The following is a 57,671-nucleotide window of genomic DNA, read 5'->3' as shown; positions in this document are numbered from 1 at the left end:
GACCGGAAGGCCTGGGTGGAGACAGACATGCGTGCGATGTTCAACCCCACGCGGATGGAGGTGATTGCGGAGCTGGGGGGCAGGCTGGCGGAGCGGCTGGCTGCGCTGTGCCCGAAATGCCGCACGCCTGGCTGGGGAAGAGTGGAGATGCTGCCGGAGATGGACTATGGTGACTGTGCGGGTGCAGTGGAGACGGGGGGCGCAGAAGTCCACGGGTGTGTGAAGTGCGGGCATGAGGAGCGGATGGGATGGGGAGGCGGAGTGGAGAGGCGTGCGAGGATTTGGTGAGTGTGCGAACGATGGTGGCGGCTGCGGTGGTGCGTGCAGACGCTGCTGGAGAGCGCGGCGTGTGGCGAAAGTGCTGGGTTTGCTTCCCTGTTTGTTTGCGAATCACCCAGGGCGGCGCTCGCGCAGGCTCGCTTTGCCCTGGGCTGCGATAGGCCGCACCTTTGGTGCTGAAGGAAGGCGGGGCCTTGAGGAGACAGTTTTCTAATAGTGTGTGGTATCACAACCCTTTCTCAGCAGGGGGATGCAGAGGAAGCTGTTTGGTGAAATAGAGCTTGGAGTGACCGTGCGAGTCCCAGTCTGGGATGTGGCCGACTTGTTTGAAGCCGTTGGAGAGATAAAACTGCGGGGCCTGGTAGTCCATGGTGTCGACATAGGCGTGTTTGCAACCGCGTTCGTAGGCGAGACGTTCGGCTTCTGCTAGCAGGGCGGCGCCGATGCCTTTGGAGCGGTGTTCGGGATGAACTGACATGATGGAGATGCGCAGCCAGGAGAGCTGGGTTTCGGCGAAGAGGCCGCCGATGACGCGATCATCGCAATGAGTGAGGAGGATGAGGGGCTGCGCAGCGTGTTCCGGTTGTTGAAGCTGCACCATGAACGCAGGATTGACGGCCCAGTTGTGCTCACGCAGCCATTGGCGGACGAGGTCGCAGCCGGGGGCGGAGGCGTCTGATGCGGTGGTGAGGTGCCAGGCGGTGTGGGGATTACTCATGACGACTGGTTCCGATAAACTTGCAGCAGATCTGTGACGAGGATGCCATCGATGCGCATGCCTTCGTAGCAGGCGTCTTCGATGCTCATGTGGGAGCAGTTGGCGTTGCGAATGATGGTGCCGGTGAGGTTGACGTCTTCGAGGTGTGAGGACGAAAGGTTGACGTTCACAAACCGGGCGGCTGAGAGATTGACGTCGTTGAAGATGGCGGAGCTGAGCCGGGTGTTGAGGAACTCGGCGTTGCTTAGGTCGGCGTTTTCAATTTTGGGGGCCATGGCAGTTGAGGTGCTTTGGAGGTGGCGGCGCGGTCTTAGCGCGGCGGAATTTTTTGCAGACGCTGCTGGTAGGCTTGACGTGTGGCGGAGTGCTGGGTTTGCTTTCCGGGCCTGATACGTGAAACCCAGGGCGTTGCCCTGGGCTGCGATAGGCCGCACCTTTGGTGCTTGTGAGATGCGGGTTGTTTATGGCGGGTATTTATTCAGGGTGGTTATACGGGTTGGTTGTGCGGGGTGGGGGAACTGGTGCTGAAGCATGTCAGGCTGCTGTGCGATGGTCGAGGGTGAGGAACCATTCGATGGTGGCGGAGAGGGTGTGGGTGCCGGATTCGTCGTGGAGCTCGACGGTGATACTGATGGTGGCACGGCCTTTGGCGGCGAGGTCGGCGCGGAGCTGGTTGAGTGCTTCGGGCGGGGTGGTGACGGTGGAGGTGAGGGAGCCGTGGGCGGGTTTGCGGAATTTGGATTCAAGGCGGCGGACGACAGGGATGACGCCGGAGTCGGGACCGAAAGCGCGGAGGAGGAACTCGCCGCTGGTGGCTTCCGCAAGTGCGAGCTGGGCGCTGGCGTGGACGGTGCCGAGGTGGTTGAGGTATTGGGGGCCGGAGGGAAGGCGGAGGAGATGAGCAGGGTCCGTGGAGGATTCGAGGCCGAGGAAGCGGTTGAAGGGGAGCTCGGTGACGCTGCTTTCCATGGGGAGTTTACGGTGGTTTACTGTTGTTGACCGTGGTTGACGGTTGTTTGCAGAACTGGGGTGGGAGAGAGCACGGTGACGTCAAAGAGCGATGTGGGTGCGGGCAGGAGTGCCCGCATCACTGATGGTGACAGAGCGGCGGTGCGATGGATCGGAGTGTGCATCGTGCTGACATGCGCGTCATCGCGAGATGATTCGAGGCCGAGGAAGCGGTTGAAGATGAGCTCGGTGACGCTGCTGGTCATGGGGGCGGAGGTGTGAGGAACCTATTGTGGATGCGGCACAGGGTCAGGTGTGTTCTGCGTCATGGGAAAAGTCATGGCCGCACTCGGCACAAAAGCGGGCGGTGGGTGAAGAGGTGTGTCCCTGTGGACACTTGCGCTCGCGATACAACCCCGGCGAATGAATGCTGGAATAGAGGATTGCGAAGGCTGCACCGTAAAATGCCATCCAGTGGCCGGAGAAACCACGCACTTCTGCGAGGTGCGTGGTGCTCTTGCGATCCTGCCCAGCCGTGGAGGCGAAGAACAGGATGAAATTAATAAAAGCATAGCCGGTAAGAACGTAGAATGAGCGGCGCATCCATTCGGGACATCCGGCCAGAGCCACCTTCCAAAGGTCTTTGCGGCTCGCGTGCCGGGTCATCTTAATCGACGCAAGCACCGCAGGGATCCAGACGACAAAAATGCCAAGGTGAAGCAACCAGACTAGACCGCCGCCAGGGATGGGCACTCCTGCCAGCGCCATGACATGCGCCGCGATGCTGAGCGCGAGTCCGCATGCGGCCAGCACCATGAATGGATGAAGAGGGGTTTTCATGAGTGCGTGGATGGAGAAAGAAGGCTCCCGATTTTGGTATTCTGGCGTGAGTGGAGGTGAGCGTCCAGAGGGAAGCTGCGTGGAACACCCTGCAAGGCCGCCCGGATTTTTATTCTTCATCTTATTGAAGATTGATCAAAAGACTGACGCTAACGGAGATCGGATGAATGGTGGAGTCGAAGCCGGGGCGCGATGGAACACAGCTCCTCCGGCGGTGAGGCGGAGAAACGCTGCTGGTGAATGCGGCGCACGAAGAAGGCGCTGGTTTTGCTTTCCTGCCGGCGGCTTGCATACCCAGGGCGGCGCTCGCTTAGGCTCGCTGGCCCTGGGCTTAAATACGGAAGGCCGTTGGCCTTCGACCAGCCATGCCAGTTTATTTTGCGAGTATCAATAGATCTTGGCCGACCGTGCGAGAATCCTCCAGATCCAAAGCACTTCCTGGACAATGACACGTGCGATCACTGCATATCCAACCGCCACCAGCGGGGCGAGGAAGAAACCCAGCATGGGAGTCTCATACGGCTCGTGAAAAACGATGATTGTTGCCAGCCGAAACGACGACCAAATGGCCACCGGCACTGCCGCTCTCATGCAGCACTGCCGCCATGACTTCTCCAGCGGTGCGCCAAACATGAAATTGAGCAGCGCTAGCACGCCTACAACATCTCCTATGGTCAGCAGCACCGCATGCAAAGTCATGGTGGCTTATTCATAGCCTGCAGCGTGCGCTTGTCATGCATGGTGAAGAGGGGGGGATGCGCGAAAGTTTTCCTGCCGGAGTGGAGGGTGGGATATGGGAACGCGGCGTCTCCCGCGAAAGCGGTGTCGGCGATGCAGGCTTGCGCCGTGCATCTCTGCCACCGCAGTCCAAGACGCTGGCGCGTTGCTCGTCGTGTGCGGTTGGCAGAATCGTTTTGTGAGACTGCGGAGCGGCAGGGGGGCTAGCGGCGTGCTGCGGGCGTGGAGGCCTGGGCGGCGGCGAGGCGCTCCCAGGCGGAGTCTGCCCAGAAGAACTGGGAGTAGTAGAGCTTTGAGTAGTCGTAGTGGGCGATGACGCGCTCGACATCAGCGGCTCGGGATTTGAGGATGGTGGTGTCTGGGGCGAGGGTGACGACCCAGGCGGCGGCGGTGGGCTCGCGGACGAACTCGGTTTCTTTGCTGCGACGGGGGGCGACTTTGTGGAACTTTTTCAACTGCAGGTGCGCGAGGTCCTGGGCCTCCTGCTCGGTCTGCTGGGGTTTCCAGTCGGCATTCATGACGCGCCAGTCCATCTCGAAATGGGAGGTGTCGGCGTTGTCGAATTTCTCCGCCATGGGGAGGCTCTTGAAGGCGAGGTCGGCGCTGGCCTGGAGGCCCTGGGCGTAGGCGGCGCGGATGGTGTCATCTTTTTCCATCTCCCAGAGGGCGCGGACTGAGGCGACGCAGGTGCATGAGGTCCAGGTGTGGTAGCGGGCGTATTCGAAGACCATGCCGTGCTGGCAGATCTCGAGGCGGGTGAGGTTTTCTTTGCCGCCGCGCTCAGTGAGAGAGGTGCGGTAGAGCTGGTCCCATTTGGCGTCGCCGGTGACTTGGTGGAGGGCTTTGCAGACGAAGAGGAGTCGGGGAGAGCTATCGAAGCTGAAGCCGCCGAAGCCGCCGCGTTTGCCGAAGGGCTGCTCGGCGGGCATCTGCCATTTCATGGAGACGATGACTTCGGCCGTCTCAACGAGGTGTTTGGCGATGCGCTGTTTTTCTTCTGCGGTGGCGAGGTCGGAGCTCCAGTAGCGCCAGAGGCCGAGGAACCAAGGGAGGGTCTGGTCATTGGAGCCCATGGGGTAGTGGGATTTGCCGTCCTCAGCGACGCCACGACCGACGAAGCCTTTGACGTCGCTGATGGAATTGAGGTGGAGAAGGCCCTGCATGAGTTTGCGGGCCTTGGCGGCGTCTTCCGTGGAGCGGGTGCGCTGCCAGCGGAGGAGGGCGGCGTCCATGTAGAGGCCATTGAACATGGCGCCGTTTTCGATGGGGGCCCACCAGCCGAGGGCGTTGGGCTTGCCTGCGCGGAGTTCTTCAGGGGTGGGGAGGGAGACTTTGCCGTCGAGGTCGGCGAAGTCGATCATGATGCCGAATTTGTCGATGAAGCGACGCCAGATTTCGGTGTGGGCCTGAGCGGCGGCGGTGGCGACGTCTGCGGCATGGAGTGGACGCAGAGCGGATGCGGCGAGAGCGGATGCGATGAAGGTGCGGCGATTCATGTGCTGCATGGTGGATAGGAGCAGGTTTTAACCACTAATCGGACACTAATCTCACACTAATGTCCGGAGGTGTGTGGTTTTGACGATGGAATGATGGGGGGTGTGGGCGGGAGATGTGACGTTTATTTTTGCGGGACTGAGAGGATCTGGGCGTCTTTGAGCAGGCGGGTGCGCAGGGCGGGGTAGCTGACCTGCTGGATGTCCTGGGAGTGATCGAGGGCGATGGAGGCGGCGGTGGCTGCTGACTGGGCGGCGATCATGAAGGTGAACTCGATGCGGTAAGCACCGTAGGCGACGTAGCTGGAGGAGGGGCAGGTGGGGGAGAGGAGATTGGTGCACTCTGAGGTGCGGGGCACGAGTGAGCGATAGGGGATGCCGCAGGGGATCCAGTCTGCTTCTTTTGATTCATTGAAGACGGCGCCTTCATTCCACACGCGTCCATCTTTGACGATGCGGCGGGCATGATGAAGATCCGGCGGCCACCAGATGAGGCCGACGCTGTCTTCCACAGGTTCGGGGTCGTTTTTGCGGACGTGGGCTTCGGTGAGGACGAAGTCGCTGACCATGCGGCGGCCATTGCGGATGTAGAAGATGCGGGGCCAGCCGTCGTTGTCGGTGAATTCGTCTTTGCAGCGGCCCCATGCGGACCAGGTGAGGCGCTGGGCCTCGGGGACGGAGGGATCGTGGGCCATGAACCAGTAAACGCCCTGGATGTAGTCGCGGCTGGTGCGGAGCATGAGCTCGCGATCGGCGTAGGTGGCGATGGGGTAGCGATGATTCCAGCCGGTGAAGTTTCCAGCGAGTGAGTGCCAGGAGCCGGGGTCGGTTTTGCCATTGGGGAGATTGGCACCGGGTGGTGAGATGACGCCGCCTGCGGCGATGTAGCGGCGCTGCAGCTCATAGTGCGCGGGGTCGTATCCGGCGGGCTTTTCAAAGGGGATGCGGTTGGCGGGGTTTTTGGTGAGGCAGAGGCGGAAGGCGTAGCCCTGGATGCTTTCGTCTGCGGTGCCGTGCTGACCGAGGGGAGAATCCTGCACGCCGAAGATGAGGCCGCTGGAGGGGGTGCCGGGGGTGAGGTAGGGATCGATGCGCTTATCCAACTGGCCGTGGCGGGTGTCTGTGCGGATGCCGTTTTTGGTTTCGCCGTATTTGGCATTGCCCTCGCGGCCGACGGTGAAACTGATGCCTGCGAAGGCGAGGAGATCGCCCTCGTAGGTGGCGTCGATGAAGATGCGGGCGCGGATTTCGGCACCGTTTTCACAATGGATGGCGGTGATGCGGGTGCCGGATTTTGCGACGCCGTCTTTTTCTTTGAGACGATGGCCGCGCAGGACGGTGATGCGGGGGGATTCGCGGACCCAGTCGTCGAAAACGGATTCGGCGACGTGGGGCTCGAAGCCCCAGAGGGATGAGTTTTTCAAGCGCTGCTGCACCATGGCGTCGAACTTGGCCTCGCGGTGGTAGCGGGCGCTGATGCGGCGGTAGAACTCGAGGGTGAGGCCGCCGACGGCGGGGCTGTTTTGGAACTCCTTGTGGTTGTCGATGTCGGTACCGCCGAGGCCTTCGACGCTCATGCCGCCGAGGTGCTGGCCTGGCTCGACGAGGATGACGGAGCGGCCCTCTCTGGATGCCTGCACGGCGGCGATGACGCCTGCGCTGGTGCCGCCGTAGATGCAGATGTCTGCCTCGGTGGCGGCGTGGAGCGGCAGTGCCAGAAGTGCGGCGAGGATGAGGGGGCGGCGAGTCATGGATGGACTATGAGAGGCGCGTGGAGGCGGATTTTGGACAGAGGAGAGAGCGGGGGAGGCAGCCAAACTCCTTTGCCATCCGGGCAAAGGAGGGCATAGTAGCAACCTATAACGCGCCGAGTTTTGCAGCGTTGTTTTTTCCGATGCCTCGCGGTGATCAGGTCGTGACCGTGGAAGCAGACCGTGAAAAACCAAGTTGTGAAGCGGTGGGGATGCTGTATTTCCCCAGAAAATGCACCTGTAGCTCAGTGGATAGAGCAGCCGATTTCTAATCGGCCGGTCGCAGGTTCGATCCCTGCCGGGTGCGCCATCAATGCTGGCAATGGGTTATTTTTTCCGATGACGGATCAAGGGCAGTGCATTGCGGTCCAGCGGAGCGGTGCACCAGCGGCTGTTGAACTGAGGCAGGAGCATGACTGCCTGACGCTCCGGAGGATGGGGGGTGACATCGATGGCCAGAGGGCGGACAGGCGGTGGATTGGGCTTTCCGGGGGATGGCTGAGGGCTGATGCCCCAGTTGTTTCCCGCAGGATCTGAGGTGATGGAGGCGTTGGCGGGGAAGTTATTCCAAGCGGTGTTGAAGGACTGGATGATGCGGCCACGCGGATCCGCCCATGCGATGCGCCCGCGCTGAGCCTCCAAACGGAAGTGAAACTGGGGTGTGTTTTCCTCATCTTCCGATATGGCGCTGCAATAGATGACGCGGTATTCCCCAGGAGCGAGCATCAGGGCAGGGGAGCCTGGAGGCAGACCGATGCCGAGGCGGTCCTCAAAAAACTCGCGACCCTGCCCCTGGAAGTGGGTGAGACGCCAGCCGGTGAGATCCACGGGCTTGGACGAGGGGTTGTGGAGTTCGATCCAGTCAGGCGTGTCTCCACGCGGGGTGCGCAGGGTGCCGTCGTTTTTTGGCTGGATCTCCGTGACGACGACGGGTGGTTCGCCAGCGGATGGCATCCAGGCTTCGAAATCCCACGGCGTGCCGTCGGTCCAAGTGCATTTGTCCAAGGATTCTTTGAGCAAGCCGCCTGTCCATACGCTGGAATGGATGCCGTGCTCTTCGAGCAACTGGTGCACCTCCGCGAGTTCGGCGGCGGAGTGAATGCTGGCGAGCTCTGCATCCGGCAGCACCTCGGCCTGCACCTGAGCGCGATGCCATGTCATGCGGGTGTTGAGCAGGGAGAAGGTGTTGTTGAGCGGCACCAGAGTGAAGTTTTGCAGAGGCTGAACTACTGGTGCGGGGGGGATCTTTTGCAGCACCTGCTTGTTCACCTCGTCGAAGAGGTAAATGAGAGCGGCGGTCACGATGATTGTGGTCATCATGGAGATCATGGGCCGCTTTGTGATGGTGCGCTGGATCATGGGCCGGACCATCCGGTCTGCAGCGCGCAGGACGGCCTGACGCATTTCTGTGGCGCTTTGGTAGCGCTCCGCCGGGTTTTCGCGGAGGGCCTTTGTCACGATCTTGTCCAGTCCGGGAGGGCTGCCGGCTTTTTTGGAGGGGGCCTCAAAGACGCCGACCGGGAAGTGGCCGGTGATCATTTCATAGAGAGTGACCCCCAAGCTGAAGATGTCTGCGCGGTGGTCCACGTCATTTCCGAGGCGGCGCTGTTCAGGGGCGGCGTAAACCGGAGTGCCCATGATCATGGAGCTGCGCGTCTGAGTCGTGGTGGTGCCTTCGGCCTTGGCCAGCCTGGCGAGGCCGAAATCCGCCACGCGGACGTTGTCACGACTGTCGATGAGGATGTTGGTGGGCTTGATGTCGCGGTGGATGACGCCGTGGTCATGCGCGAACTGGAGTGCTTCACAGACCTGGGCGATGACCTGGAGCGTGCGCTGCAGGGGAAGCCGGTCTTTTTTCATGATTTCAAGGAGAGAGGTGCCGTCCACATACTCCATGACGATGAAGAGATGGCCTGCTGCATTGCGGCCGAAGTCATAGATCGCGACGACGTGAGGATGCTGCAGCCGCGCCAGCAGGCGTGCCTCGCGGTGGAAGCCATCCACAAAGAGGGTGTCATTGCCGAGGTCTGGGGGCAGAATTTTAACCGCGACACGGCGCTCCAGGGAGTTTTGCAGGGCGGAATAGACCGCGCCCATGCCGCCGCGGTCGAGGAAGCGGAAATCTGTGTAGCCAGGAAAGCATGGCTCTAGCTCCTCGGCGAGCGGCGGTTCCCAATCCGTGGCCTGGCCGGCCAGAACTCCGTCCATGAGGCCCACGGGATTCAGGCCCAGGAGAGGGGACTGGGCGAGTGAAGTGTCGGAGCTGTCACGGGCATCTTGCCCGGGGGAAGGGGCGCTCATCAGCAATGGGACGTGGGAAAAAACATGGTGGATCGGGAGCCGATGCAGGGCTCATGCCAGTAAAAGCATGTCGCGCTGCCAGCACGCCTGATTTACACAAGTAGAATCAAGACTGTGACGGATTATTTTTTTATAACCTTATGTGTCACAGAAGCGTTAGCTTGCTTCTAGTTTACCGGCATGTCGAAGACCTCCCCCACGCATCATGGTGCCTTTCCGGTTACACGCTGGAGCATGGTGCTGGCATTACGTGAAGGGGGGGATCTGCAGGCCGGGCGTCTGGCGCTGGATGAGCTATGCAAGATCTACTGGCGGCCCATTTATTCATACGCACGCTTTCAAGGGCACTCTCCTGCTGATGCAGAGGACCTTACGCAGAGTTTCTTTAGTTTTGTGTTAGAGAAGGCTTTGTTTTCGAGTGCTGATTCGTCGCTTGGGCGCATGAGAAATTATCTGCTAACCGCCTTCAGCCGACACATCAAACACTGGCAGCGGCAGTCCTCTGCGCAGAAGCGTGGCGGAGGGCGGGAGATATTGTCCATCGAGGCCTCGCAAGCGGAGGACGAGCTTTCCATTCAACCGCCGGACCACCGCACGCCCGAGCTGATCTACCAGCGCATGTGCGCCCTGCGGATCATAGAGGCGACTGTGGAGCAGCTGGCCAAGGAGCAGGAAGAGGCGGGAAAAAAAGAGCAGTTTCAACTGCTGCGTGCCCGTCTGGATCCTACTCAGGCGGGATCAGGAAATGATGCGGAGCTGGCGGCGCGGCTGGGGATGACCCATGATGCGGTGCGGCAATCCATTTCAAGATTGAGAAAACGTTTTCGTGAAATCATGAGAGCGATGGTGGCAGGCACGCTGGCCTCGCCCACGGATGAGATGGTGCAGGAGGAGCTGGCGGCTCTGAGAAACGCGCTGGTGAGGCGGGAGTAGAGGCTGCGCCGACAAATCGGCGAGAAAAGCTGTCACAACGCAGCGCCACCGGGCTAGTCACACGGCAAGCAGACGGCGCAAACGCCCCGCGAGCTGACTCCAACACCTATCAAACTACATCATCCACTGAAATGAACTCCATTGCCATCACCACTCTTGGCACCAACATCCTGCGCTTTACCATGCCGCTTGCCGCTTCCTCCAGCGACCTGACCAGCAAGTTCAGCGGCATCATCAACATCCTGAACCTTGTGGGCCTGGTGCTTGCCTTCGGCGGTCTGCTTTTCTCCGCAGTGATGTTCATGATGGGCAACACCGAGCGCGTGCTTTATGGACTGGTGGGCGCCGGCATCGGCGGTCTCGCCTTCATCATCACCAAGGTCATGTTCTCCACGGCTGGCGGATCCAGCGATGTGGATTCCATCGACATGGGTACGAACTAGTTCCGTGGCAATGGAGCTCTCTCCCTGATGCGCCCCGGCGGGGTGCATCAGGGCTGGGAGCCCTTTGCGGCATGACACGCGCACACCATGGAACAGCAAGGCGTCAAACTACATGAGACCAACGAAGGCCGCGACAGCCAGCAGGGCATTGCGGGATTTGAGGGGGCGAACGCCCTGTGGTTCATGCTGGCCTTTGGCATGGCGATGCTGATTTTCCGCAACATGGCGAGCGCACCGGATGCGAACATGTCGATGGCCATACTCGTGTCATCCATTCCGCTGGTGCTGGTCTCCCTGTACTGTTTCGGGCTGAAGCAGGGAAAGCCTCCGTCATACGACGTGGAGCTTTTTGAATGGCTGATCATCAAAGCAGCCAAGGCCCCTTATTTTTCCCCCAGAAAGGTGGAGCCCATCGTGCTGCCCTGGGTGGATGATCCCACCAAAGACCCTCCTCTCTAAGAAGCCTGCCGGATGGCGAAATTCATCAATTCCTACCTCGATGAGGATCTCATCATCTACCGGGGCCTCCAACGTGGCGGCGCGATCGGCAGAGGATACAACGTCGAGATGCCGGACACGGAGAACACAGACGCCTCGTGGCTGATGGCGCTGGAGGACAACCTGCGCGTGCTTTTGCGCATGGTGCGTCCGGAGCTGAGGCTGCAGGTGTCTTGGAGTGTGGACAGCGACTACCGGAAGGAGCTGGAGCGCTACCGCCAGAAGACGGAGGAACTGCCGCAGGACCGGTGGTCCACTAGGCAGCGTGAGGAGCGCTACAACCGGTACGACAAAAAGATCCGCGAGCACAAGCTGCGCCGCGAGCATCTGCAGTTTTATTTCACCTCCCGCATACAGGGCAAGGCGATGGGCGGGGGGCGGCAGTATTACGAAGAGCTGCTGCAGGCTGCGAAGCGCGAGCAGGGAGAGCTGGAGGAGGCGCTGCGCCAGCAGTTTGGCACGCTGGGCGGCCGGGTGATGCCGATGACGGACATGGACCACTTTGAGGCCTTCTACCGTTACTTCAACCCAAGCGCGTTTGAGAACGAGGCGTTGAAGCTGGAGGATCTGTACGATCCGACGAAGACGGTATGCGAGATGTGCTTCAACAGCGAAGCGGCCCCTGTGCGCATGGGCACCTCCACGTTCAAGATGGACGGTTTCTACCAAGGGATCTGTGTGCTGAAGAGCCTGCCCAAGTTTACCTACATCGGGATGATGCGCACGCTGACGCAGCTGGACATCCTGGATTACCAGATCATCACAAACATCGAGGCCGGCGACGTGGAAAAGGACCGCGTGGCGACCGAAGGGAAGGTGGCAAGGCTGGAGCGAGGCAAGATCACGCCCTCTCTCGAAGCCACGCTGCTGAAGCTGCGTACGCGCATCCGCCGACTGAGCACCAACGAGGTGGTGCCATACCGCATGCACCTGATCGTGCGTGTGTGGGACAAGGATGCGGATGTCTGCTCCAGCAAGCTTTCGGCGATCCGCAATTCCATTCTGAAACTCGGCGGAGCCCAGTCGTATGAGCCCACGCTGCCGACCAGCGTGCGCAACTACTGGCAGCTCTGCATGCCGGGCTGGACGTGGGCCAACTACAATGACTTCAAGGTCTATGTCGAGGACGTGAACCTGGCCGACCTGCTCCCCATTTCGAGCACGCCGACAGGGGATCTCGAAGAAGCCGAGGCCATCTACGACGGGCCGCGAGGAGCGCTGGTGGGCACCACCACCTTTGTGGGCAAGGAAGGGGCGATGCGCCCGGAGCACGGCATCATGTTTGGTGCTTCCGGGGCTGGGAAGTCGGTCTTCACCATCGATCTGCTGACGCAGACTGCGCCGTATTACGACTTTACCGCGATCGTGGAGGAAGGGCTGTCCTACAACCTCTTCACACGTCTGTATGGCTGCGAGCCCATCATCGTGCAGCCCAATGGCAACCTGACCTTCAACTACTTCGACACGCGCGGGCTGCCGCTCAGCTCCGACCAGCTGGGTGGTGCCACGGCGGTGGCGCATCTGATGGCCGGGCCGCCGCCTGACATCGACAAAGATCGCATCCGGCAGGCGCTGCTGGCCAAGCAGATCGAGCGTCTGTACATTGACCAGTTTGAAAGCTGGGCGAGCCGCAATGCGCAGGGCCGGGCCGAGGCGGCGCGAAGAGTGGCGGTGGCTGATGAATGGCGTAAAAAGCGGATGCCTGGAGGCACGGTGCTATCCGATGCCTGGATGGATTTTCGCGGCAGCCTGATGGAAGGCGACCCGATGGCCACGGAGCTGGACCGCATGAGCGTGGATCCCGCCATGCTGGAAGACTTTCTGAACAATCCCGGCAACCAGTGGGACCTCATGAGCATGGCGTACACGATCATGAAGCCGGAGGACATGCCGACGCACAGCCAGTTTGTGGAGCTGCTGAATCTCGAAAGCCGGCAGCGCCGCGCGCATGAAGACCTGAGCCTGCTGAGAATGCTGCTGGAGCCCTGGAGCCGGACCGGCCGCTACGGCGCCATCCTAGACGGGGTGAACAATGTGAGCCTGAGCGGAAAGGTGGTCCACTTTGAGCTTTCCTACATTCCCGAGTCTGCCAAGGAGCTGCGCACCGTCGCGGCATTCCTGATCACCAACGACCTGCGCAAAGAGATCATGAGCCGCCCGCGCTCCACCCGCAAGCGTGTCATCCTGGAGGAGCTTTCCGCCTTCCTGGCGATGCCGGACGGAGACCGAATCACGCGCGAGTACTACGAGCGTATGCGCAAGTACTCCTGCTGGGTGTTCTCCATCATCCAGCAGTTCCAGCGCATCAAGGACCACCCGGTGCGCTCTTCCGTGGTGGGGAACTCGCGTGTGATGTACATGCTGAAGCAGCCCGACCAGCGGGATGTGGAGAGCATGAGCGAAGGCTTCCGAATTCCCTCGATCACGAAAAAGCAGGTGACGAGCTTCCCGGATCCTTCAGAGATGAAGTCGGACCCGTTTGGCTCGTTCGTGTACTACCACGAGGCCACGGGGCGTCCGCGAATCGCCATCGGCCGACACTATGCCTCCAAGGAGATGATCCTGGCCTCCGCCACGTCCGGGGAGGCGTTTGAACGCCAGAACGCCGAGCTCAAGAACTATGGCGGCGATGCCTACAAGATGATTCTCAGCCAAGCCAAATCGAAGAAATGAAAACGTCCATCCTCATCCTTCTAGCGGGCCTGTGCTCCGTGCTCCCCGCCTGCTCAAACTCCAGCGGCGGCGTGAACAAGGGGCTCGTCGGAGCCGGCGCAGGGGGGCTTCTCGGAGCCCTCGTGGGAGACCACCTGCTCAAGAGCAACAACAGCAGCTCCTCCACGACGACGGGTGGCGGTGGGGGCACGACCACGAGCAGCAGCAGCTCTGGCGGACTGAGCAGCCATGCGGGGCTCATCTCGGGGGCGGTGGCGGGTTATGCCGCAGGCGCGATCAGCGACTCGATGGCGCAGAACGAGGTGCGGCAGAAGTACCTGGACGGCTATAACAAGGGGCGCAGCGACGCCATCAAGGACCTGTACTGGCTGAAGCGGGATGCCGAACGGCCCAGCGGGGACGGTGGAATCCAGCGCCGCTATTACGAAGTGCCCGTGCCTGAGCATGTGACCACTGACGGCGTGCTGGTGGAGCCGCGCAAGGTCGTCATCGAGGTCGTTGAGTAATTTCATTTTTCGTCACGACAAACACACCCAACACAGCGCCATGAAAACATTCATCTGTTTCGCCCTAGGGCTGTTTTCCCTCAGCCTTGCCGCCCGCGCCCAGTCACCGGTGCAGGAAGTGATCGACAACACGCTGATCCAGCAGACCGTCACGAACACGCAGAACATCATGAGCATGCTGCAGCAGCAGCTGGATGAAGCGCAGAAGCAGACGCAGGCGCTGAACGACCAGCTGACGCGCATGGGGGACCCGGCAGCGGTCAACGTGTCTGTGATGGCGATGATCAAACAGGATGTGGAACAGTCTGCCCAGGCGGCCGCAAACGGGGTCACGCGTGAAGACCGCATTCGCGCAACGACTGGCGCCGAGGCGTTTGGAGACAACGCCTATGGACTGGTGCCTGCAGTGAACCCCACCGTGACCTTTGATGATGGCACGACAGCGGACCGTGACCCCGCTCTTTACAAGCTGCATGGAGCTCTGATCGGAGACATCAACGCACTGGCGCAAAAGTCCCAGGAAACTGACCAGCGGATCACGGAGCTGGAGCAGCAGAAGCTGCCACTGATGGACCAGCTGAGCACGGCGAAGGACGAGGCCACCATCCTGAAAGTGCAGGCGGCGCTGAACCTGATCGACAACCAGATCGCGAGCGCGAAGGCGGACCTGACGAAGAGCAAGCTCGACTACGATGTCCTGAATGAGAAGCTGAAGCTGCAGGCCATGGTGGAGGCCAGGGCCAAAGGAGAGGAGCGCAAGCTGGAGAAGCAGCACACCGCCCAGTCCGGTGGTGCGGCGGGCGGCTCCGGTGGATCATCCCCGTCTTCTTCATCCTCCGGCTCTTCCACGACCACCACCAGTCCGTTCAGCGGTCTTGGCTGGGGCAAGACCACGACACCCTAGTCCTGCTGCTGCGCTGCGCATTCCGACCCCATCCCCCCCGTCCAATCCATGAACCTCATGCCATTTACGCCCATCCTTGCCGCCGGCCAGGGAATGGCCAGCGCCTTTGGTCTGATGGACACGTTTTACAACGACCTGCAGAACACCTGCTCGGACATTTTTGACGTGCTGCAGCTCTTCACCTTCACCCTGGCTTTTCTGGGGCTGCTGATCATGGCGTACAAAGGCATCATGGGAGGAAGTCTTGAAGGCGCCTTCGGGCAGATTGTGACCATGGGCGTGGTGCTCACCATCATGCCCTTCTTTCCTGAGTGGCTGGTGGTGGATGTGCGCACGGCGCTGTCTGACGACCTGCTCAAAGAGCTGGACCTGGACCCTATCGGCCTGTTTGAAAACTTTGGTGACAGCTTTGGTGACCTCGACATCGACACCGATGCGAGCGCGCTGGCCGGGCTCATCATTGATCCGCTTTCCATCATCGACTACATCGCCAACATCATTGCGGCGTTCTGCATGATCGTGATCGGCCTGGTGTGCTATGTGATTTTCTTTTTTGCCTACCAGGTGCAGATCATGGCGCTGTATGTAGGAGCTGCGGCGTCCCCCATTTTCTTCGGGATGTTTTTGTATGACCAGACACAGAAGACTGCGGTGAGCTATTTTACGGGCCTGATCGCAATCTGCTTCTGGCCGCTGGGGTGGGGGATCGGGCTGATGCTGGCGGATGCGCTGCTGACGATCGGCATTGATGTCATCACGGTGTGCTGTGCGACGCTGAACATCATCGGCTTTGGGGTTGGGGTGGAGGTGATAGCCATTTTTGTGCTGGTGGTGGCCGTGGCCATCTGGATCATGTTTGTGCTCTTCAAGGCGCCGGGGCTGATCCAGGCGGCGATCACGTCGGGGGCCCAGATCGGGACGGCTTTTGCGGGGCAGGCTGTCAGCGCCGCCATGGGCGGCATCAGCGCCGGTGGTGCGGTGGCCAGCTCGGTGGCCAGCATGGTTCCTGGCGTGGGCAGCACCGCTTCTTCCGCCATCAGTGGCGCGACGGGTGCGGTCACTGGAGTGGGTAATCAAATCGGCGGCCTCGCCGGGGGCGGTGGCGGAGGAGGGGAGGAATAACTATGAGAGGAGTCGTGGACATTTTTATCTCGAAGGAGAAGCTGGCCTTCTTCTGGTTTTCAGCGGCGTGTGTGTGCCTGGCGCTGACCGCCTGGTATGTGTATGATGTGGCGATCACGAGCCGAGGGAGCATGCTGTATGTGCCGATCGAGGGATCACACGTTTATGTGGACCGAACGATGCAGGATCTGGATCTGGATGAGCTGGTGGACTACCACACGAGGCTGGCCCTGGAGACATTCCTGAACCGTGGACCGAGGGGGCCGCTCACGATGGAAAGGCTCCCGTTTCTTTTTGCGGGGAAAGGGATGGAGCAGGTGCGCAAAGAAATCCAGGACACCAAGTATGACTTTCACAGCCGGCAGATGCACCAGATCATGGAGGTGGGGCAGGTGCGTGTGCAGCACTTTCCCAACGGCGATGCAGAGACGGTGACGCAGGGGCAGATCATCCGTGTGAGCCTGGACCCCGCGAGCAAGGAGGTGGTGAACCAGTCCTTTACCGTGACGGCGCGCCTGAACTGGGAGCGCAATCAGAACCTGCGCGACAGCAGGCGCTTCCCCTTTGTCTGCAACAACATTGAGTATTCCCTCAGCCCCTATTCCAGCTCCGAGTGATGCCGCCCCCACCCATGACAACACCGAAAGAGAGGAAGCGTGGAGTCGTTGACACGCTCGTCACGAGGGATCATACCGCGATCTTCTGGTTTCTTGCAGCCTGCGTGGTGGCCGCGTGCTGCGCCGGATATGTTGTGCTGATGTCTGAAGCCCTGCGCCAGCGGCCGCCGTTTGTGGTGATGGACACTGCAGGAGCGTATTATGTGCCGCCGGGAGAGCTCTATCCGCAGATGAAGCCGATGCATCTGCAGCTGTGTGATGTGCTGGCGGAGACGCTGCTGGAACGGAAGCCCGAGGGGCTGGTGTACGAAGGGCGGCTGAAGCAGCTCTGCTGGGTCAACGAGAAGCATGAGTCTCCTGGGCGCGAACAGATCGACAAGGAGGTGCAGAAGGAGCAGAAGTACTTTCAAACCCAGAAAGTCACGCAGGTGGCCGCGGTGGAGAAGACGGTGATCGCGCAGGCCAACAACACACGCGTGGGGACCATCACCACAGGGATCGTGCGCCGGCGGAGCTTCTTCAGCGGCAAGGAAAAGGAAGAGACGTACCGCTTTACGCTCAAGGTCATCTGGCACCAGAACGCGAAGATGATGAGCAACAAAGGATTTCCCTCCCAGGTGGAGACCCTGGTCAAACTCAGCATGGAGCCCATCAGCGAATCATGAACTTACGCCCTTCCAGCTGGATCCGGCTACTTACTGGCTGCCTACTCTCTGCAGCGCTCACGGCGGTCGCACAGGTGCAGACCGGTCGTGAACTCGTGAGGCTTGATCCCAAAAACCTGGTCCACGACATCGCCATCAACTCGAATGTGGCCACCACGATCACCTTCCCGGAAAAGATCAGCCTGCTGACAGGCTATGGACTCGTGACTGATCCCGCGCAGGTGAACCAGATGACGAGCACGAAGGTGGGGATCGTGCATTATGAGAATGTGATCGGAGACACGCTGGTGGTCCGTCTTGTCAAACCCGGGGAGCCCTGCCACGCCACAGTGCGCACGGCGCGCAACATTTACCTGCTGCGCTTTACGCCATCTGACGAGGCGAACCTGGCGGTGATCGTCTCGCCGCCGGTGCAGACGAACGGAGCCGCGCAGGAGGTGACGCCGGACAAGGTGGTGAACGATCGCATCCAGTACAACGCCGAGGAGCTGGTGGGCATGCTGAGCAAGGTGCGCAACCGCAAGGCGCTACAGCCGCTGAATCCGGGGCTGTTCACCGGCTGGCAGGAGCGCAACGAGCTCTCCATGACGTCCACGCAGAAAGATGTGGTGGCCACGATTTATGAAATCCAGCGGAATCCTGCGAAGGACCTGATGGTCTTCCGCTGCTGGCTGACCAACAACGGTGCGAAGCCCTTTGAGTTTGAACCTGCGGGCACCAAAGTACGCGTGGGCAACCGAAGCTATGACTGCCAGATGGTGGACTGCGCCGACACGGTGGCGCCTGGACAGCGTGTGGCGATGGATGTGGTGCTGCAGGGCGGGCCTGGAGGCAGCCGTGAGGGAGTGTCGATCAACCAAGATTTCCGCATCGAGCTGCCGGAGCCGGGACGGCACCCGCAGCTGCTGCCACCCCTTTCCAGCAATGATGCCGCCGAACTCGATGCCTCCGCCTCCGGCAAATAATCTGCAACCCCCGCAACTGCCATGATGCAACAACTCCAGAAACCGGCTGTGCAGATGATCCTGCTCCTGGTGGTGGTCTCCATCGCCGGGGTGGCATTCTACGTGAGCAAGAAGCCGGCGGAAGCCGTCAATACGCCCAAGGAGGTGCAAAAAGCAAAGGGCAGCACGAATGACAAGGCTGCTGAAAGCAAGCCGGCGAAGGAGTCGTCTCTGGTGGTGGAATCCAAGACGGTGAACCTTGGCGAGAAACGCACGGCGATGGTGGGCAGCGACCAGCAGGTGGAGCGCTTCGTTGTTCCGCCGAAAAAGCCCCCGCCCCCCAGCCTGCTTTCCAGCAACTCGTCTGCGCAGCGCAAAAAGACGGAGAAGCCACCGCCTTTTCCCAAGCTCGTGCATGTGAGCAACAACATCACCGAGCCGTTTGTGCCGACCACGCCACGCCTGTTTGCCCCACGTGGCATTCTCATCAAGGCGGCGCTGGTGATCACGGTGGACTCCTCCTCGCTGCAGACTCCGGTGCTAGCGCTGGTGACCGAGGATGTGTACTGGAACCATCAGCTGATCGTGCCTGCGGGCACCCAGGTGCATGCCAAGGCTGGCAAAGGACGCACGCGAGACCGCATCGAAGTGCATGGTGCGTATACTTTCATCTGGGAAGATGGGCGTGAGTACACGATCAACGGCATCGCGCTGGATCATGAGCGGCTCAGTGACAACACGTATGCGATCACGGACGGCTCTGCCGGCATCAAGGGCATCATTGTGCAAAATGACCAGTATGCGCAGGTGAAGGTCCTGATAGCGGAGGCGCTGCAGGGCATCATGCTCAACAACCGGCAGCAGTTTCAGAGCATCTACGGGCTGGTGCCGCAGAACAACACTGCCAACGCCGCGCTGGGCGGCGGGGCACAGGCGGCGTCTGCGTATTCGAGGCTGCTGACCACGCAGCTCTCCCAGGACATGGATTTTGTCCGAGTGGCAGCGGGCACGCAGTTCTACATTTACACGACGGATGTGTTTGAGCCGGAGATGGCCAGCATCGCGGGTCTGAGGCAGAAGAGCCAGCCGGTCGCAAGCTGGCAGCTGGCCGAGGAGACGTATGCCAAGGCGCAGTCTGAAAACGCCACGGCGGCCCGCAGGGATGCGGAGACTGCGGCTGAGGCAGAGAAAGCCCGCCAGCAGCAGCAGACGGCAGAACAGATCCAGCAGGTGAGAGAGATCATCTCAAGGCCCCCGGAAAGCGGGGCTGCGAGCACTGCAGAAACCCCTTCTTCAACACCCACTCCCAGCAGCAGCAACCCATGAACCGCAAGCATCTCGAAGCCAGAGCCACCTGTGCCGCACTGATCCTCTGCGCCCTTCTTCCGGCGTGCCGGTCCAAAAGCGTGAAGCTTTCGGATGACCCGCTGGTGCGGCCACTAGACCAGCAGGAGCTGGCCTACATCCCCACGTACAGCAAGAATGTGCTGGCAGACTGGCCGAAGGGACGATCGCTGGATCCGCGTGATGTCTCGCGTGTGCGCATGGGAGAGCAGGTGCATGCGTACCACCTGGGGCGCCTGCCGAGCAAAGATCGCAACGAGATGCATGAGGCGCACACGGTTTACCGTGTGGAGCAGCCGCCGCGCTGGGATACGCGGCTGCCTGCCACGCCGATGGATTCGAAAGGGGTGGTGCTGGGCATCATCGACCCTGCACGCAAAGACGTGCCGGACGACACGCGGGTGAAACAGGAGCGAGAGGCGCTGGCCGCCAAGTCTGTGAGCCTGCGCAACACGATGAGCGACCTGGAAAAGCTGCGCGCCGATCTGCTGAAGAAGAAGGGTGAGTTTGAGCAGGCGGAAAAAGATGTGGCCGAGATCAAGGAGTACCTCGAAAAGACCATTCAGGAGCGCAACGCACTCACCACACAGCTCAAGCAGGCCCAGACACGCATCGAAGAACTGGAGGAGTCGGAGCGCCTCCGAATCCGGAGTTCCAACCAAGGGCTTTTCCAGAAGAAGAACTAGCACATGTCCACCACGGTCGATCTTGCCCACATCCAGGGGCTTTCAGGCTTCCTCGAAGAGCGTATCATCGGGCAGGGGCATGTTATCCCCAGGGTGGTGCCCATCGTGCAAAACGGAGAGCTGGGGCTGAGTGATCCCGGGCGACCCAAGGGTACTTTCCTCTTTCTGGGGCCGACGGGGGTGGGCAAGACGGAGACGACGCTGCTGCTGACTGAGTACATCTTTGGCGACGTGCAGAAGCACTGCATTCGCCTGGACATGTCCGAGTACCAGAACCAGGAGTCGCTGCAGCTGTTGCTGGGCCAGAATGAGACGAGCCGGGGCAACATCGGGCGCTTTTATGATCGTGCCGAGGGGCGGGGATTTCTGCTGTTTGACGAAATCGAAAAAGCGCACCCGCGTGTGCTCGACATCTTTCTGCAGGTGCTGGATGCGGGGCGAATCACGGTGGCCAGCGGTGAGACGCTGAACTTGTGCAACTTCTACATTGTGGCCACGTCCAACATCGGTGCGGATGCGCTGATGGAGCTGAAAAACAGCCCGATGGCGACAGTGGAGCGGTTCATCGAGGATCTCGCGGCCGCAGAGCTGCGACCTGAAGTGCTGGCGCGCTTCAACGTGCGCTGTGTCTTTCAGAAGCTCGGCTATGACTCGCAGAAGCGAATCGCCACCATCATGCTCAACAAGGAGCTGAAACTGCTGCGCACGAAAGGCTATGACCTGAAGGCCGGAGAAGGCGTGCTGGAGATCATGGTGGCGAATGGCGTGGAGCCGCGCCTGGGAGTGAGGCGCATGCGCACGACGGTGGAGACCTTTTGCCGCGAAGCCCTTCGCAACGCCCTGCTCGCAGGACAGAAAACCAACGGAACCCTCGTAGCCCAGCATGGACGCCTGGTCATCCATTCTTGAATACAGCCGCAGCCACCGCACTGAGCTGCGGAGGTATGGCTTTGCGATGCTGTTTATGGCGGGGGCGCTGTACACCGGGCGCAACGCTGCGGCGGCGGCCGGCTTTCTGGCGATCCCCGGGATCTATGCGTACAACCGCTGGGGCGAAGCGTGGCGCCGACGCGGAGAAGAGATGTTTAAACCCAAGCCCAGATCATGAAGCAGTTTTTTCTCATTCTTTGTGCCTTCGTGCTGGCCGGCTGCGCGACGCCACCGGCCTACCTCACGGATGGAGATGCGCTGCCTCCGGGCACGAGCATCCACTTCTGGGTGTATCACGACAAACACGGATGGGTGCAGTCCAACATCCACATCACCAACCTGCCGCGCGAAATGACTGGCAAAGAAGTGCGGCTGTGGGCCGAGGGCGTGGGCAGGCGCGACGCCGGGAAGCTGTGGACGCACTACTATGTGGTGGCTGATCTGCCGCCCGGGCATGCGATGGGTCCGGTGCGGGTCTCGCAAGTCCACACGTTTGGCAAGCAGCCGCTCGATGTCTCCCCCTGAATTCAATCCTCAATCCACCAACGTTTATGCCTGAAGAACAAGAAGAAGCTGGAATCGGAGAGTCCCTGGGAAAGGGAGTTGGCTCTCAAGTAGGTGGTGCTGCGGGCAAGGCCGTGGGCACAGCCGGGGGCAAGGCTGTTGGCAGCGCTGTGGGCGGTGCCATTGGCTCTGTGGTACCCGTGGTGGGAAATGCTGTGGGCTCTGCGGTGGGACAGCAGGTGGGCGGCCAGATCGGGGGGCAGATCGGAAATCAAGTCGGCTCGCAGATCGGTGGTCAGGTGGGTGGTGCCGTAGGCGGCGCAGCTGACCAGGCGGTGGGCGGTGCGGCGAACAGCCTTGGCGGAGCCTTGGGTGGTGGCGGAGGCGCAGGCGGCCTGCTGGGCGGCCTGGGTGGAGCTGGGGGTGGAGACATGCTGAGCGGCGTGACGAGCCTGGCGGGTGGTCTTGGCGGAGCTGGTGGTGGAGACATGCTGGGCGGTGTGACGAGCCTGGCGGGTGGCTTGGGAGGTGGTGGTGCGGGGGGCATGCTCGGAGGTCTCGGTGGAGGTGGTGGTGCGGGCGGAGAGGAGCAGGGCATGGCTGAAGGCATTGGCTCCAGCATCGGAGGCACCGCGGGCAAGGCTGTGGGCACTGCGGGTGGCAAGGCTATCGGCGGAGCCATTGGCTCGGCCATCCCCGTCGTGGGCACCGCCATAGGGCAGCAGATTGGCGGACAGATCGGGGGCCAGATCGGCCAGCAGGTTGGTTCGGAAGTCGGGGGGGCCGTGGGAAAAGGTGTGGATCAAGGCATTAAAACCGTGCGCATGTCCCTTGCGGAGGAAGGCTACCAACTTGGTGGAGGCCCAGGCAAGGGGCTGGGAATGGGCAAGGGCATGAAGATGTAAGCTGCGGGCAAAAAAAGAAAAACAGCCGATGTTTGGCACACCTGTGTGCTGTGCGGCTATCAACACGCATGAGCGACTTTTTCCGCAAGGGCACTCCACGCCAGATGTGCGTGGGCCGCGGTCTTTCTGGCACGAAGGAGTCAGCTTTGAGCAACTCTGGTTCCTCCACGACACGCAAATTTAGAATGTAACCTTTTCTCCATCGGCCATGCCTGAAGACACTGACAAAAAGGATGGGCCGGCCCTCGGCTCACATCGCCAGCCACAGGCTCCTGCTCCGCAGCAGGAGGAACAGCAGCCTGCGCAGCAGGCCTGGGTGCCCGCCAAACCCTCACAACAGGCGCCCGCCCCTGAGCAGCAGCCGGCAGTGCCTGCACCCGCAGCGTGGGTGGCGGCCAAGCCAAGTCAAATGGCGGCCGGAGATCAGCAGGCTGCGGCCGCCGAGCCTGCCGTGGCCAAGCCCGAGCAAAAAGCGGCCGCAGCAGAGCCGCAGCTAGCTGGCGACAGCCAGACTTCGGCCAAACCCAAACCCAAAGCTGCCGGTGAGGATGATGAAGAGATGTCCGCCTCGGAGAAGCTGAAGGCTGGCGCGCAGGGCATTCTGTCCGGGGCTGGCGGCTCGAAAGAGGGAAAGCTGATCGGGGAAGCCGTTGGAGAAGGAATCAAAAGTCTGTTTGGTCAGGGAGGTAAAGACGGCGGGGCAAAACCCAAAGTGCAGGCTGCCGCTGAAGCGCCAGAGGCAGAAGGTCCGGTCATCGGCGGTCATCGCCAGCAGCAGGCGGCCAAGCAAGATGGCCCTGAGGCAGGCGGTTTAGATGTGGGCGGCAGCATCGGCAAAAAAATTGGCGGCATGATCGGCTCCGCCATTGGAGGCGAGAAAGGCAAAACCGTGGGCCAGATGCTCGGCAAGGTCGTCGGCGGGGCGGCTGGACAGGCCGCCAATGTGGCTGTGGATCATTCGCGCGGGATTGGCGGTGGGATTGGCAGCGCCATCGGTGGGGTGATCGGCGGCGACAAGGGGGCCGAAGTGGGCAAGGATCTGGGCAAGAACATCGGCTCTGCGGTCAAGAGTGTGCGTGACGCGCTGGCCAGCCAGGGCGTGCAACTCGGGCCCAAGCAGGCTCCAGGCAAGCAGGGGCACAGCATCAAATAAAACCAGACCATGGCAGCGCCCCAAAGAACCGATGGCAGGCGCGATCTCGACGGGGATGGCGACATTGACCTGGCCGATGATCCCGTGCGCGATCTTGATCACAACGGACGCATTGAAGGCGAAGACCGGGAGGAAATGGACGTGGATGCCGACCTCGACATTGATGCCACTGACCGTGCGCTGGCAGAAAAGAAAAGTGTGGGGGCTGCCCTGGGGATGGCCAAAGCGGGGCAGGCAGCCCAGCAGGGGAAGGCTCAGGGTATGCAGCAGGCACCGAAGGTGCGCTGATCAGCAAACTGGTGTGCAAGAGGGGGCGACGCTTACCTGTTGGCCAAGTCCACGAGTTTGTCGTTCATGTCCCTCAGGCGTTTGGAGAGGCAGGTGGTGATGCGGCTGAGCAAGCGGTAGGCCACCTTGGGGCTGGCGGAGTGCAGGGCATCCAAGCTGTCTTTTTTGATCAGCCAGACCTCGGCTTCGGAGCCCGCTCTCACGGTGGCGCTGGCCGGGCCGGGGTCAAAGATGCTGACCTCTCCGAGGGAGTCGCCGGCCTCAAGCACGGCAACGACCTGATCTTCTCCATCCACCTCCTGGAGCACATCGAGCTTTCCTTTGAGCACGAGGTAGAGGGTGTCGTTGTCGTCTCCGAGCTTGATCACGATATCATCCTTCTGGTAGGAGCGGGAGTCGCCGAAGCTGGAGAGGAGGCTGAGTTCGTTGGCGTTGAAATTGGCAAGAAGGGGGGTAAGCGAGGGCATAGGCTGTTTTAAGGTGTAGCTACGATGCTGAAGGGAAAGTGAGATGGAAATGCAATCTAGTTTCAGTCCAGACTCCATGGTTCTGGCCGCCACCCAGTGAAGGTGCAGAGCTCCGGCTCAAAGCGTTTGGCTGGCTAAACGCGGAGTCTGAAAGACGAAGGGATATGGAGGTCGTGTTCATCTCCACCAGTCTGGAATCTTGCCGGCACCATCCATGGCGGGGATGCGCAGCTTGATCTTCTTTTTGCTGGGGTGGACGATCCAGGCGGTGGCATCCGGCATCTTCATGAGTTCTCCGGGCTGCACTTCGTAGTCCCACTCCTTGTTGACGGTCTTGCTGGAGTCTTTGCCGAGGAATCCGGAGGATTTGGACACTTTTTTCTTCTCCACTTTGGCGATGAATTCCGCCACGGCCTGAGCCCCCTCGGGGTCTGGCTGACGGAAGGCAATGCGGGAGCGGCAGTTGAGGGTGAGCACCTGAGCCGTCTCTTTGCCAAGGACGGGGAACAGGGAGGCATCACTCTGCATGCCGAGGATGAGGCAGCAGTTGGCGGCACGGAGGCGGTCGATCACGTTGTGGTCGGAGATGCCGTCTTCGCTGGCGGTGGCGAGGGCCTGAAACTCGTCCATGAGCGCGATGAGGAGGTTCTCCGTCTTGCGCTCCTTTTTCGGTTTGTCGAAACGCATCATGGCGTGGGTGTAGAAGAGCAGCTTGAGGTAGGTGTTGATATAGCGGCGCTCGGTCTGGAAGGTCTGCGGCATGGCGGTGCAGAAGACACGGCCTTTGTCCACGTCCTGGATGTCGATGGTGTTGGGCAGGTCGGAGCAGAAGACCTCGGCGATGTCCGGGTGGGTGAAGAAGCCGAGCATGACCTTCAGCGTGCCCACGAGGCCTTCCTTCTGCTCTGCCGCCTGGGCGCTGAGGAAGGTCTGGTCGAAGTACTTGGCCAGCTTGATGCGCTCCGGCGTGCTTTCGGCGTCGAGCAGTTCATTGAAGAGCTCCTCCATGTTGGATTTGTCCGTGAGGAACTCATAGGCGCGCAGAACGTTGACGGGCTTTCCCAGGCTTTCCAGCAGCTCAAAGGCGCTGGTGAGCGCCTGCTGCGCGGCGGGTTTGAAGAAGGAGGACTGCTCCCCCTCCGTGAGCGAGGCTCCGGTGTCCACCAGGTTCTTGGCGTGAGTGGTGTAGGGCAGGCGGCGGTCAGAGACGAGGTTGTAGCGTTCTTTTGGCTGCCATGTGCGGTCGAGGCGGTCCGGGCGGACTGCCAGAACGCAGACGGCCTCCGGGCGTCCGTGGCCGGTGAAGTGCTCCAGGGCAAAGAAGTGCTCGTCACCCTTGGCGCCGAGGATGAGGCCGCCCCAATTTGGGCGGGAGACGGAGATCTGATGGAGGAGGGGATTGAAGCCTGAGGTGGTCTTGCCCACGCCTGTGTCTCCGGTGATAAGCCAGTGGCGGGTGAATTCCCCGGGCAGCCATTTGAGGTTTTTGTACTGAACGATGTAGTCCTTTTTGGAAAAATCGGGCTGCCATTTTAGCAGCACCATGGCTCCGAGCACGCAGAGAAAAGCCACTCCGCCTGTCACTTCATTGATGCTTTCATACTGAAACACATACCAGATGCCAAAGGTGGCGATGCCGACGGCGACGAGGAATTTGATGAATGAAAACATGCTGGGATAGGCGCTGCGGGTCTTACTAGCCGGAGCGGCACGTGGTGTGACTGCGTTTTACGGTGTGTCACAGTTTGCAACAGGTCGGGCTAAATTTCATTGCATGCCAGAAAAACAACGATTCGAACCACAGGACACTCTCTCGGGGCAGGATTTCTCTTTCCGCCAAAACAAGGAAATGTCCTCCGCCCAAGCCAATGAGACTTTCGTGGTGGACGCGCGCTTCAACCGGGCCCTGGGGGAGAACGGAGAAACGCTGGGATTTGCCAAGAAGAAGTTCGACAACGATCCGGTTGTGCAGCAGCAGCGAGAGGATCTTGCCATTTCTGAAGCCGAAAAACTGGGCGAGCTTCAGAGCAAGCCCGAGGTCCAAAAGTGGGTCGTAGACAAGGCGGTTCTGGATAATCCGCAGGTCGCGCTCAACAATCTTGACGACAGCCTTAGTAAGGCTCGCAAAAGTTTGGAGCGGGCCAGGAATGAAGAAACACCGGATCAAGATGCTGTCAAAGCTCTTGAGAAGGAAGTCGCTGTCTTGGAAAAGCAGCGGGCTGGGGTGATGAACGTCATGAATAATCCGGAACTGGAGCGGATGCGCCTGCTGGAAGTTCAAAAGCGAAATCCAAGCATAACACAATATGTTAAGCAGTTTGAAGCCAACAAGGCCGCCACTGCCTTGATGCGATCCAACCAAGGCATTGGCGCCTCCAGCGGCAATCTTTATGCCGACAAAGCCATGCTGGATGACTCCAGCCTAGGCGGGGACAGGCATTTGCTGGCACGCGCGGTGGCCTCGCATGAGGTGGACAAACTGATCGGCCTGAATGTCTGTGCGCAGGAAAAATTTGGTCAGGATGAGCAGGGCAACCTGATCGGCGTCAGCGTGCAGTGCGACGGTGCCGGGGTTCGAAGCCAGCATGGCCAGAATGAATGGGGCCAGACCACCACCGCATTTCTGGACATCGACTACTCAGCCCCAAATGTACAAAAAGGGCTGTACGATCTGGAGGCTCTGGATTACATCACCGGGCAGATAGACCGACATCAAGGGAACATTTTTGTAGATCCGGACACTGGAAAAGTCACTGGCATCGACAACGACCTGGCTTTCCCGGAAGTAGAACGGGAGCAGATGATCGCCAAAGGCGAGGCTCTGGCAAAAAAAGCGGTGCTTGGAATGCCCAAGATGATGCATCAGGACACGGCGGCGAAAATAGCCGCCATGGATCCTGAGGAACTGCGCAGAACTCTGGAGTCTGTGCAGTCACCCGATGGCAGCCAGAAACTTTCCAAAGCAGAAATCGACGGAGCAGTGGGGCGGCTGCAAAATTTGCAGAGAGGACTTGCTGCGAATCCTTCACCCATCAAGGTCGTGGCTCAGTTCGATGAAACCACCTACAGGGAATCCATCGAGGCACAAGAGCGCGAGGCACTGGAATCGGGCCTTGGCACGGACGCCAACAACACCAGCTACATCGGCAGCATTGAGAACGAGCGCAAGTACACCCAGCAAAAAATCGATGCCGGGGATGATCTGTTTACCAAGCGGACAGAGGAGTCTGTAGGCAAAGCCAAAATCAATCCTGAGTACGCTGCATTCAAACAGCAGATGAACCCGGGGCAGCAGGCTGACTATCGTGCGATGCAGCAACAAGTGGAGAAACTGGAAGGCGATCTGGCAGAAGTCCGCAGAGAGATGGCCAAAATGCAAAACCCCACAGCCAGGGACAAGCTTGCAGCGCTCAGGCATGGAGGTGTGGACCGGGTGCGGCAGCAGCTTCTGGCCAAAGAGACAGCCATTGCCAAAGAACTGAACAGCCGGATGAATGGCATGAAACTGATGGCAGCTCCTCATGTGGAGGCTTTGCAGCAGTCGCAGGCCAAGGCCCAGGCGGAAAGACAGGCTCAAAAACAGGCGGTCGCGCAAAGCAGGGTGGTGTCTCCGGCTCCTCAGAACGCCGGATCACAAAATCTAGCGGCTTCTCAAAAAGCGCCCGAACCTGCCAAACTGGCACCTCTGCCGAAAGCTGCCGAAGATGAGCAGGATGTCTCTGATTTGGACCTGGATGATGATGACCCCAAAGTCGAAGTGGAGCCCAAAAAAGAGGACCTACAGAAAAAACCGAGTGTGGGCGACATTCTTAAAAAAAGCCACAGCACTCCCAATCTTGGCGGATTGCAGCAAGGGGTGGAGGCAGAGGAGCACAAACCAGCGGCCAACAGTCTCCGCGCCAGCGGTGGCTGGCAGTCCGCCAAGCCCTCGGGACCGAAGCCGGGTGGGAACTCGCTTTCCAGTTCCCGCCACTGATGAGGAAGGATGCGCCGAATGCATGCTGCGACATGCGTGTACCGATGCAAGCAACTCAGAGGCGGCTAGATTTCTGCCGCTGTTTTTGTTTCCCTTGGGTCATTTTCTTCAGCCTCCTGTGATGTCATATGAAAGGAGATAAACGGGTATTTCGGTGGATGAAAACCACAACCGAGCCCAGCGCGCCCCAGCACGCAAGAAGCTCCCCATGCTTGCCATCATGACCACACTCCTCGGAGCGGGCTGCGTATTTTCGCCTAACTTATGGCTGTGTTTATGCTGATTATCGCCGCCGATGGTGAATCAGGCTCCGACCTCTCCTACTAAAAACAGCCATTGTGCCCAAGAACTTGATTGCCCACGTGTCAAGATTGTGGCGAGGGGCTTTCGTTGGGCACGATGGGAAGCTCTGGTGCTGCTGTCCGGGCAACTCTTCTCAGCTCCAGTCCCGCTGCAAGCCTCGGGCGGCCGCCGGGCAATTCAAAAAAGTTAAATGACACTCCTGCCCACAGCACTACAATAGCGCCTCGCTCATCCCTCGTCATGGACATTCCTCCCTCCAGCACCCAGGCTACAGGCGCGGCCGAAGATTTTGATCAAACGATCAAGGTGCGCACTCCGTCCTCGGGTGCGGTTTATTTCAACCGCTACCGTCTGAAGCGCGTCCTGGGCCGCGGTGGCATGGGTGTGGTGTGGCTGGCGGATGACCTGAAGCTGGAGCGCCCGGTGGCGCTGAAGTTTCTGCCAAGCCTGATCGGACTGGACCCTGCGGCGGTGAAGGAGCTCAAAACAGAGACGCGTCAGGGGCTGGAGCTTTCCCACCCCAACATCGTGCGCATCTACGACTTTGTGGATGATGAGGACGAAGCCGCCATTTCGATGGAGTTTGTGGACGGGAAGACGCTTTCTGAACTGCGTGCCACCACGGAGCATGGCGTCTTTACCACGCAGCAGGTGGCCAAGTGGCTGCCGGGAGTGTGTGAGGCACTCGATTATGCGCACTTTCAACGCAAGGTGGTGCACCGTGATCTGAAGCCCTCGAACATCATGGCGATGAACCATGATGACACGGCGAAGATTGCGGACTTTGGCATTGCCCGCAGCATTTCAGACACGATGCAGCGGCTCTCGTTTTCGCAGCTTGGGGTGAGCGGCACGCTGCCGTACATGAGCCCGCAGCAGGCGATGGGTGAACGACCTGCGCCCACGGATGACGTTTACTCGCTGGGGGCCACGATCTACGAACTGCTTTCTGGCAAGCCGCCCTTTTACCGCGGGGACATCCCCTCCCAGCTGACCTCGAAGATCCCCAGCAGCATGCTGGAAAGGCGGGAAGAGCTGGAGATCAAGGCCTCTGACACGATTCCGAAAGAATGGGAGGAAGTGATTGCAGCGTGCCTGCAGAAGGATCCGTCGATGCGTCCACCCAGCGCGGGCAAGCTGCTGGAGCTGCTGGGGCTGAAGTCGATCACGAGCCTCAATACGCAGACCTTTATCTCCCCGACGATGAAGTCGCCGGGCAAGTCTCAAGGACATGAGCAGGGGGCTCCGAAAAGCCACGTCATGGTCTATGCGGCTGCAGCTGTCGCCGTGGTGGCGGCAGGAGCGGCGATTTACTTTAGCGTGAGCAAGCCGCCGCCGCCGCATGGAGCTGCCACGCCGGGTGTCGCGCATGCTCCTGCGAACCCTACTGCGGCTCCTGCAGAAAATGCTCCGCCTCAGACTGTCCCCGCCAAAACCTCTCCCGTGCAGGCTACTCCTGCCACTGTGGCGGTGACGCCACCTGCGCCTGCGGCGCCCACAGCTGCAAGCCCCGCTCCGGCTCCGGCTGCAGCTGCCCCGGCCGTGCCTGCCGCCAGTGCGCCTGCTGCGCCAGTGGCTGTTGCTCCGATGGCACCTGCTGCCACTGCACCTGTCGCTCCAGGGATGCCTGCCGCTGTGGCAGTTGCGCCAGTGGTGGCCGCTGTGACTCCCGCGCAGGCAGCCTATCCTGCTGGTGCTATGGCTGTTCCCGTGCAAGGGGTGCCTGCCGGCACGCCTGGTATGCTGCCGCCGGCCCCGGGGGCTCCTGCACAGGCTGTCGTGCAGACCGTGCCTGGGGCTGTGCCTGTCACGATGGTTCCAGGTGCTCCTGGAGCTGTAGCGGCCGTGCCCGATGCGACGATGACTCACCCAGCTTTGGCGAAGTATCCGCCAGCTGCGCTGGTGCAGCCACGCTTGTCCGAGCCTCCGCAGGGCTTCTGGTCCATCGAACATCTCTTCCCCACACCGCCGCAGTCCACTTATTCTGAGAGCGGACGGCGACACCTGCTTTACGAGGTGCAGCGCCTGCTGAAAGAAAAGTCCCTGTACAACTCCACGCAGGATGGCAAGGAAGGCAAGGGCACCCATAATGCGATCATGCTCTTTCAGGCTAAAAGCGGGCTGATTCCCAACGGGTTGCTTGACGGGCCGACCCTGATTGCGCTTTCGATGATGGACAAGGCTGACGATGAGGAATGGCGTCCGCCGCCTCCCCCATCTTCCGGCGAATCAGGATCGGGTTTCCGCAGAAGATCAGTGCCGAAGGAAGATCCCAACTTTCTTCAGAGAGCTGGCAAATCGATCGGACGCTTCTTCAATCAAGACGACTGAGCGCCTGCGTTCAGGGCAGGGCTGACGTGGAGCGCCTGCGTGCATCCCACTCCTGCAGCCTGCGGCGCCACTCTTCCAATCTCTGTGAATCTGCGACTGATGAATTTGCATCAGCGGCCAGCTCCCAGAACTTGATGAAACTGGTGAAGATGAGTCTCTCTTTTTCAGGGGATCGCGCGCTGGAGGGGGCTTCGAACCAGCCAGCAGCTGCAGTTTCATACTCGGCCAGTGCTCCGGCGAAGTCGCTGCGTGCAGTGAGCAGATCGCCGAGCCGGCGGTGAATTTCCATGACACGCCAGCGCTCCGCCTTGGTGCCGTGGATCTCGACACTGCCCTGCCTGAGAGCCTGCTCGGATTCGCGGAATCTACGTTTCACGCGCAGAGATTCGCTAAGGGCTATCCAGGCATCTGCGAGGCGTGACTCATGCCCAGCGGACTGTGCCATCTGAACCGCCCGACGGGCAGCCTCCTCGCCGCCCGGGCATCCGGGCTGGGTGGATGCAAGCGTGGCGTGGTAGAGCAGGGCGCTGAGAAGTTTGGCATGCTTGTCCTCCGCCTTTGCCTCACGGACGTGGATGCGCTCCTCGGATGCCACCAGGGCCAGCGCGTAGTCTTCGGGACGGCCGGTGAGATCCGCCATCATGGCAAGCATGTGGACGCGCTGATCGATAAAGCCTGAATCCGCCGGCAGAATGGAGATGGCTCTTTGCAGGACAGCCACCGCCTCCGGCATGTGGCCGCCGAGTTTCAGGATCTCAGCCTGATCTCGCAGCCATAGGGCTGTTTCCTCCGGTTGAGAGCTTTGCCAGCGGGACATCACATCCGAGATCATCTCCACTGCTTCTTGATGGCGGCCGCTGCGTGAAAGCGCACGTGCGAGCGCCTTGCGGACCAGAGGCAGCTGCTCCAGTGCCTCCTTGCTGCCGCTGGCTGCGGCTTTTTCATATCCTGCCAGAGACTGCTGCAGTGCGAGTGCTGCTTTGCGCGGCTCGCTCTGGGCGGTGTAGCTCCAGCCGACGGTGTAGAGGGCATGAAGGGTCGAGAGCGAGAACTCGCCGTCGGTTTGTTTGAGCAGCTCCCATCTACGCACCAGCCAGGGCTGAGCCCGTGTGGGCTCCTCCAGTGCCACATAGAGCTGCGCCAGCTGCTCCGCCAGCCGGGCCTCGGCACGTGGCTGACTGGCAAAACGAGACATGCCTGCGGCGTAGTCGTCCGCAAGCTTGCGCAGGAGCTGTGTGTGCAGGCCTGCGCTGGCATGGCGGCGTGCGTTGGCGAGCAGATCCTCCAGATGTGTGCTGATCTGCTGGGCCAGATCTGCCTGAATGTGCGCCTCCTGGCGCTGTACTTTCTCCAGGCCAAGGGCCCACCATGTGGCTGCCAAACCGCCAGCCAGAGAAAGGATGACCGCCGCAGCCGTGCCAACGGCGACGCGGTGGCGCGAGAGCCATTTTTTCATCTGGTAGGCTGCACCGGGCGGCCCAGCTGACACAGCCTCTCTGCGAAGATGATGAAGGACATCTTCAGCCAGATTTAGCACGGTGGGATAGCGCTTCTCCCGATCCTTTTGCAGTGCACGCAACGTTATCCAGTCGAGCTCTCCGCGCAGCTCACGTGAGAGCGCCCTGGCCCTGCTGCCGGAGATGCGAAGGACGCGCTGGCTGGGCGGCTCGGGGTCGGCATGACGCACCTGCTCCAGGAGCTGCGCGAGCGGGGGCTCTGCACCAGCTGCTGCGGGAATGGGGGTGGTTTCTGTGAGAAGTTCATACAGCAGCACGCCCAGCGCATGCACGTCGGTGCGGATGTCCACATCCTGCCTGCTCAGCTCGGCCTGCTCCGGGCTCATGTAGCGGGGAGTGCCGAGCACCATGCCGCAGAGCGTGGCGTCTTGCCCGACGGCAAGATCTCCTGCGAGCGCCTTGGCGATGCCAAAGTCGATGACTTTTACCAGTGGTCTGCCATCCACTTCCACGACCATGACGTTTGATGGTTTGAGGTCCCGATGAAGGATGCCGCGCTGATGGGCATGCTGCACGGCCATGCAGGCCTGTACAAAAATCTCCAGCCGCTGCTGCACTGGGGCTTCGTGTTCTTTGCACCAGGTGGTGATGGCGGAGCCGGCCACCAGCTCCATGACAAAATACGTGCGCCCATCTGGCAGCTCCCCTGCGTCAAAAACGGCGGCGATGTGCGGGTGCTCCATGCGGCCCAGCACCTGGTGCTCGCGCTGGAAACGTGCGGCCACTGGCTGTGCCAGCAGGCCAGGTCGTACGATTTTCAGCGCCACCTCGCGCCTGACGGGTTCCGTCTGCTCCGCGCGCCAGACCTGTGCGGCTCCTCCTTCGCCCAAGACAGCTCGCAGGATATAACGCCCGCTGATGACCTGCCCGGCCTGCTCGGGGCTTTGCGTCAACTCAGGCTGAGTCGCATCCTGCAATGCCAGATCAAACAACCCGGCGGAAGGGCTGTGATCGGAAGGTGGCTGGCCGTGTGAGGTCATGGGTGGCGGTGGACGGCGTGACGACTGCTGGAGCAGACGCCAGAGAACAACATGCACCAATACGAAATCAGCATGGTGTGTCTTATTTTCTCCCTGGGCTGCGGTGCTGAAGTGACTGCTCCAGCAGGCTGGGTGCCTGGGTTTCTTCGGAGTTTAAGAAGGTGCCGTTGCTCTGCCGCTGCACATCGTCCGCAGTCCACATGATCTTGTCAGGGCCGGCGCTGCGGATCTCCACACGATCATGCGAGGCTGCGTGGAAGTAGAGCGGCGTGCCCCATCGGTCGATGATCTGGCCCTGGGCATTGAAGATGGGGCTGGTCTCCGGCACGAAGCGAAGCTGGGTGCGGTTGCGTCCGCGCAGTGCGGCGGCGATTTCCTCATTCGCGCCCAAAGGCAGCGGGTCATTGCCTTTCACGAGAAGGGCAAAGTTTCCAAGCACATGAGACATGAGGGTGAGATCCTGCTGCACGGTGGTGCCAGCGGTGGCGTAGCCTTGAAGGATGGCTTCTCCTGGCGGAGGTTTTTCTGTCGGTGGTTTCTGGCTCGCCACCTGGATGGCGGGGGTATTCCGGTTGCTTTTGTGAACTGGTGGCCCCGATGTCTCTCGCGACAAAAACCAGCCCGCGACGATGAGGCACACAAGGAGTGCCTTGATCCAGCGGTTGTGGATCTTCAAGCGATGATCGGCTAACTCCATGTTCCGGGCTGTAAAAATCCGATGGGCAGCGTGCTGGAGTTCGGGCTGTAAAAGTTGCCGATGTTGGGCAGCACGTAGCTGAGGTCCGACGAGCTGACACCGAACCAGCGCAGCAGCTCGCCAAAGAACTGGTCCACGCTGGTGGTGGGCATCATGCGCCCGCCGTAGCCGACGTCGTCATTGCTGTCGAGCGTCACATCCGGGAAGGTGCCGTAGATTTTGCCACCCTGCACCGGGCCGCCCATGACGAAGTGATTGCCACCCCAGGCGTGGTCGGTGCCGCGTCCATTGCTGCGCAGTGTGCGGCCAAAATCCGAGGCGGTGAAAGTGATCACGTCATTCTGCATTCCCAGCGCCTCCAGTGCTTTTTGGAAGGCAGTGAGGCCACCATCGAGCACGCTGAGCATGCCTGCTTCGGTGTTAAGCAGCTCGCCATGATGATCCCAGCCGCCGAAGCTGAGGAAGATCGTCTGACGCCGCAGGCCGAGCGACTGGCGGATGGCGATGGTCTTGGCCACTGCGAGCATCTGGCCACCGAAATAGGTGCCGGGAAAAAGTGACGAGACGGCCGAGTCATCGTAGGCGTGGAAGATGGTCTGAAAATTCTGCTGCAGGTCCATGCTCGTCTTGGTCATCTGCGAGTAGGACTCCTGCATGAGGTTGCTGTAATGCTGCGCGAGCAGGCTGCGGTGCCCGCTGTTTTTCCATGCGCCTGGATTGGCGGGGTTGGTATCCGTGGGGTCGGTGAGGGCGAGCGCCCCGGAGTCGGTGATGACAAACTGCTGAGTGCTGTTTCCCACCTGGATGAGGTTGTTGCCACTGAGCGAAATGTTCATCGAGGTCTGCCCGCTGTTGACCGTGCTATTCAGCACATCTGCCGCTCGGCCAAACCAGCCGCTGGCCTGCGCCATTCCCTGCGGAACGGAGGTCTGCCATTGGTCGATCTGGTCGGCATGGGAGAAAAGTGCGCGTGGCAGTGTGGCGGTGCCGGCGGCGTACTGTGCCTTGGTGGTTGGCTGGATCAGAGTGCCGATGTTGGAGATCATGGCCATCCGGCGCTTGGAGGTGTCGCCGTTGAGGCCATTGAAAAGCCCCTGAAGCCCGCTGCAGCTCGGATGCAGGCCGTAAAGATTGCCGTCACTGGCGGGAATCTGATTCAGTGTTTTCAGCGCTGCTTTATCGAGAGCGAGGTTGCCGCGTGAGACGGCGTAGTTTCCGTAGCGGGTGTCATCCCGTGGGACGAGGACATTGAAGGAATCCATGCCGCCATTGAGGAAGATGCACACGAGAGTCTTGCGGTCCGTGGGTGCGCTCTGCGCGGCGGCGCTGGTGGCCAGGCGCAGATTCAGCATCATGTTCACCATCGAGATGGAGCTGACGGCGGCACAGCTGGCCTCTCCGAGGAAGCGGCGGCGGGTTTGTTTCATGGAGGTGCTGGCGGGAGATTGTTTCATCACTTGAGGACGGCTCCTTCGGGTGACACCACGGTGAGATAGACGGCGACCTTGGCACGGGCGGTGGCCTGCTCCGCAGGGATCTGGTTGATCGCGTTGAGGATGATCGAGCGTGTGGCGGTACCCATGCGCCCGCCGCAGAAGAGCGTGTTCAGTTCATCCACCAGCAGCTCGGGCGTGCCGGAGAGAGCGGCAGCCCAGGTGTAATCCAGCGGGAAGTGATAGACGCCCCAGACGTGGAAGCCGTTGTCGATGATGTCCCACAGCTTGTTCGGCATGGCGATGGACGAATAGCTGTCCGTGATCTGGAAGACGGGGCCCGCGAGGTTGTTTTGTGTGAGCAGTCCGGCGGCGCGGTACTCGGGGCGGTAGAAGTTGAACACGCTGGGGGAGTTGGTCGGCTCCTGGCGCGAGCTGTCATAAAAGTCGCCCCAGTCCCACCAGACAAAGTTTGGCACCTTGCGAATGCCAAAGGCACGGGCGAGCGCCATCGTGCGGACGACGGGCTCCTTGAGCTTGCCGTGAGACGTCACGTTTTCCTGATAACGCGGATCACGCGCTTCATCGTCCAGCAGGATGGCGCGAACCACGGCGGCCAGATCACCACGTACGCCGCTGCCGTTGTTGGCAAACACGGCTGATATGCGCTGCACGTAGGCGGGGGAGGGATTGTCCGTGACGAGAAACTGGATGAGCTGCTTGGAGATGAAGGGCGGGCAGTTGGGGTGGTTGAAGAGGTTGCGAATGGCCTCCGCCACGTCGCGCATGGCGTCTTCATTCGTGACCGGCCGCTGCGGCACCACCAGACCGCGAACGAGCGTCTTGGGGGCGAAGTCGTGATACTCCGCATGCATGGTCATCGGCGTGCTGTAGTCGGGGTCTGTCCAGCCGCCATTGCCCCACTCGCGTCCGCCAAACCACAGGCCTGTCATGACGCGTGCCGTCTGGGTGATGTCCGTGTTGGTGTAGGTGGGAATGTTCTGCCCGTTTGTGTCCACCTTGCGGGAGCCGTCTGAATTCAACTCCCACAGGCCGATGCTGAAGAGCTGCATGACCTCGCGCGCGTAGTTTTCATCCGGGTACTGGTTGATCTCAGGCTTGGCCTTCTGATTGCCCACATGACTGAGGTAGCGGCCCATGCAGGGGTGAAGCGTGACGTTCCAGAGCACGTCGTAGTAGTTGCCAAAGGCGTTCTTCACAAAGATGTCGTAGAAGCTGGCCATGCCGAGCGGCTTGTCGGTCAGATTGGCGTCATGGCGTGAGGCCACCAGGATCTGGCTCAGTGCATAGGCCACGCGCTGGCGCAGCTGGTCGTCTCCCTGCACGGCTGCGCGGGCAAAGGCGCTCATCATGTTGTTGCCGAAGAGCAGGCGGGAGTCGTTGGTGTTGTAGAGCTTGTCCGTGTGCGGCCCCTGCACGTCATCAAAGATCTTTTTGATGTAGGTGGAGTGGAGGGTGGGGGCCTTGCCCATCTGTTCGGTGATCCACGCGGCGTAGCCCATGCTCTGCACGCGCTCGATGTCCTCGGGAATGGGACCGAAGGTGGACTGGGTGAGAAAGAAAGCCGCATTGGCTCGTGAGATGCCGCTGCCTGTAGTGCCGCCACTGTCGCTGCTGGCAAATCCTCCGCTGGCGGCACCACCCTGGTAGCGCTCCAGGTAGGCGTAGTAATCTCCGCTGATCGTCGTGATGACCGGGTTGCCGTTTACGGTTGTAGTGATGGTCACAGGAGCATGCAGGCTGCTGGCGCTGTTTGGATCTGAGTGCAGCACATTCTTCTCCAGCCAGTCGCTGACGCCGTCGCCATCGGTGTCCACGTCGTTCAGCGCGACTCGATAAAATTTCCGCGTGCTGCTGCCGAGGGCATTGGTGAAAGTCTGCCGCATCTCCGTGGCCATGGTGGAGGGCGTGCCGGAGGCGGGTGTCCAGTTTTGCAGGTCGGTGCTCTGCCAGACCTGGTGCTGCTTGCTGGCGGCCAGTCCCCAGCGCAGCGTGAAGTCGCTGCCGCTTTGCAGAAAGCCCAGCCAGGGACGGGAGGCGGGGTCCAGAGGATTGGTGCCGGCGGCGGCTTCTTGAGCATCGGTGTAGCCGTCCTTGTCGCTGTCTTTGGTGCTTCGCAGCGCGTAACTGCCGGCCCATTGCTCGTAGGCGTCGGGGATGCCATTGCCGTTGAGGTCGGTGCCGTTGATGCCGGAGGGAAGACCTGTGTAGTAAGGCGGCTTGCTCAGCGGGTTGAGGGGATCGGAGCCTGCGGCGACTTCCACGCCATCGGGGGCGGTATCTCCATCTGTATCGGCATTGTGCGGGTCGGTGCCGATGAGATATTCCTGCAGATTGGTCTGGCCATCCTGATCCGGGTCGCGGCCTGCATCTGCAGAATCGTTCTTGTTCAGGCCGTGCGCATCCTGCCAGGCATCCGGGATGCCGTCTTTGCCGACATCTTTGTAGGCTGCAAAGTCTGCGGTATCTGCGAGCGGAGTGGATCTGAAAAAGAGCTGCACGCCCGGCCGGGTATCAATGGAAAGCCGGTTTGGCACGCCTGGGTCGGAGTTGTTCTGCCAGGTGGCGGTGCCGTTGTGCGCGCTGGGTGCCAGCGTGCAGTTTGTGAAGGTGACGCTGTTCACCACCTGGCTGGTGTCTTGATTGCGGATTTCGAAGGTCAGTGTCCAGGCATTGGGATCATTGCCTGGATTGGTGCCAGATACCCGGAAGCGCAGGCGCTGAGAGATGTCCACCCGGCCATAGCCACTGAAGCCGAGTGCTGCGCGCAGGTCCTGCACATACCAGTTCCAGTCGGTGTCCCAGATGTCCCAGGTCGGATTATTGGAGAAGCTGAAAGCGCCTGCGCTGCCCGAGTAGAGGTAGCGAGCCACCCGGTTTCCGGTGCAGCGCAGTCCCACACGCAGGGAGTCTGAACCGGTGGAAACAGAGTTTGTCACTGCCATGGTGAAAAGGCTGTCTTCCCAGCTGCCCACGGCCGTCTGGCCCAGGGAGTGATCCCAGACGACCTGAACGTTGTCGAGCGTCCAGTCGAAGGTGCGCGGAGAAGTGGTGATGACCGGCATCTGAGATGTGACTGAGTCTGCCACGAGTGGATCGCTGCCTGTCTGCACCTCGACAGCATCTGAGCGTCCGTCCCCATCGGAGTCTGCCAGCAGCGGATTGGTGTGGGACTGTTTGACCTCAACGCCGTCGGTGAGCCCGTCTCCATCGGTGTCCGGCAGCAACGGGTTGGAGTGGTAGGTGTTGATCTCCTCGCCGTCGGTCAGGCCATCGCCGTCGGTGTCGGCATTTCGTGGGTCCGTGCCTGCGGTGTATTCCTGCAGATTGGTGGCGGTGTCAGAGTCGGGATCCTGGCTGGCATCGGCGGCGGAGTCGGGGCGCAGCTTGCTGCGGTACTCCCACCAGTCGGGCATGGAGTCTGCGTCTGTGTCGGCGGTGGAGTGGACGATCTGGATGGCATGCAGCCCCACCGAGTCCGTGCCGTAGCGGTAGAGTTTGACGTTGAATGACGAGGCCGAGAGATTGCGGAAGCGCAGCACATTGCCGCGCCAAGGCCGACTTTCGGAGGACAAGGCTGGCTCGGCAAACTCCGCCTGAGGTCGCGTGGATCCGGCCAGGAAATGCAGATCCGTGCCCGCGTTGTCATTCAGGCGTGCATAGCCGTGGCTGCCATCTGTGTAGGCGCCGACATAGAGGATCACATCATAGTGGGGGAAGCTGATGTTGCTGAGCGTCACGCTGACAGGCGTGTCGTCGCCCACATTGACGAAGGTATTGAAGAGGCGCTGGCTGCTGCTGCCGTCATTGCCGGTGTACCACATGCCGGTGGCCGTCCATGAGATGTTCACGCCCGTGCTGGCGCCGGAGCTGTCTGTCAGCGCGCCCAGGGCAGGGGAGGCTACATCCGTGACATCGCCATTCACTCCACCCCAGGGGAACATCAGGCGGGTCTCGTTCCACTTCATCTGCGGGGCGTAGCCGGTCACCTCCAATGGTTTGATGACATTGTCCGGCGTCTGATCGATGGCCCAATGAAAGCCGATGGCATAGGGGAAGGCTGGCGGCTTGCTGGAGGCGCTGCTGGCATCATAGCCCGTGCGGAGCTCCCAGGCATCGGGCGCGCCGTCTGCATCGGTGTCAGTGAGCAGCGGATTGGTATGGTAGAGCTTGCCTTCATCACCATCGCTTACTGCATCGCCATCGGTGTCAGCCAGCAGGGCGTTGGTGTGGTAGGTGACTGACTCTTCGCCGTCGGTGAGTCCGTCGGCGTCGGTGTCGGCATTGTTGGGATCGGTGCCGAGGGGATACTCCTGCAGGGCGGTCAGGCCGTCGTGGTCTTGGTCCTTGGCGGCGTCTGTGGCATCGCTGTCGCTCAGGCTTTGCTCCTCCTCCCAGTACTGGGGCATGCCGTCCATGTCGGTGTCCACCATGGCGGTGGGGTTGATTTCGAAACCCAGATCATCAAAAGCGATCCACGCATCCGATGAGCCGCCTGTGCGTGAAATCTCCAAGACATTGGCCCCTGCCACGGCGCTGACCTGGCTGGCATTGAAAGACAGCACCAGTCCGTCATCGTGCGTGAAGGTTTTGGTGCCGACCACCACGCCGTTCATCTTCACCGTGACCTCGTGTGTGCCGTAGCCTTTCCCGCCGACACCCTGCGCGGGAATCCACCAGCCGCCCCACACCACGTGAAACGTCAGGCGGTAGCGGGCCGTGCTGGCGGCCTGTGCCGCGCTGAGAGTGAAGTGGAACCGGTCGTTCGGATCGCTGGATGTGATGGCGCGCTCAAAATTCGTCGCGGGATTCTCGCTGGCCGAGACCAAACCGATCGGTGTCGGGTAAGTGCCGGCGAAATAGTAATCGTCGTCTTTGACGGTAGCGCTGCCCGGGGCGGCGTTGCTGTTGTAGCTCTCTGTGGCGAACTCATTGGCTGAGCCATCTTGTACGCCGAGAGTCCAGAAGGTGGAAAAGCCCGCATGGGCTGGGCTGGCCAACAGCAGACCCAACCCAAGAGCAGCCAGGGGAGTGTGAAAAAGACGTCCGAAAGCGAGAGCGGGCATTTATGCAGTTTACCACATCGACCGCCACAGCTCCAACGTGTTCGTTTTTAGTGACAAACAGAGCCTGAATCGGTGAGTGTCAGACGCGGGCAACTTTCTTCTGCGCTTTTGGATTGGTGTGGTGCTCCCGGTGGGATTCGAACCCGCAACCAAGGGATTATGAGTCCCCTGCTCTAACCGTTGAGCTACAGGAGCGTGCGCACGGAGATCTTAGAGTATGCACCGCAAGGAAGAGGCGGCAACTTCTCTTCTCAGTCCATGCTACGCGCTGCGCTCCGCCTCGATGTCGAAGAGGAAGTCGAAGTCCTCCTTCTCCAGCAGGTTGGTGAAACCACCTTCGCCGAGGACGTTGCTGACCATGAGGTTCTTCTTGTGCTGAAGGGTCATGATCTTCTCCTCGATGGTGCTCTTGGTCAGCATGCGGTAGGCCATTACAGGCTGGGTCTGGCCGATGCGGTGTGCACGGTCGATGGCCTGGTTTTCCACGGCGGGGTTCCACCACGGATCGTAGAGGATGACGTAGGAGGCGGAGGTGAGGTTCAGACCCGCGCCACCGGCCTTGAGCGAGAGCAGGAAGACGCTGGCTTTGTCATCCTCCTGGAAGGCCTTGACGATGCCTGCGCGGTCCGTGCTGGCGCCGGTGAGCCAATGGTAGGGGAGGTTCAGCTCCTCCAGCTTGGTGCGGATGATCTTCAGCATGGAGACGAACTGGCTGAAGAGCAGCACCTTATGCCCTTCGGCATGCAGCTCCTGGATGAGCTCCAGTGTGGAGGTGAGCTTGGCGCTCTCCTCATTCTCGGCGGTTTTGTCGATAAGGCCGGGGTGGCAGCAGATCTGGCGCAGGCGGGTGAGGGCCTGCAGGATGGCAAAGCGGCGGCGGTTGACCATGTCAAAGCCGGAGCTGTTGAGCACCATGTGCTGGGCGCGGGCCAGCTCCTCTTTATAGAGCTCGGCCTGGCGGCCGCTCATTTCGCTGAGGAGATTTTCCTCGCTGCGGGAAGGCAGGTCGCGGGCCACCTGGGACTTGGTGCGGCGCAGCATGAAGGGGCGCAGGCGTGCGGAGAGGCGCTCGGCGGCGCGGGAGTCCTTGCGGCGGTCAAAGTGGCGGTGGAAGTAGGCGCGTTCTCCCAGGGCTCCAGGAGTGGCAAAGGTCATGAGGCTCCAGAGGTCCAGCAGGCGGTTTTCCAGCGGCGTGCCGGTGAGCACGAGGCGGTTGTCTGCGCGGAGCTGGCGTGCGGCCTTGGCGGCTTTGGAGTCGGGGTTCTTGATCTGCTGGCCTTCATCCAGAATGGCGGCCAACCAGCGCACGGCGGCCAGAGCTCCATCAAAGCCGCGAAGCTGTGCGTAGTTCATGACCACCACGTCAATCTGTGTCATGACGAGGTTGATATCAAAGAGATCGCGCTCGTGCAGCACGAGCACGCGCAGGTCGGGGGAGCCTTTCTTGAACTCGAGCGCCCAGACGTCCAGCACGGACTTGGGGCAGACGACGAGCACGGGCAGGTGGGGGCCGTCGGCTTTTTTGCGTGAGCGGAGCCAGAGCACCCAGGTGATGGCCTGCAGGGTTTTGCCCAAGCCCATGTCGTCTGCCAGGATGCCGCCGAAGCGGTTGGAGGTGAGGTAGGTGAGGAAATGGAAGCCATCCACCTGATAGGGGCGGAGTGTGACATTGAGCCCCTCTGGAACAGGTGGGCGCAGGTCCAGCTTGGCCTCTTCCATGCGTTCGACGATCTTGCTCCAGGCCTTGGGATTGACGATCTCCGCCGCGCTTTCCTGCGCGAGCTGCCGCCAGTGCATGCGGTGGGTTTCGTCGCTGTGCTCATTGAGGTCGATGCCCAGGCGGTCGAGCATCTGCATCTGCTCCTCGCTGAGCTCTAGCTTCACGCGACGCCAGGAGCCGTCTGCGAGGCGAACGAATTCACCCTTGGCAGCGATGAGGCGGCGGATGTCGGCGGGTTTGAGATCCATGCCCTCGATGTCAAAGACGAGGCGCAGGTCCAGCCAGTCGATGCTGCTGGTCTGAGTGGCCTCCAGGCGCACACGGGCAATGAGGGGATCTGCCAGAATGGTCTTGAGGCTGTCGTCCGTCTTTAGGTGCACGTTCTCCGGCAGGACGGAGGCCCACTGGTGGAACATGTCGGGGAAATCCTTGGCCATGCGCACGCGCCAGGCGTCATTTTCCATGTCCCAGGTGCGGCGCAGCTGGTTCATCAGCTCTTCGGCGTCGCGCAGGGCGCGGCGGTCGCGGCAGACGATGGCGTCTTCGGAGTCAGTCGTTTTTTTTTCATCCACCGGCTGCCAGCCGGAAAAGCGCAGGGTCTCGCGAACGCGGCCTTCGGCATCCACAGCATCCGCCTTGAAGGTGACGAACTCGGCGCCGCTGGAGCCGGAGGTCTTGGCCAGACAGGCGGCGCTGATATTCACATGCAGGTCCTCGTGGCGTACGCGGCTTTTGATCGCGTCCGGGACGGGGATGTCGATCTCGCGCATGAAGGCGATGCCCTCAGCGGTGGCAAGCGCCTCCAGCGGCATGGTGACGGCGGTGTCGATGCGGGATTCATCATGCAGCCAGACCGGGCCGCGGAAGAGGGTGTCTGCGCTAAGGTAGAGCGTCTGCACGCCGCGCAGGATGCGCAGGGGCAGCGGGGCAGGGATGCCTTCGGCTGTTTCAAGCTGGAGGGTGAGATTCAGGCCATTGGCACTGAGACGTGTGGTCCAGCGCAGCGGCTGCTCTGCCAGAGTGAAGGGGGCCTCGTCGAGCGTGAGCATGCGCTCGTGCAGAGCGGGCTGCTGGAAGAGCGTGGCCAGCCACTGGGAATGGTGCTTGGACTCCAAGCGGAAGGAGTCGTTCCAGTTCTCATCACACTGACCCAGGCAGGAGACGAAAAGCAGCTCGGAGGTGCCGGAGGTCACGAGGCGGCCGTCGCGGTGGTCGCGGCGGAGATTGTCCAGCAGAGCAGCATCCACCGTGGTGTAGGGAGAGGGCGTCTCGCCACCCTCCAGACGCATCTGCAGACGCGCGTCATTCACGGTGATGAGAAGGCGGAAGTCGCACTGGCGCGGCGGCTGGCGGTGGGTGTGGCGGTCGTCCTGGCGGGAGTCGATGAACTCACGGATGCGCTTCTGCCAGGTGGGCACGGTGCTGGCGTGGCGCCATTCGCGCAGGGCCTCGCGGGTGCCTTCGATGTCGCACATGCAGCGGAGGAAGACCGGCACAGCGAGTCCTTTGTCTGCAAGGGCGAGGGCGATGTAGTTCCAGAAATCGCGCAGGCTTTTGGGAGTCTCAGGCCAGAGCGCCAGAGGCTCCAGGGTCTGGATGGCCCAGCGGGAATGCAGGCGCACCATGTCCTGGTCAAAGATTTTGCCGGTGAGCCGCACGCGCTCGTAGCGCTTTTCCACCTTGCTGAGGTAATTCTCCTCATCAGGGGTGAGCTGGCGGCCCAGCTTGACGGAGAGCTGATGCTCAAAGTCTTCCTCCTCCACGGGAGTCATGGGCAGGGTGCCGCGTGCCTCACGGCGCTGCACCGCCACGAGCGTGGCGCAGAGGGCGAGGTCTTCGAGCGTTTGATCATCATCCACGTCTGTTTCGCCATGCCAGCCGCGATCACCACGCAGCCAACGCACCTGAGCCGGGCGGTCGTCCAGCCGCACCTCTGCCATCATCTCATCTTCCATGAGCTCCAGCCCCCTGACGGCATCATCATCGACGAGCCGTTCCGCCTCCTGGCGGGTGCGGGCATCAAACGGACGGAGCAGAACGGGAAGATCGGTGATGAGACTGGACATGCGCAAAATGAGGCCCGCGCCGGGCAACGGCGGGGGAACCGGTACGTTAGCAGGCCGAACCCCGTTGGAAAGGGCCGCTGCGGTGTTTTTTCCGTCAGATCGCGGCTTGTGCGCCGCCGTTCATTCATCCAGAGAGATTTTATGCTTGTCCCAGTGATCACACCGGAAGGATTTCTCACCCACGAAGGTGGGGCGGAATCGACGGCGGAGCGAAAAATAGCCGCTCTCGACTCGTCTGGGGCTCTTCTGTGCCTGCTTTGCACGGATTTGCTGACCGCAGAACTGGAGCCGGCGTGGCGCTGGCTGCGGGACTATGGCCGGCAGTTTTTCACCCGGCTGTGCCAGACGAAAGATGCACTGGCTACGCTGCCCCCGGCGATGCCAGAACGGGTGGCGCACATGGCCGCTGCTCCGCCCTTTGCCGGGGCTGAATACCTTTCGCCTGAGATTCTGGAACGCTGGTGGCTGGATCTGGCGCAGCACATCGCCCGGCTGTGCGCCGAACTGGGTGTGGAGGACTGGCTGCGGCAGAGCTGCCCTGCCTGGCATGCGGTGGGGCGTGTGACCTTTCACCTCGCGGAAAACAAGACGGACACGCAGCGGCCTTTTGCCTTTCTGGCCACCTTTACCGAAAAACTGAGCGCCACCGGACAGCCGCAGCACCTGCCCCTGGCGCGTGCCCTGCAGCTCTATGCCGGGCAGAAGGACCAGGCGGCGCTGAATGCTCTGCTAGAGCCGGTGCGCACGGCGGCGGAAAAATCCAAGCTGCTGCGCGAGTGGCTGGAGACGAAGCGGCTCTTTCAGCCCATGGCGATGTCTCCGCAGGAGGCCTTTCGCGTGCTGCGGGACACGGCCGAGTTTCAAGAAAGCGGCATTGTCATGAAGCTCCCCGACTGGTGGCGCAGCGGCAAAGGGCCGCGCCCGGCAGTAGCGGTGACGATTGATGCGCCCAAGCAGGCCTCCCTCCATGTGGGTGCGCTGATGAGCTTTAAGATCAGCGCCAGCATGGATGGCGAGCCGCTGACTGATGCGGAGTGGGAGAAACTGCTGAGCGCAGACACGGGACTGGTTTCCCTGCGTGGCCGCTGGGTGGAGGTGGACGGCGCACAACTCAAGCAGGTGATGTCGCACTGGGAGCGGGTGCAGCATGCCGCAGGTGAAGGCGGCATCGGCTTTCTCGAAGGGATGCGCATGCTGGCGGGCTTTGATCCGCGACTGCAAGCCGTGGAAGAGGAGAGCACGCCAATGGTGCATGAGTGGAGCGACATCGTGGCGGGCAAGAATCTGGCAACGCTGCTCCAGCAGATGCGTGACCCTGCTGCCTCGCCACCGCCGCCGAATCTTTGTGCGACGCTGCGCCCCTATCAGCTCAAGGGTTTTTCATGGCTGCAGTTCATGACACGTCTGGGGCTGGGTGCCTGTCTGGCGGATGACATGGGACTGGGCAAAACGCTGCAGGTCATCGCGCTGCTGCTGGCGCGGCAAAAGGAAGCGAAGGCCCCGGGGCTGCTGATCGTTCCTGCCTCACTGGTGGGCAACTGGAGGGCTGAGGTGGCGAAGTTTGCACCTGACCTGAGGCTTTTCATTGCCCACCCCTCGCAGACCGCACGCGAGGAGCTGGACTATGCGGTGAAGCGGCCTGCGGAGGCTCTGCGTGGGTATGATGCGATGCTGACCACGTATCAGTTTCTGCAACGCACCGAGTCCTGGCAGCAGCACGCGTGGAGCATGGTCATTCTCGATGAGGCGCAGGCGATCAAGAATCCCGGCAGTGGCAGTGCGAAGGCGGTGAAGAATCTGCAGGCCCCGGCACGCATTGCTCTCACCGGTACGCCGGTGGAGAACCGACCGGGAGATCTGTGGAGTCTTTTTGATTTCCTGAATCCGGGACTGCTCGGCAGCTCGGCCGCTTTTGCGGATGTGGTGAAGCGCTGCGCCCAAAGCAGTGAGGGCTTCGCGCCGCTGCGGCGGCTGGTGCAGCCCTACATCCTGCGGCGCATGAAGACGGACAGAAGCATCATCAGCGACCTGCCGGACAAGATTGAAACAAAGGCCTTCTGCGGCCTCACGAAGCGGCAGGCCACGATCTATGCGAAACTGGTGGATCAACTGGCCAAGATGTTGGCGGACAAGAGCATGGAGCCGATCAAGCGGCAGGGGCTGGTGCTGGGCTTTCTGCTGAAGTTTAAGCAGATCTGCAACCACCCAAGCCACTGGAACGGCGATGGTGCCTGGAATCCTGAGGATAGCGGCAAGTTTGCGCGACTGGCGGAGATATGCGGCGAACTGGCGGAGCGCCGTGAACGGGCGCTGATTTTCACGCAGTTTCAGGAGACCTGTGATCCACTGGCGCGATTCCTGGCCAAAGTCTTTGGCCGAGAGGGGCTGATCTTGCATGGCGGGACGGCCGTGAAGAAGCGCCCGCAGCTGGTGGAAAGCTTTCAGCAGCCCGGAGGGCCTCCCTTCATGGTCATCAGTGTGAAAGCCGGCGGCACCGGGCTGACGCTCACAGCCGCCAGCCATGTGATTCACTTTGACCGCTGGTGGAATCCTGCGGTGGAAAATCAGGCGACGGACCGCGCTTTCCGCATCGGGCAGAAGAAGAATGTGATGGTGCACAAGTTTGTCTGTCAGGGGACGATCGAGGAGCGCATCGACGCATTGATCGAGAAAAAGATGAGCCTGGCCCATGACCTGATCACTGGGGAGGGGGGAGCGGAGAAACTGCTGACGGAGATGGGAGCCGAGGAACTGCTGGATTTGGTGAGGCTTGATGTGAATGCTGCTGTCGTTTAAAAGCAGGTCATGTGGTGGTCCTACCAAGATGTCGAAGAACAAAAGGCGCGGCTGCAGCGCGAGATCGAGAAGCGGAAGAAGCGCGGGGATAAGTTTCAAGTGCTGGAAGCTCCGGCTGGGCAGAAGAAACTGTGCACCACCTTCTGGGGACAGGCTTGGTGCCGGAACCTGGAGTCATATCAGGTCTATGAGTCGCGTCTGCCACGTGGGCGGAGCTATCTGAGGCAAGGGAAAGTGTTCAATCTCGAGATCGAACCAGGCAAACTTAGCGCAGTGGTGGCGGGATCAGAGCTGTATGACACGAGCGTCAGCATCCAGCCGTTGCCCAAGAAGCAGTGGAAGCAGATCGTGGAATCAAGCGCTGGGCAGGTGGGCTCCATGCTGGATCTGCTGGCGGGAAAGCTGGGCGACGACCTGATGAAGGTGTTGACCGATCCTGTGAATGGCCTGTTTCCGAAGCCGAAGGAGATTCGCTTCAACTGCTCCTGCCCTGATTATGCGGACATGTGCAAACATGTCTCCGCCGTGCTGTATGGCGTGGGCGTGTTGCTGGATACAAAGCCAGAGCTGCTTTTCACGCTGCGCGGTGTGGACCAGGCGGAGCTGCTGTCCGATGCCAGCAGTGCTGCGATTACCGATCTCTCGGCGGATGCCGGTGAACTCGCTGGAGCTGATTTGTCGGCAATCTTCGGCATTGACCTTGCGACAGAGATTCCCATCGAAGAACCAGCCCTCGTCGAAGCGAAGCCCGCCAAGAAAAAAGCCGCCAAAAAAGCAGCGAAGAAGAAAAGGAAGTAACCGGGCTATTCCTGCCAGTCTCTGCTTCTCCGCTCCATGTCCAGACGGGGCAGGAATGCCCCGACTACTTGACGTGCATGACTCCGCGCATGATGACCCAGTGGCCGGGGAAGGTGCAGAGGTATGGATAGTCTCCGGGCTCTTTGGGGGCGGTGAAGCGGAGTGTTTCGGCTGCGTTGGGATTGAGAAGCTTGGTGTGGTGGAGGATCTTGTCCGTGGGGGGAATAAAGTCCTTTTTGATGCCATCGGGGTCTTTGGCCATCTCGTTTCCGGCGAGGCCGATCTCCTCCACGCTGCCAGGTTTGCAGATGGCGAGGTTGTGCGCAGTGGCGTCGGGGTTGTTGAAGACGAGGCTGACAGGCTGGCCTGCTTTGACGCTGAATTCGGTTTTGTCGAATAGCATGCGCTCGCGAACGCAGTTGATGGTGATTTTGGCGACGCCGGGTTGTTTGTCGAAGGCGGTTTCCTCGACGGTCTTTTTCTTTTCGAAAGAGCTCCGCTTGTAGCTGGCAGCGAAGGCATTCATGAAGGCGGTGATCTTGGGGTTATCGCCGGCCTTCCAATGGCGTGAGAGGGCTTCACTCCCCAGAGAAGTGCGGACGGCGTATGTCAGGTGCTCGCCCATGGGTTTGTCGAGCACTGGCAGAACGGCATTGAGGGCTTCGGCGGTGCCGATGTAGCTGGCGGCGATGACGGCCTCCATGCGGACGAGGGCATTGGCGTCATTGGCGCGAGAGCGGAGCTGTTCGATGCGATCAGGCAGATCGACATAGCGCAATTGAGTCGTGGCAGAGGCACGGGCGTGGTGCTCTTCGCAATTGAGCAGCGCTTTGAGCAACGCGTGATTTTCGGTTCCGATGGTGCGGCCGGTCCAGAGGGCTTCAAGTTGATGGTGGCGGAGGCGGGCGTCCTTGGGATCAAGGCTGGCGATCCATGTGTCGAGCGCGGTTTTGACTTCGGCGGCATCGCGTTCGTGCAGCTCGCGCTTAGCCTGATAGCGCCAGCGGTAGTGGGGGCTTTTGAGGAGATCGAGAAGGGCGGGAATGGGCGCGCCAGCAACGGTGGGTGGTGCGGCCAACTTGGCCCCCTTTGGCACGATGCGCCAGATGCGGCCGCTGGTGCGTAGGCGGCGCGGATCGCGGAGGGAGTATTGGGCGTGGCCTTTGATGGGGTTGTACCAATCGCAGATGTAGAAGTCACCACGCGGGCCCGCTTTCACGTCCGTGGGGATGAAGCTGAGGTTGGTGGAGAAGATGAGATCACCGATTTTCTTTTCCTCGTAGTGGTCGTCCATCTCGATCCACTGGTGCATCTCGATGTTGTTGGTGGGCTTGTAGCGCGCCTTGATGAATCCGCCCTGAAGCTCTTGAGGCCAGAAATCGAAATCGACAAACTCCTGGCCGCAGGTGCCGGAGTAGGCGGGCATTTTGCCGGCGCCGGGATGCTGCTCGGGATAGGGCGGATTAGTGGCGTGGAAGGCGCTGGCGAAGATGGGATGGCTGGCCATGTGGTGGCCCCAGTCGTCGAAGGTCACACCCCAGGGATTGGTGCTGGGGTAGCTGCCGAAGGTGCTGAGCTTTTGAGTATCGGTGCGCAGGCGGAACCAGCCGGAGTTGTCCAGGCGCACGGGGCCGTAGGCGGTCTCTATTTGGGAATGAAGAAAGATGGAGTCGCGGATGATGAGATCGCCATCGGGGCTCCAGACAAAGTCATGCAGCGCGTGGTGGGAGTCTTCTGTGCCGAAGCCGGTGAATACCTGGCGGGAGAAGTCTGCTTTGCCATCGCCGTCGGTGTCCTTGAGAAAAGTGAGGTGTGGCTCGTCGGAAACATACACACCGCCGTCTCCAAACTCGAAGGCCAGCGGGATGTGGAGATTGTTTGCCCACACGGTGGATTTGTCGGCTCGGCCATCGTTGTCCGTGTCTTCGAGAATGATGAGGCGGTCCTTGGGTTCCTGGCCGGGGTAGAGATGCGGGTATGCCTGAGAGGTGCTGACCCACATGCGTCCACGTGTGTCCCAGCGGATCTGAATAGGATTGGCGATTTCGGGGAACTGCTCTTCGCTGGCGAACAGGTTTACTTCAAAGCGCGGGTCCACCTTGAAGGCGGCGAGTTCATTCGCCGGCGTCATCCATTCGTTGGCACCCTTGCTCTCCTTGGTGGCGGGCATTTCGGGCACATTGGAGTCATCCACTTTTTTGCCGGCAAAGCTCTGTCCCTGTGCGATGGCCCAGATGCGCTGGTCGCGATTGGTCACCATGACATCAAAGCTGCGCATGGCGGGCAGGAAGTCGAGATAGCCGTAGTCCTTGTTGCGGTCACCAGTGTAGTAGAACCCGTTTAATGGGCGGTAACGCTGAAAAAACTGACGGTTGCGATCTGCGATGGCGGCGCGCAGCTCTGGAGTTGTCTCGGGTGCGCTTACTTCAAAGGTGGCGCGATACAACGCCTCGCCAAACACGGCGTAGCCTGCATCTTCGAGATGCACCCCGTTAAAGGTCAGGCCCTTCATCGCGGGTAGCATGGGCTCAAACACATTGGCGAATCCTACTTTCTCTGCGGCTGCCACTTCACTCATCGCCTTGGTGTAGGCGGCGAGACGTGCGTTGTTCATGTCTGCCGCTGGCACGCCTTTGACATTTTCATTCGCGATCGGTGACACCAGAACTACACGCGGCGCGGACTTGCCATTGTAGGCATGCGTTTTGAGCTCCTGAACGAGAGCGGTGAGGCGCAGTTTGAAGTCTGGCAGTTTTTCTACGCCGCCGAAGGATTCATTGAAGCCAAAGGCGGCAAAGATCACATCGGCCTTCTGTGCATGCAGATGCTGGTTGAGCGTGCCAAAGTTTGTGGGGCGCGGCATGAGATCAACCTCGTCTGCGGACCATGCCAGGGTGCGCACCACGAGCTGCTTGTCCGCATGTCCCTTGAGGAGCATGGCCTCGAAATGTGGGAACTGAGCGCCGCGATCAAACAGCGTGTTGCCGATGAACACCACATGGTCGCCTTTCTGCAGCGTGAGAGGCAGCGTCGTGTCCACCGCCGACGTCACCGGGGGCAGAGGTGCGGTCTTTTCCTCCATGTAGTATTTGGCCAGCGCCGGGTCTTCTGGCGGCGCAGGTTTGCCGGTGTCCGTGTTTTTGGCGTCCAGCGGGTTGATCGCCATGGTCGGATTGAGGACCGCTTTTGTATTTTGAGCTACAGCGCACGTTGAAACAAGTGCGAGGGCGAGAAGGAAAGCGGCAGGCTTGGTCATAAGGCGGATGCAAAGGAACGTGGGAGGGCAGTTCTTTTATCTCCCATGAGGAGGTGTGACCGGACAAAAAAGGCGGGCCATTTCTGGCCCGCCTAGATCTCAGACGAGAAGTCAATCTTATGCCTTACTTCACATGCAGTACACCGCGCATGATAAGGTAGTGGCCGGGGAAGGAACAGATGTAGGGATAGTCGCCGGGCTTGGCGGGGGCGGTGAACTCGATCACCTGCTGCTTGCCGTTGTCCAGCAGCTTGCTGTGCCAGAGGATGTTGGTGTTGGCGGGGATGAATCCGGTCTCGAAGCCTTTGGCTCCGAGAGCCATGGCCTGTGTGGCGACTTCATCGGCTTTGCCGGGATTCACCAGGAGGATGTTGTGAGGCATGAAGTCGGGGTTGGCAAAGGTGAGTTTCACCTTCTTGCCGGACTTCACCGTGAGCTCTTTAACATCATACATCATGCGCTCGGGAACGGTGGCGATGCGGATGGTGGTGAGTTCGGGGGTATCGCTGAGGATGCCTGACTTCTTGGCTTTCTCCTCGACCTCGCCGGCGATGACACCGCCGTGCATGGAGGCCTCCACGTTGAACCACAGGTGCTGCACCACGTTGGCCGCATTGCGGGCATGCAGTTCAGGAGACTTCTGAAGCTGGCCCAGCAGCTCCAAATTTCGCACGTTGTGCTGCTGATGAATCCACAGCGCTTCGAGCAGGTGATGCGCGTCTTCTTTTTTACCTGGGTCAAACTGCTTCATCCAGGCCTGCGTGGCAGCGATGACCTCTTTGGTGTCACGCTCGCTCAGCTCGATGTGGGTGCGATGGCGGATGCTGTCCGTGGGATGCTTGAGGTTTTCCAGCAGCGCGGGGATCGGCTGGCCGTCGATAGGCACAATTTTCTGCAATGGGCGACCGGTGGCTGTGATGCGGTAGATGCGGCCATGAGTGTGATCGCGGTTCGGGTCGCGCACATTGTGCTGCATGTGGCCGATGATGACGTTGTGCCAGTCGCTCAGATAGAGCGAGCCGTCTGGTGCGAACACCGCATCGCTAGGGCGGAAGTTTTTGTCGCCGCTCATGAGGAAGCCGCGTGATTTCTCCTCGGTGACGCTGCCGTCGGCCTGGGTGACTTTCACGGTCAGCTCATCGCCTGCAGGCTCGCCCCAGACCGTGCCTTTCTCGGCGTCGCGCTCGAGGTGGTAATGCTTCACCCCGAGGAAGCTGATGACGTTGCAGATGAGGAAGTCTCCCTGCATTTCGTCCGGGAAGTGCGTGCTGCTGACGACCTCGCTGGCGGTCACGGGACGCACTTCCTTTTTGAGCAGCTCATACATTTTGAATCCGTTGCCTTCAGGGCGCACCTGGTAGGCACGACCACCGGTGCCGTCCGTGGCGTACTGGTAGCCCCAGTAGTCAAAGGAGGTGCCATGCGGATTCGGCGAATTCATCGCATGCAGGGCGATGGTGAAGCGGCGCGGATCGAAGCGATACATGGCCGAAGCGGTGGCGTTCAGCGACGGGCCCCAGGGGTGCTCGTAATTGTGCTGCATGAAGACGCCGCTCTGCCAGTAGATGCCGCCGTCAGGGCCGTAGATGAGATTGTTGGCGCCGTGGTGGGTGTCGGAGCTGTCGAGCCCCATGAGCATGATGGTCTGCACGTCCGCCTTGTCGTCGCCGTCGGTGTCCTTCAGGAAAAGGATCTCCGACTGGCGCGTGACGAGCACACCACCGTTCCAGAACTCAAAACCCAGAGGGTTCTGCACGCGGGCAAACTCCGTGGCGCGGTCGGCGCTGCCGTCGTTGTTGTCATCGTGCAGGATGACCAGAGCGTCGTTCATCTCCTTGAGCGGCTCCCATTTTGGATAGGTGGGCCAGGCGGCGACCCAGAGACGGCCTTTGGTGTCGAACTGCATCTGCACCGGATTGGCGATCTGAGGGAAGCGTGACTCCTCTGCGAAGAGGTGAATCTCGAAGCCCTTCTTGATGGCGATATTCTTGAGCTCCTCTTCGCCGCTGATGTATTTCAGTGTGCCTTCCTTCTGCGCGCTGCTGCTCTTGCTGCCGCCGCCCACGTTGGAGATCACGGGAACGGGCTTCGGCACATTGCTGTCGTCGATCTTCTTGTCGCCGCCATTGATGCGAGCCCACACGCGTTCGTCGCGGTTGGCGGTCATCACGTCCAGCATGGAAAGCTCGTGCTGTAGCACTACGGCATTGTTTTGGCCATCAACAAAGCTGAGGGTGGAGCGGCTGCCCCAGACGTCATTGCCGTCAGAGGCGTGGTAGCGGTTGTACCAGTGCAGGTCCTTGTCCATCACGGCTTCGCGCAGCGGTTCCATGGAGGCGGAGGCGCTTACCGGTTTGCCCAGCAGGGCCTTGGCGATCACCTCCGCCAGCTGGCGATCTCCTTCGATGGAAAGATGCACGCCGTTGATGGTGAGCGGTTCCTTCGCGGCCTTGAACAGCTCCAGGGAAGGATGATACAGGTCCACAAATGCCACACCGGCCTCTTTGGCCGCAGCCTCGGTGGCCTTGGTGTAGGCTTCCAGCTGGGCATTGTGCGCTTTGCCGTCTGGCACGTTCACATTGTGTGTGTCTTCATGGGCGATGGGGCTGAAGAGCACAATGCGCGGGAAGGTTTTGCCGTTGGCTTTGCTGCCACGAGTCTTTTTCACGAACTCGACGAGCTGCTTCTGAAACTCCTCGGGCTTGTTGTCATAGGATTCGTTGTAGCCAAAGAAGCCGAAGACGACGTCTGCCTTCACATGGCGAAGGTAGTCGGTCATGTGTGTGGCACCGCTGCTGCGCGGGTAGTTGTTGGGGCGGTCGCCGCTGGTGCTCATGTTGCGGAAGCGCACCTGCATGTCCGGGAGCTGGCTTTGCAGCAGCGTCTCCATCCAGCCGTCATGCTGCATGCGGTCCGGCAGGGCGTTGCCGAGGATGGCCACGACCTCTCCTTTGCCAAAGGCGAAGGGAGACGGGTCTTTGTAGTCTGCAGGCACTTCGGCCAGTTCGGGTTCTTTGACAGCCGGAGCTCCGCCGCCGCCGGACTTCACCGCAGGTTTGCCGGGCTTGCCGTCAAAGGTCAGGTAGGTCAGCTTGCCGCCGCCTTTCACATCGATGGTCATCGATTCTGGTCCGGCGACGTTTTTGATCTCAAACACCGGTTTGCGAGATTCATCGAGCAGCGAGAGCGTGAAGTCACCAAGGCGGTCTGAAAAGCCCTGGCGGCTCCAAAGGTTGATCGTGTCGATGACTTGGCTGGAGCCCAGATCCACTTCCCACCAAGGATTCGGCTGGTTCTCTTTCGTATGAGTCTGGCCGCCTTTGCCCCAGTCCGGGCTCTTGTTGCCATCAAAGGCGCGTTCTGGGACGCCGCCGTTGGTCGTGGTGGATTGCGAGGCCTTGCCGCCCTTGACCACGTTCTTGCCAGCGCTCAGCACTTCGATCTCTGCGATTTGGAGGCAGCGTTTGTCGCCGGGAATTTCGATGCGCACGTATCGTGCGGGTTTGCCAGTGGCAGTGGTCACCTTGGCTGGCGTGCTGGTGGTTGCTGCTGCGGCGGGCTTGGCTTCCTGCTTCTTTGCGGGGCCTTTGGTATTGTGGTTTGCGGGGATGACCGAGGCGTAGCCTGCATACATTTCAGGCTTCACGCCACGGGCGTAGCCGCCTCCGGCGAAGGTGTTGGGCTCGAAGGGGCCGACGAATGAAACGTCCAGGTCAGGCTTGATGGAGTCCTCAAGACGGAGCGCCCAGAAGATGCCGTTTACCACCATGCGGCGGTAGCCTTCATTGGTGATGTCTTCCGAGGTGCCGTAGAGCGTGGTGAAGACGCGGCCGGTTTTGCCGGAGGAGGACTTGTAGGTGCGGGTCCACTCGCTCGGCATCGGCGGCTTGGTGGTATCTGCAGGTGAATCCTTCGTCATGCCGTTGAGCGGCTGTGCCATGGTCAGGATCTCGCCATCGGTGGGCTTGCCCACATAGCCGCCGGCCTGCACCCAGATGTCTGTCACACCGCGCAGGATGGGATGGGTGGCCTTGTCAGGAACGATGGCGATGCGAGTGCTCTGCTTGTGGTTGGTGCCGTAGTGGCCCACCCAGGTCTGGCCGAGCACCTGATGGCCAAAGCCCAGCTCGTAGCCCGGCACTTTGCTGTCGAAAGAATACTTGGCGTAGGGATCGTCCTTCGTTGTTTTGAAGCCATGCGTGGCCGTGCGCAGTCCGACCACCGGACCGCCGCGCGCGAGATAGGCATCAAAGTGCTTCATCTGCTCGGCGGGGAACTGCTGAAAGCGCAGGAAGACCACCGCGAGATCGGCCGTGTCCAGCGCCTCCATGCCGGGCATGTTCGGCACCTCTCCAGCCACGATCTCGCCGTCTTTGTTGATGTCGAAGAGCACCGTGCATTTGAAGCCCTGATGTTTTGCCAGCAGGCGTGCGAGGGCGGGAAGAGACTCCTCGGAGCGGTATTCGTGATCTCCTGCCAGGAAGACGATGTGCTTTCCTTTGCCGGGGCCTTCGGTGCCTTCATAGACGAGAGGTGCGGCGCTCGCGAAGGTCACGAGCGAGAGCAGGGTGAGGAGGAGGACGGTTGGACGTATCATAGGGTTGGAGCGACGGATGGTGTATCTCGCAGGGGATGGAAAAACCGGACAATAAAAGAGAGGGAGAAGTGGCTTTGGTGGGGGCGTGCAGGGGGGATGAGCTATTTCTGATAATCTGCTCCCGTAAGGCTGTGCAGAACGGAGGTCTGCCAGTCACGCAGCCCAGATTGCAGCTTTTTGACGGTGTCAGGCTGCTGGCCAGAGAGGTCTGTCTTTTCCGCAGGATCGGTGAAGAGATCGAACAGCTCCTGTTTTACGGCTCCGCCTTTTTTCAGCTCATGCACCACCAGTTTGAAGCGGCCGTCGATGATCGCGCGCGGGCCGAGGTAATCGGCATCGGTGATTTGCGGGTGCCGGAAGTTGCTGAAATCACGCGTGGCCTTGCCTCCGGCCTTTTTGGCCAGTGGAGTGGTGCCTTCTTGCAAAGCAGGCGCGATGTAGGGCTCTGCCTTTTGCAGGTGGGAGGTATCAAACTGCCAGAACCACAGCGGCTTGGGGCGTTCGCTCGCTTTCCCGTCGATGACCGGCAGGAGATCCATGCCATCAAGGGGCCTGTCTGGCAGCGGCTGACCGGTGAGGGCGCAGAGCGTGGGAAGGAGATCGCTAGTAGTGGCACGGGCTTTGGTGCTGCGTGGTTTGGGGATGCGGGCAGGCCACTCAATGAGACCCGGCACGAGCACGCCGCCTTCATAGACCTGGCCTTTCACGCCGCGATGCGGCAGGAAGAGCGAGGCATCGGGGGAAGTGCCGTTATCGCCGCAGTAAAAGAGCAGCGTGTTTTCGCGCAGGCCGTTTGCCGCGAGGTGCTTTCTCAGCGTGCCGATGGCGCGGTCCATGGCGGTGATCTCGGCATAGCGTTCACGCAGCACCTCGCCTTGGGGTCGTGTCGTTGGGCCTCCGGTTTCGTTGGAGGTGAGCCTGACCTTCTTGTCTTTGTATTTGGCGGGCAGATCGTCGTAGAGGGCCAGATCCTCCGACAGACCGCTGTAGGGTTCATGCGGAGAGCCAAACCACACGACGGTGAAGAAGGGCTGTTTTTCTTTGCGGGCCCGATCAATGAACTTGATCGCCTCATCGATCACCACGGCGGAGCTTTCTCCCTGGATGACTTCCGGCGGGCCGCCATTGCGTGAGAGGGACGGGTTGATCTCGAAGAAATTGTCGTGAGACACCCATTCGTGAAAGCCCATCGCTCCCGGGCTCGTCGGCGACTCTGCTTTCACCGGGCCGAGGTGCCACTTGCCGAAATGGCCGCACTGGTAGCCGGCTTTGGCAAGGATCTTTGCGATGGTGATCTCCTCCGGACGGATGGAGAAGCCGGGATTGAAGGTGCCCATGCGGTTTGGGTGGCGGCCCGTCATGAAACTGGCGCGTGTGGGAGAGCAGCTCGGATGGGCGGCGTAGAAATTCTCGAAGCGGAAACACGTTGCGGCCATGTCATCGAGCACAGGTGTCTTCACGTGC

42 protein-coding genes and 2 tRNA genes (2 of these 44 running past the window's edge) are annotated in these 57,671 nt (G+C 60.8%); 24 read left to right on the top strand and 20 right to left on the bottom strand.

What is annotated here, in order from left to right; genetic code table 11:
* Window positions 1-288: the 3' end of a DUF6671 family protein gene (locus tag HNQ65_RS09730; protein ID WP_184339329.1), read on the top strand. 573 nt of this gene lie to the left of the window's left edge; 288 of the gene's 861 nt are visible here — the last part of the coding sequence; the start codon falls outside the window, past its left edge; the stop codon is at window positions 286-288.
* Between the two features lie 217 nt (window positions 289-505).
* On the opposite strand, the gene HNQ65_RS09725 is transcribed toward HNQ65_RS09730, so the two are convergent.
* The 8 genes from HNQ65_RS09725 to HNQ65_RS09690 all read right to left on the bottom strand — a co-directional run bounded on the left by HNQ65_RS09725 (window position 506) and on the right by HNQ65_RS09690 (window position 6,767).
* On the bottom strand, window positions 506-997 hold the full coding sequence (locus tag HNQ65_RS09725) for a GNAT family N-acetyltransferase (protein WP_184339328.1): 492 nt from the start codon (window positions 995-997) through the stop codon (window positions 506-508).
* Window positions 994-1,272: a pentapeptide repeat-containing protein gene (locus tag HNQ65_RS09720; RefSeq protein WP_184339327.1), complete on the bottom strand. Its 279-nt coding sequence runs from the start codon at window positions 1,270-1,272 to the stop codon at window positions 994-996. Before HNQ65_RS09720 ends, HNQ65_RS09725 begins: the two co-directional genes overlap by 4 nt.
* Before the next feature lie 259 nt (window positions 1,273-1,531).
* Window positions 1,532-1,966, bottom strand: a complete 435-nt coding sequence (locus HNQ65_RS09715) for a DUF4442 domain-containing protein (protein ID WP_184339326.1) — start codon at window positions 1,964-1,966, stop codon at window positions 1,532-1,534.
* Window positions 1,967-1,983: 17 nt separating this feature from the next.
* A complete protein-coding gene (locus tag HNQ65_RS09710; RefSeq protein WP_184339325.1) occupies window positions 1,984-2,211 on the bottom strand; it encodes a hypothetical protein in 228 nt (75 codons plus the stop codon).
* A 43-nt stretch (window positions 2,212-2,254) separates the two neighbouring features.
* The gene (locus HNQ65_RS09705) at window positions 2,255-2,785 is read right to left on the bottom strand and encodes a hypothetical protein (protein ID WP_184339324.1); all 531 of its coding nucleotides are present in this window, start codon (window positions 2,783-2,785) and stop codon (window positions 2,255-2,257) included.
* 387 nt (window positions 2,786-3,172) lie between these two features.
* Entirely contained in the window at window positions 3,173-3,484 is a 312-nt protein-coding gene (locus tag HNQ65_RS09700; RefSeq protein WP_184339323.1) for a hypothetical protein, read from the bottom strand.
* Window positions 3,485-3,726: 242 nt separating this feature from the next.
* Window positions 3,727-5,019, bottom strand: a complete 1,293-nt coding sequence (locus HNQ65_RS09695) for a hypothetical protein (RefSeq protein ID WP_184339322.1) — start codon at window positions 5,017-5,019, stop codon at window positions 3,727-3,729.
* A 122-nt stretch (window positions 5,020-5,141) separates the two neighbouring features.
* Complete coding sequence (locus tag HNQ65_RS09690) at window positions 5,142-6,767, bottom strand: FAD-dependent oxidoreductase (protein WP_184339321.1); 1,626 nt, start codon at window positions 6,765-6,767, stop codon at window positions 5,142-5,144.
* 234 nt (window positions 6,768-7,001) lie between these two features.
* Here HNQ65_RS09690 and HNQ65_RS09685 point away from each other — a divergent pair.
* A tRNA-Arg gene (locus HNQ65_RS09685) sits at window positions 7,002-7,077 on the top strand.
* Window positions 7,078-7,094: 17 nt separating this feature from the next.
* On the opposite strand, the gene HNQ65_RS09680 is transcribed toward HNQ65_RS09685, so the two are convergent.
* Window positions 7,095-9,068, bottom strand: a complete 1,974-nt coding sequence (locus tag HNQ65_RS09680; RefSeq protein WP_184339320.1) for a protein kinase domain-containing protein — start codon at window positions 9,066-9,068, stop codon at window positions 7,095-7,097.
* 180 nt (window positions 9,069-9,248) lie between these two features.
* Here HNQ65_RS09680 and HNQ65_RS09675 point away from each other — a divergent pair, with 180 nt between their 5' ends.
* The 18 genes from HNQ65_RS09675 (at window position 9,249) to HNQ65_RS09590 (ending at window position 24,183) form a co-directional block, all read left to right on the top strand.
* The gene (locus HNQ65_RS09675) at window positions 9,249-10,001 is read left to right on the top strand and encodes an RNA polymerase sigma factor (protein ID WP_184339319.1); all 753 of its coding nucleotides are present in this window, start codon (window positions 9,249-9,251) and stop codon (window positions 9,999-10,001) included.
* 131 nt (window positions 10,002-10,132) lie between these two features.
* The gene (locus tag HNQ65_RS09670; RefSeq protein WP_184339318.1) at window positions 10,133-10,444 is read left to right on the top strand and encodes a hypothetical protein; all 312 of its coding nucleotides are present in this window, start codon (window positions 10,133-10,135) and stop codon (window positions 10,442-10,444) included.
* 87 nt (window positions 10,445-10,531) lie between these two features.
* A complete protein-coding gene (locus HNQ65_RS09665; protein ID WP_184339317.1) occupies window positions 10,532-10,903 on the top strand; it encodes a hypothetical protein in 372 nt (123 codons plus the stop codon).
* Window positions 10,904-10,915: 12 nt separating this feature from the next.
* The gene (locus tag HNQ65_RS09660) at window positions 10,916-13,615 is read left to right on the top strand and encodes a TraG/VirB4 family ATPase (protein WP_184339316.1); all 2,700 of its coding nucleotides are present in this window, start codon (window positions 10,916-10,918) and stop codon (window positions 13,613-13,615) included.
* A complete protein-coding gene (locus tag HNQ65_RS09655; protein WP_184339315.1) occupies window positions 13,612-14,121 on the top strand; it encodes a hypothetical protein in 510 nt (169 codons plus the stop codon). The genes HNQ65_RS09660 and HNQ65_RS09655 overlap by 4 nt, the downstream gene beginning before the upstream one ends.
* 40 nt (window positions 14,122-14,161) lie before the next feature.
* Window positions 14,162-15,025, top strand: a complete 864-nt coding sequence (locus HNQ65_RS09650; protein WP_184339314.1) for a hypothetical protein — start codon at window positions 14,162-14,164, stop codon at window positions 15,023-15,025.
* 57 nt (window positions 15,026-15,082) lie between these two features.
* Window positions 15,083-16,147, top strand: coding sequence for a hypothetical protein (locus HNQ65_RS09645; RefSeq protein ID WP_184339313.1), 1,065 nt, complete (start codon window positions 15,083-15,085; stop codon window positions 16,145-16,147).
* Window positions 16,148-16,161: 14 nt separating this feature from the next.
* Entirely contained in the window at window positions 16,162-16,764 is a 603-nt protein-coding gene (locus HNQ65_RS09640; RefSeq protein WP_184339312.1) for a hypothetical protein, read from the top strand.
* A 14-nt stretch (window positions 16,765-16,778) separates the two neighbouring features.
* Window positions 16,779-17,429: a hypothetical protein gene (locus HNQ65_RS09635; RefSeq protein ID WP_184339311.1), complete on the top strand. Its 651-nt coding sequence runs from the start codon at window positions 16,779-16,781 to the stop codon at window positions 17,427-17,429.
* Window positions 17,426-18,394, top strand: coding sequence for a hypothetical protein (locus HNQ65_RS09630; protein WP_184339310.1), 969 nt, complete (start codon window positions 17,426-17,428; stop codon window positions 18,392-18,394). The genes HNQ65_RS09635 and HNQ65_RS09630 overlap by 4 nt, the downstream gene beginning before the upstream one ends.
* A gap of 21 nt (window positions 18,395-18,415) precedes the next feature.
* Window positions 18,416-19,699 carry a TrbI/VirB10 family protein gene (locus HNQ65_RS09625; protein WP_184339309.1) on the top strand — a complete coding sequence of 428 codons (1,284 nt, stop codon included), beginning with the start codon at window positions 18,416-18,418 and terminating at the stop codon, window positions 19,697-19,699.
* A complete protein-coding gene (locus HNQ65_RS09620; protein WP_184339308.1) occupies window positions 19,696-20,403 on the top strand; it encodes a hypothetical protein in 708 nt (235 codons plus the stop codon). The genes HNQ65_RS09625 and HNQ65_RS09620 overlap by 4 nt, the downstream gene beginning before the upstream one ends.
* A gap of 3 nt (window positions 20,404-20,406) precedes the next feature.
* Window positions 20,407-21,312 (top strand): AAA family ATPase, encoded by a 906-nt coding sequence (locus tag HNQ65_RS09615; RefSeq protein WP_184339307.1) that lies wholly within the window; start codon window positions 20,407-20,409, stop codon window positions 21,310-21,312.
* Window positions 21,287-21,511, top strand: coding sequence for a hypothetical protein (locus HNQ65_RS09610; RefSeq protein ID WP_184339306.1), 225 nt, complete (start codon window positions 21,287-21,289; stop codon window positions 21,509-21,511). The genes HNQ65_RS09615 and HNQ65_RS09610 overlap by 26 nt, the downstream gene beginning before the upstream one ends.
* Complete coding sequence (locus HNQ65_RS09605) at window positions 21,508-21,858, top strand: hypothetical protein (protein ID WP_184339305.1); 351 nt, start codon at window positions 21,508-21,510, stop codon at window positions 21,856-21,858. Before HNQ65_RS09610 ends, HNQ65_RS09605 begins: the two co-directional genes overlap by 4 nt.
* A 26-nt stretch (window positions 21,859-21,884) precedes the next feature.
* The gene (locus HNQ65_RS26815; RefSeq protein ID WP_184339304.1) at window positions 21,885-22,742 is read left to right on the top strand and encodes a hypothetical protein; all 858 of its coding nucleotides are present in this window, start codon (window positions 21,885-21,887) and stop codon (window positions 22,740-22,742) included.
* Window positions 22,743-22,950: 208 nt separating this feature from the next.
* Window positions 22,951-23,895 carry a hypothetical protein gene (locus HNQ65_RS09595; RefSeq protein ID WP_184339303.1) on the top strand — a complete coding sequence of 315 codons (945 nt, stop codon included), beginning with the start codon at window positions 22,951-22,953 and terminating at the stop codon, window positions 23,893-23,895.
* 9 nt (window positions 23,896-23,904) lie between these two features.
* Window positions 23,905-24,183, top strand: a complete 279-nt coding sequence (locus HNQ65_RS09590; RefSeq protein WP_184339302.1) for a hypothetical protein — start codon at window positions 23,905-23,907, stop codon at window positions 24,181-24,183.
* A gap of 32 nt (window positions 24,184-24,215) precedes the next feature.
* Here HNQ65_RS09590 and HNQ65_RS09585 read toward each other — a convergent pair whose 3' ends face one another.
* Both HNQ65_RS09585 and HNQ65_RS09580 read right to left on the bottom strand, forming a co-directional pair.
* Window positions 24,216-24,650, bottom strand: coding sequence for a Crp/Fnr family transcriptional regulator (locus HNQ65_RS09585; protein ID WP_184339301.1), 435 nt, complete (start codon window positions 24,648-24,650; stop codon window positions 24,216-24,218).
* 177 nt (window positions 24,651-24,827) lie between these two features.
* Entirely contained in the window at window positions 24,828-26,321 is a 1,494-nt protein-coding gene (locus tag HNQ65_RS09580) for a type IV secretory system conjugative DNA transfer family protein (protein WP_184339300.1), read from the bottom strand.
* A gap of 103 nt (window positions 26,322-26,424) precedes the next feature.
* Here HNQ65_RS09580 and HNQ65_RS09575 point away from each other — a divergent pair, with 103 nt between their 5' ends.
* Together HNQ65_RS09575 and HNQ65_RS09570 are read left to right on the top strand one after the other, a co-directional pair.
* Complete coding sequence (locus HNQ65_RS09575) at window positions 26,425-28,626, top strand: hypothetical protein (RefSeq protein WP_184339299.1); 2,202 nt, start codon at window positions 26,425-26,427, stop codon at window positions 28,624-28,626.
* A 543-nt stretch (window positions 28,627-29,169) separates the two neighbouring features.
* On the top strand, window positions 29,170-31,260 hold the full coding sequence (locus tag HNQ65_RS09570) for a serine/threonine-protein kinase (RefSeq protein WP_184339298.1): 2,091 nt from the start codon (window positions 29,170-29,172) through the stop codon (window positions 31,258-31,260).
* Window positions 31,261-31,270: 10 nt separating this feature from the next.
* Here HNQ65_RS09570 and HNQ65_RS09565 read toward each other — a convergent pair whose 3' ends face one another.
* The 6 genes from HNQ65_RS09565 to HNQ65_RS09540 all read right to left on the bottom strand — a co-directional run bounded on the left by HNQ65_RS09565 (window position 31,271) and on the right by HNQ65_RS09540 (window position 44,760).
* Window positions 31,271-33,757 carry a serine/threonine-protein kinase gene (locus tag HNQ65_RS09565; protein WP_184339297.1) on the bottom strand — a complete coding sequence of 829 codons (2,487 nt, stop codon included), beginning with the start codon at window positions 33,755-33,757 and terminating at the stop codon, window positions 31,271-31,273.
* An 82-nt stretch (window positions 33,758-33,839) separates the two neighbouring features.
* Complete coding sequence (locus HNQ65_RS09560) at window positions 33,840-34,433, bottom strand: hypothetical protein (RefSeq protein WP_184339296.1); 594 nt, start codon at window positions 34,431-34,433, stop codon at window positions 33,840-33,842.
* An 11-nt stretch (window positions 34,434-34,444) separates the two neighbouring features.
* The gene (locus HNQ65_RS09555; protein WP_221306101.1) at window positions 34,445-35,908 is read right to left on the bottom strand and encodes a DUF1501 domain-containing protein; all 1,464 of its coding nucleotides are present in this window, start codon (window positions 35,906-35,908) and stop codon (window positions 34,445-34,447) included.
* Complete coding sequence (locus HNQ65_RS09550) at window positions 35,908-40,974, bottom strand: DUF1800 domain-containing protein (RefSeq protein WP_184339294.1); 5,067 nt, start codon at window positions 40,972-40,974, stop codon at window positions 35,908-35,910. Before HNQ65_RS09550 ends, HNQ65_RS09555 begins: the two co-directional genes overlap by 1 nt.
* Window positions 40,975-41,093: 119 nt before the next feature.
* Window positions 41,094-41,169: transfer RNA gene (locus HNQ65_RS09545), tRNA-Ile, on the bottom strand.
* Window positions 41,170-41,235: 66 nt separating this feature from the next.
* Window positions 41,236-44,760, bottom strand: a complete 3,525-nt coding sequence (locus HNQ65_RS09540; protein ID WP_184339293.1) for a DEAD/DEAH box helicase — start codon at window positions 44,758-44,760, stop codon at window positions 41,236-41,238.
* Window positions 44,761-44,901: 141 nt separating this feature from the next.
* On the opposite strand from HNQ65_RS09540, the gene HNQ65_RS09535 reads away from it, so the two are divergent.
* Together HNQ65_RS09535 and HNQ65_RS09530 are read left to right on the top strand one after the other, a co-directional pair.
* On the top strand, window positions 44,902-47,556 hold the full coding sequence (locus tag HNQ65_RS09535; protein ID WP_221306100.1) for a DEAD/DEAH box helicase: 2,655 nt from the start codon (window positions 44,902-44,904) through the stop codon (window positions 47,554-47,556).
* 9 nt (window positions 47,557-47,565) lie between these two features.
* The gene (locus HNQ65_RS09530; RefSeq protein ID WP_184339292.1) at window positions 47,566-48,354 is read left to right on the top strand and encodes an SWIM zinc finger family protein; all 789 of its coding nucleotides are present in this window, start codon (window positions 47,566-47,568) and stop codon (window positions 48,352-48,354) included.
* Window positions 48,355-48,418: 64 nt separating this feature from the next.
* Here HNQ65_RS09530 and HNQ65_RS09525 read toward each other — a convergent pair whose 3' ends face one another.
* From HNQ65_RS09525 to HNQ65_RS09515, 3 genes are all read right to left on the bottom strand, one after another.
* A complete protein-coding gene (locus HNQ65_RS09525) occupies window positions 48,419-51,520 on the bottom strand; it encodes a PVC-type heme-binding CxxCH protein (protein ID WP_184339291.1) in 3,102 nt (1,033 codons plus the stop codon).
* A gap of 214 nt (window positions 51,521-51,734) precedes the next feature.
* Window positions 51,735-56,207 (bottom strand): PVC-type heme-binding CxxCH protein, encoded by a 4,473-nt coding sequence (locus HNQ65_RS09520; RefSeq protein WP_184339290.1) that lies wholly within the window; start codon window positions 56,205-56,207, stop codon window positions 51,735-51,737.
* A gap of 101 nt (window positions 56,208-56,308) precedes the next feature.
* Window positions 56,309-57,671, bottom strand: partial view of a sulfatase family protein gene (locus tag HNQ65_RS09515; RefSeq protein WP_184339289.1) — the 3' portion only. 131 nt of this gene lie beyond the right edge of the window; the window shows 1,363 of its 1,494 coding nt (coding positions 132-1,494); its start codon lies beyond the right edge, outside the window — the gene reads right to left on this strand; it ends in the stop codon at window positions 56,309-56,311.

This window comes from Prosthecobacter vanneervenii (assembly GCF_014203095.1).
GTDB classification, from domain to species: domain Bacteria; phylum Verrucomicrobiota; class Verrucomicrobiia; order Verrucomicrobiales; family Verrucomicrobiaceae; genus Prosthecobacter; species Prosthecobacter vanneervenii.
This window is presented reverse-complemented; position numbering and strand designations above follow the sequence as displayed.

Coding starts and splice junctions, on each gene's coding strand:
- HNQ65_RS09725 (WP_184339328.1), bottom strand. CDS start 997: ATGAGTAATCCCCACACCGCCTGGCACCTCACCACCGCATCAGACGCC.
- HNQ65_RS09720 (WP_184339327.1), bottom strand. CDS start 1,272: ATGGCCCCCAAAATTGAAAACGCCGACCTAAGCAACGCCGAGTTCCTC.
- HNQ65_RS09715 (WP_184339326.1), bottom strand. CDS start 1,966: ATGGAAAGCAGCGTCACCGAGCTCCCCTTCAACCGCTTCCTCGGCCTC.
- HNQ65_RS09710 (WP_184339325.1), bottom strand. CDS start 2,211: ATGACCAGCAGCGTCACCGAGCTCATCTTCAACCGCTTCCTCGGCCTC.
- HNQ65_RS09705 (WP_184339324.1), bottom strand. CDS start 2,785: ATGAAAACCCCTCTTCATCCATTCATGGTGCTGGCCGCATGCGGACTC.
- HNQ65_RS09700 (WP_184339323.1), bottom strand. CDS start 3,484: ATGACTTTGCATGCGGTGCTGCTGACCATAGGAGATGTTGTAGGCGTG.
- HNQ65_RS09695 (WP_184339322.1), bottom strand. CDS start 5,019: ATGAATCGCCGCACCTTCATCGCATCCGCTCTCGCCGCATCCGCTCTG.
- HNQ65_RS09690 (WP_184339321.1), bottom strand. CDS start 6,767: ATGACTCGCCGCCCCCTCATCCTCGCCGCACTTCTGGCACTGCCGCTC.
- HNQ65_RS09680 (WP_184339320.1), bottom strand. CDS start 9,068: ATGAGCGCCCCTTCCCCCGGGCAAGATGCCCGTGACAGCTCCGACACT.
- HNQ65_RS09675 (WP_184339319.1), top strand. CDS start 9,249: ATGTCGAAGACCTCCCCCACGCATCATGGTGCCTTTCCGGTTACACGC.
- HNQ65_RS09670 (WP_184339318.1), top strand. CDS start 10,133: ATGAACTCCATTGCCATCACCACTCTTGGCACCAACATCCTGCGCTTT.
- HNQ65_RS09665 (WP_184339317.1), top strand. CDS start 10,532: ATGGAACAGCAAGGCGTCAAACTACATGAGACCAACGAAGGCCGCGAC.
- HNQ65_RS09660 (WP_184339316.1), top strand. CDS start 10,916: ATGGCGAAATTCATCAATTCCTACCTCGATGAGGATCTCATCATCTAC.
- HNQ65_RS09655 (WP_184339315.1), top strand. CDS start 13,612: ATGAAAACGTCCATCCTCATCCTTCTAGCGGGCCTGTGCTCCGTGCTC.
- HNQ65_RS09650 (WP_184339314.1), top strand. CDS start 14,162: ATGAAAACATTCATCTGTTTCGCCCTAGGGCTGTTTTCCCTCAGCCTT.
- HNQ65_RS09645 (WP_184339313.1), top strand. CDS start 15,083: ATGCCATTTACGCCCATCCTTGCCGCCGGCCAGGGAATGGCCAGCGCC.
- HNQ65_RS09635 (WP_184339311.1), top strand. CDS start 16,779: ATGACAACACCGAAAGAGAGGAAGCGTGGAGTCGTTGACACGCTCGTC.
- HNQ65_RS09630 (WP_184339310.1), top strand. CDS start 17,426: ATGAACTTACGCCCTTCCAGCTGGATCCGGCTACTTACTGGCTGCCTA.
- HNQ65_RS09625 (WP_184339309.1), top strand. CDS start 18,416: ATGATGCAACAACTCCAGAAACCGGCTGTGCAGATGATCCTGCTCCTG.
- HNQ65_RS09620 (WP_184339308.1), top strand. CDS start 19,696: ATGAACCGCAAGCATCTCGAAGCCAGAGCCACCTGTGCCGCACTGATC.
- HNQ65_RS09615 (WP_184339307.1), top strand. CDS start 20,407: ATGTCCACCACGGTCGATCTTGCCCACATCCAGGGGCTTTCAGGCTTC.
- HNQ65_RS09610 (WP_184339306.1), top strand. CDS start 21,287: ATGGACGCCTGGTCATCCATTCTTGAATACAGCCGCAGCCACCGCACT.
- HNQ65_RS09605 (WP_184339305.1), top strand. CDS start 21,508: ATGAAGCAGTTTTTTCTCATTCTTTGTGCCTTCGTGCTGGCCGGCTGC.
- HNQ65_RS26815 (WP_184339304.1), top strand. CDS start 21,885: ATGCCTGAAGAACAAGAAGAAGCTGGAATCGGAGAGTCCCTGGGAAAG.
- HNQ65_RS09595 (WP_184339303.1), top strand. CDS start 22,951: ATGCCTGAAGACACTGACAAAAAGGATGGGCCGGCCCTCGGCTCACAT.
- HNQ65_RS09590 (WP_184339302.1), top strand. CDS start 23,905: ATGGCAGCGCCCCAAAGAACCGATGGCAGGCGCGATCTCGACGGGGAT.
- HNQ65_RS09585 (WP_184339301.1), bottom strand. CDS start 24,650: ATGCCCTCGCTTACCCCCCTTCTTGCCAATTTCAACGCCAACGAACTC.
- HNQ65_RS09580 (WP_184339300.1), bottom strand. CDS start 26,321: ATGTTTTCATTCATCAAATTCCTCGTCGCCGTCGGCATCGCCACCTTT.
- HNQ65_RS09575 (WP_184339299.1), top strand. CDS start 26,425: ATGCCAGAAAAACAACGATTCGAACCACAGGACACTCTCTCGGGGCAG.
- HNQ65_RS09570 (WP_184339298.1), top strand. CDS start 29,170: ATGGACATTCCTCCCTCCAGCACCCAGGCTACAGGCGCGGCCGAAGAT.
- HNQ65_RS09565 (WP_184339297.1), bottom strand. CDS start 33,757: ATGACCTCACACGGCCAGCCACCTTCCGATCACAGCCCTTCCGCCGGG.
- HNQ65_RS09555 (WP_221306101.1), bottom strand. CDS start 35,908: ATGAAACAATCTCCCGCCAGCACCTCCATGAAACAAACCCGCCGCCGC.
- HNQ65_RS09550 (WP_184339294.1), bottom strand. CDS start 40,974: ATGCCCGCTCTCGCTTTCGGACGTCTTTTTCACACTCCCCTGGCTGCT.
- HNQ65_RS09540 (WP_184339293.1), bottom strand. CDS start 44,760: ATGTCCAGTCTCATCACCGATCTTCCCGTTCTGCTCCGTCCGTTTGAT.
- HNQ65_RS09535 (WP_221306100.1), top strand. CDS start 44,902: ATGCTTGTCCCAGTGATCACACCGGAAGGATTTCTCACCCACGAAGGT.
- HNQ65_RS09530 (WP_184339292.1), top strand. CDS start 47,566: ATGTGGTGGTCCTACCAAGATGTCGAAGAACAAAAGGCGCGGCTGCAG.
- HNQ65_RS09525 (WP_184339291.1), bottom strand. CDS start 51,520: ATGGCGATCAACCCGCTGGACGCCAAAAACACGGACACCGGCAAACCT.
- HNQ65_RS09520 (WP_184339290.1), bottom strand. CDS start 56,207: ATGATACGTCCAACCGTCCTCCTCCTCACCCTGCTCTCGCTCGTGACC.